Annotated in this window: 46 protein-coding genes (2 of these 46 only partly in view); 34 read left to right on the top strand and 12 right to left on the bottom strand. The window is 60.4% G+C overall.

The genetic code is table 11. The features are described from left to right. The 11 genes in view from ACZ5WW_RS12350 to ACZ5WW_RS12300 are tightly spaced (at most 54 nt apart) and all read left to right on the top strand, a layout consistent with a single transcriptional unit that may run on beyond the window. On the top strand, nucleotides 1–815 hold the 3' portion of the coding sequence (locus tag ACZ5WW_RS12350; RefSeq protein WP_377167969.1) for a bile acid:sodium symporter family protein. Its footprint begins 118 nt before the window's first position; 815 of the gene's 933 nt are visible here — the last part of the coding sequence; its start codon lies beyond the left edge, outside the window; the stop codon is at nucleotides 813–815. 8 nt (nucleotides 816–823) lie between these two features. After that, on the top strand, nucleotides 824–1,690 hold the full coding sequence (locus tag ACZ5WW_RS12345) for a hypothetical protein (protein WP_377167967.1): 867 nt from the start codon (nucleotides 824–826) through the stop codon (nucleotides 1,688–1,690). After that, nucleotides 1,687–2,757 (top strand): phosphotransferase family protein, encoded by a 1,071-nt coding sequence (locus ACZ5WW_RS12340; protein WP_377167965.1) that lies wholly within the window; start codon nucleotides 1,687–1,689, stop codon nucleotides 2,755–2,757. Before ACZ5WW_RS12345 ends, ACZ5WW_RS12340 begins: the two co-directional genes overlap by 4 nt. Further along, entirely contained in the window at nucleotides 2,754–3,467 is a 714-nt protein-coding gene (locus ACZ5WW_RS12335; protein WP_377167963.1) for an HpcH/HpaI aldolase family protein, read from the top strand. The genes ACZ5WW_RS12340 and ACZ5WW_RS12335 overlap by 4 nt, the downstream gene beginning before the upstream one ends. Nucleotides 3,468–3,521: 54 nt before the next feature. Continuing rightward, nucleotides 3,522–3,926 (top strand): YlbF family regulator, encoded by a 405-nt coding sequence (locus ACZ5WW_RS12330; protein WP_377167961.1) that lies wholly within the window; start codon nucleotides 3,522–3,524, stop codon nucleotides 3,924–3,926. 9 nt (nucleotides 3,927–3,935) lie between these two features. Further along, the gene (locus ACZ5WW_RS12325) at nucleotides 3,936–4,856 is read left to right on the top strand and encodes a DUF4886 domain-containing protein (protein ID WP_377167959.1); all 921 of its coding nucleotides are present in this window, start codon (nucleotides 3,936–3,938) and stop codon (nucleotides 4,854–4,856) included. A gap of 40 nt (nucleotides 4,857–4,896) precedes the next feature. Next, nucleotides 4,897–6,942 carry an FAD-dependent oxidoreductase gene (locus ACZ5WW_RS12320; protein ID WP_377167957.1) on the top strand — a complete coding sequence of 682 codons (2,046 nt, stop codon included), beginning with the start codon at nucleotides 4,897–4,899 and terminating at the stop codon, nucleotides 6,940–6,942. A 10-nt stretch (nucleotides 6,943–6,952) separates the two neighbouring features. Beyond that, complete coding sequence (locus tag ACZ5WW_RS12315) at nucleotides 6,953–8,551, top strand: FAD-dependent oxidoreductase (RefSeq protein WP_377167955.1); 1,599 nt, start codon at nucleotides 6,953–6,955, stop codon at nucleotides 8,549–8,551. 45 nt (nucleotides 8,552–8,596) lie between these two features. After that, nucleotides 8,597–9,865 carry a polysaccharide pyruvyl transferase family protein gene (locus tag ACZ5WW_RS12310; protein WP_377167953.1) on the top strand — a complete coding sequence of 423 codons (1,269 nt, stop codon included), beginning with the start codon at nucleotides 8,597–8,599 and terminating at the stop codon, nucleotides 9,863–9,865. A 45-nt stretch (nucleotides 9,866–9,910) separates the two neighbouring features. Further along, nucleotides 9,911–10,789 (top strand): metallophosphoesterase, encoded by an 879-nt coding sequence (locus tag ACZ5WW_RS12305; RefSeq protein ID WP_377167951.1) that lies wholly within the window; start codon nucleotides 9,911–9,913, stop codon nucleotides 10,787–10,789. Further along, entirely contained in the window at nucleotides 10,786–12,216 is a 1,431-nt protein-coding gene (locus ACZ5WW_RS12300; RefSeq protein WP_377167949.1) for a 3-keto-disaccharide hydrolase, read from the top strand. The genes ACZ5WW_RS12305 and ACZ5WW_RS12300 overlap by 4 nt, the downstream gene beginning before the upstream one ends. Before the next feature lie 11 nt (nucleotides 12,217–12,227). On the opposite strand, the gene ACZ5WW_RS12295 is transcribed toward ACZ5WW_RS12300, so the two are convergent. The 3 genes from ACZ5WW_RS12295 to ACZ5WW_RS12285 form a co-directional block, all read right to left on the bottom strand. After that, complete coding sequence (locus ACZ5WW_RS12295; RefSeq protein WP_377167947.1) at nucleotides 12,228–12,632, bottom strand: DUF1398 domain-containing protein; 405 nt, start codon at nucleotides 12,630–12,632, stop codon at nucleotides 12,228–12,230. Between the two features lie 94 nt (nucleotides 12,633–12,726). Beyond that, nucleotides 12,727–13,569 carry an RNA polymerase sigma factor gene (locus ACZ5WW_RS12290; RefSeq protein WP_377167945.1) on the bottom strand — a complete coding sequence of 281 codons (843 nt, stop codon included), beginning with the start codon at nucleotides 13,567–13,569 and terminating at the stop codon, nucleotides 12,727–12,729. A 42-nt stretch (nucleotides 13,570–13,611) separates the two neighbouring features. After that, nucleotides 13,612–13,980, bottom strand: a complete 369-nt coding sequence (locus tag ACZ5WW_RS12285) for a winged helix-turn-helix transcriptional regulator (RefSeq protein WP_377167943.1) — start codon at nucleotides 13,978–13,980, stop codon at nucleotides 13,612–13,614. An 80-nt stretch (nucleotides 13,981–14,060) separates the two neighbouring features. On the opposite strand from ACZ5WW_RS12285, the gene ACZ5WW_RS12280 reads away from it, so the two are divergent. The 8 genes from ACZ5WW_RS12280 (at nucleotide 14,061) to ACZ5WW_RS12245 (ending at nucleotide 24,550) form a co-directional block, all read left to right on the top strand. Beyond that, nucleotides 14,061–14,645 carry a DinB family protein gene (locus tag ACZ5WW_RS12280; protein ID WP_377167941.1) on the top strand — a complete coding sequence of 195 codons (585 nt, stop codon included), beginning with the start codon at nucleotides 14,061–14,063 and terminating at the stop codon, nucleotides 14,643–14,645. Next, nucleotides 14,642–15,973, top strand: a complete 1,332-nt coding sequence (locus ACZ5WW_RS12275) for an MATE family efflux transporter (RefSeq protein WP_377167939.1) — start codon at nucleotides 14,642–14,644, stop codon at nucleotides 15,971–15,973. The genes ACZ5WW_RS12280 and ACZ5WW_RS12275 overlap by 4 nt, the downstream gene beginning before the upstream one ends. 66 nt (nucleotides 15,974–16,039) lie before the next feature. Next, nucleotides 16,040–16,477: a DUF5069 domain-containing protein gene (locus tag ACZ5WW_RS12270; RefSeq protein WP_377167937.1), complete on the top strand. Its 438-nt coding sequence runs from the start codon at nucleotides 16,040–16,042 to the stop codon at nucleotides 16,475–16,477. Then, nucleotides 16,478–17,884 (top strand): MATE family efflux transporter, encoded by a 1,407-nt coding sequence (locus tag ACZ5WW_RS12265; RefSeq protein WP_464694248.1) that lies wholly within the window; start codon nucleotides 16,478–16,480, stop codon nucleotides 17,882–17,884. Between the two features lie 23 nt (nucleotides 17,885–17,907). Continuing rightward, complete coding sequence (locus ACZ5WW_RS12260) at nucleotides 17,908–20,025, top strand: hypothetical protein (RefSeq protein ID WP_377167934.1); 2,118 nt, start codon at nucleotides 17,908–17,910, stop codon at nucleotides 20,023–20,025. 104 nt (nucleotides 20,026–20,129) lie between these two features. Then, a complete protein-coding gene (locus ACZ5WW_RS12255) occupies nucleotides 20,130–21,734 on the top strand; it encodes a fucose isomerase (RefSeq protein WP_377167932.1) in 1,605 nt (534 codons plus the stop codon). Between the two features lie 19 nt (nucleotides 21,735–21,753). Continuing rightward, nucleotides 21,754–23,742 carry an FG-GAP repeat domain-containing protein gene (locus ACZ5WW_RS12250; protein WP_377167930.1) on the top strand — a complete coding sequence of 663 codons (1,989 nt, stop codon included), beginning with the start codon at nucleotides 21,754–21,756 and terminating at the stop codon, nucleotides 23,740–23,742. 49 nt (nucleotides 23,743–23,791) lie between these two features. Beyond that, nucleotides 23,792–24,550: a sulfite exporter TauE/SafE family protein gene (locus ACZ5WW_RS12245; RefSeq protein ID WP_377167928.1), complete on the top strand. Its 759-nt coding sequence runs from the start codon at nucleotides 23,792–23,794 to the stop codon at nucleotides 24,548–24,550. An 8-nt stretch (nucleotides 24,551–24,558) separates the two neighbouring features. Here ACZ5WW_RS12245 and ACZ5WW_RS12240 read toward each other — a convergent pair whose 3' ends face one another. Then, nucleotides 24,559–25,923, bottom strand: a complete 1,365-nt coding sequence (locus tag ACZ5WW_RS12240) for a Gfo/Idh/MocA family protein (protein WP_377167926.1) — start codon at nucleotides 25,921–25,923, stop codon at nucleotides 24,559–24,561. 195 nt (nucleotides 25,924–26,118) lie between these two features. Here ACZ5WW_RS12240 and ACZ5WW_RS12235 point away from each other — a divergent pair, with 195 nt between their 5' ends. Both ACZ5WW_RS12235 and mfd read left to right on the top strand, forming a co-directional pair. Continuing rightward, a complete protein-coding gene (locus ACZ5WW_RS12235; protein WP_377167924.1) occupies nucleotides 26,119–26,841 on the top strand; it encodes a hypothetical protein in 723 nt (240 codons plus the stop codon). A gap of 108 nt (nucleotides 26,842–26,949) precedes the next feature. Further along, on the top strand, nucleotides 26,950–30,153 hold the full coding sequence (gene mfd, locus ACZ5WW_RS12230; RefSeq protein WP_377167922.1) for a transcription-repair coupling factor: 3,204 nt from the start codon (nucleotides 26,950–26,952) through the stop codon (nucleotides 30,151–30,153). Here the strand turns inward: mfd and ACZ5WW_RS12225 are convergent, their stop codons facing one another. The 5 genes from ACZ5WW_RS12225 to ACZ5WW_RS12205 are packed head-to-tail and all read right to left on the bottom strand — an operon-like array spanning nucleotide 30,154 to nucleotide 34,069. Continuing rightward, nucleotides 30,154–30,996, bottom strand: coding sequence for a patatin-like phospholipase family protein (locus tag ACZ5WW_RS12225; protein ID WP_377167920.1), 843 nt, complete (start codon nucleotides 30,994–30,996; stop codon nucleotides 30,154–30,156). It lies immediately after the preceding gene. Then, a complete protein-coding gene (locus tag ACZ5WW_RS12220) occupies nucleotides 30,993–32,003 on the bottom strand; it encodes a lysylphosphatidylglycerol synthase transmembrane domain-containing protein (RefSeq protein ID WP_377167918.1) in 1,011 nt (336 codons plus the stop codon). Before ACZ5WW_RS12220 ends, ACZ5WW_RS12225 begins: the two co-directional genes overlap by 4 nt. Before the next feature lie 23 nt (nucleotides 32,004–32,026). Continuing rightward, the gene (locus ACZ5WW_RS12215) at nucleotides 32,027–32,281 is read right to left on the bottom strand and encodes a phosphopantetheine-binding protein (protein ID WP_377167916.1); all 255 of its coding nucleotides are present in this window, start codon (nucleotides 32,279–32,281) and stop codon (nucleotides 32,027–32,029) included. Nucleotides 32,282–32,316: 35 nt separating this feature from the next. Beyond that, nucleotides 32,317–33,045: a 3-oxoacyl-ACP reductase FabG gene (gene fabG, locus ACZ5WW_RS12210; RefSeq protein WP_377167914.1), complete on the bottom strand. Its 729-nt coding sequence runs from the start codon at nucleotides 33,043–33,045 to the stop codon at nucleotides 32,317–32,319. Nucleotides 33,046–33,082: 37 nt separating this feature from the next. Beyond that, a complete protein-coding gene (locus ACZ5WW_RS12205; RefSeq protein WP_377167912.1) occupies nucleotides 33,083–34,069 on the bottom strand; it encodes a galactose oxidase in 987 nt (328 codons plus the stop codon). Nucleotides 34,070–34,157: 88 nt separating this feature from the next. Here ACZ5WW_RS12205 and ACZ5WW_RS12200 point away from each other — a divergent pair, with 88 nt between their 5' ends. From ACZ5WW_RS12200 to ACZ5WW_RS12190, 3 genes are read left to right on the top strand one after another with little or no spacing between them, the layout of a single operon-like run. Further along, nucleotides 34,158–35,519, top strand: coding sequence for a DUF1501 domain-containing protein (locus tag ACZ5WW_RS12200; protein ID WP_377167910.1), 1,362 nt, complete (start codon nucleotides 34,158–34,160; stop codon nucleotides 35,517–35,519). Nucleotides 35,520–35,568: 49 nt separating this feature from the next. Further along, nucleotides 35,569–35,751, top strand: coding sequence for a hypothetical protein (locus tag ACZ5WW_RS12195; RefSeq protein WP_377167908.1), 183 nt, complete (start codon nucleotides 35,569–35,571; stop codon nucleotides 35,749–35,751). A 45-nt stretch (nucleotides 35,752–35,796) separates the two neighbouring features. Next, complete coding sequence (locus tag ACZ5WW_RS12190) at nucleotides 35,797–37,236, top strand: DUF1501 domain-containing protein (RefSeq protein ID WP_377167906.1); 1,440 nt, start codon at nucleotides 35,797–35,799, stop codon at nucleotides 37,234–37,236. A 12-nt stretch (nucleotides 37,237–37,248) separates the two neighbouring features. Here ACZ5WW_RS12190 and ACZ5WW_RS12185 read toward each other — a convergent pair whose 3' ends face one another. The 3 genes from ACZ5WW_RS12185 to ACZ5WW_RS12175 are packed head-to-tail and all read right to left on the bottom strand — an operon-like array spanning nucleotide 37,249 to nucleotide 40,521. Next, entirely contained in the window at nucleotides 37,249–38,598 is a 1,350-nt protein-coding gene (locus ACZ5WW_RS12185; protein WP_377167904.1) for a hypothetical protein, read from the bottom strand. Between the two features lie 34 nt (nucleotides 38,599–38,632). Further along, nucleotides 38,633–39,520, bottom strand: coding sequence for a ComEC/Rec2 family competence protein (locus ACZ5WW_RS12180; protein WP_377167902.1), 888 nt, complete (start codon nucleotides 39,518–39,520; stop codon nucleotides 38,633–38,635). Continuing rightward, nucleotides 39,517–40,521, bottom strand: coding sequence for a hypothetical protein (locus tag ACZ5WW_RS12175; protein ID WP_377167900.1), 1,005 nt, complete (start codon nucleotides 40,519–40,521; stop codon nucleotides 39,517–39,519). The genes ACZ5WW_RS12180 and ACZ5WW_RS12175 overlap by 4 nt, the downstream gene beginning before the upstream one ends. Before the next feature lie 84 nt (nucleotides 40,522–40,605). On the opposite strand from ACZ5WW_RS12175, the gene ACZ5WW_RS12170 reads away from it, so the two are divergent. The 10 genes from ACZ5WW_RS12170 to ACZ5WW_RS12125 all read left to right on the top strand — a co-directional run. Next, complete coding sequence (locus ACZ5WW_RS12170) at nucleotides 40,606–41,946, top strand: DUF1501 domain-containing protein (protein ID WP_377167898.1); 1,341 nt, start codon at nucleotides 40,606–40,608, stop codon at nucleotides 41,944–41,946. A 128-nt stretch (nucleotides 41,947–42,074) separates the two neighbouring features. After that, nucleotides 42,075–44,273 (top strand): DUF1549 and DUF1553 domain-containing protein, encoded by a 2,199-nt coding sequence (locus ACZ5WW_RS12165; protein ID WP_377167896.1) that lies wholly within the window; start codon nucleotides 42,075–42,077, stop codon nucleotides 44,271–44,273. A gap of 47 nt (nucleotides 44,274–44,320) precedes the next feature. Further along, nucleotides 44,321–46,330, top strand: coding sequence for a hypothetical protein (locus ACZ5WW_RS12160; protein WP_377167894.1), 2,010 nt, complete (start codon nucleotides 44,321–44,323; stop codon nucleotides 46,328–46,330). A 41-nt stretch (nucleotides 46,331–46,371) separates the two neighbouring features. Further along, entirely contained in the window at nucleotides 46,372–48,786 is a 2,415-nt protein-coding gene (locus ACZ5WW_RS12155; RefSeq protein WP_377167892.1) for a WD40 domain-containing protein, read from the top strand. Between the two features lie 147 nt (nucleotides 48,787–48,933). After that, the gene (locus ACZ5WW_RS12150; RefSeq protein WP_377167890.1) at nucleotides 48,934–49,809 is read left to right on the top strand and encodes an SGNH/GDSL hydrolase family protein; all 876 of its coding nucleotides are present in this window, start codon (nucleotides 48,934–48,936) and stop codon (nucleotides 49,807–49,809) included. 2 nt (nucleotides 49,810–49,811) lie between these two features. After that, entirely contained in the window at nucleotides 49,812–50,582 is a 771-nt protein-coding gene (locus tag ACZ5WW_RS12145; RefSeq protein ID WP_377167888.1) for a hypothetical protein, read from the top strand. Nucleotides 50,583–50,589: 7 nt separating this feature from the next. After that, nucleotides 50,590–51,345: a polysaccharide deacetylase family protein gene (locus ACZ5WW_RS12140; RefSeq protein ID WP_377167886.1), complete on the top strand. Its 756-nt coding sequence runs from the start codon at nucleotides 50,590–50,592 to the stop codon at nucleotides 51,343–51,345. A 31-nt stretch (nucleotides 51,346–51,376) separates the two neighbouring features. Next, the gene (locus ACZ5WW_RS12135; RefSeq protein ID WP_377167883.1) at nucleotides 51,377–52,234 is read left to right on the top strand and encodes an alpha/beta hydrolase; all 858 of its coding nucleotides are present in this window, start codon (nucleotides 51,377–51,379) and stop codon (nucleotides 52,232–52,234) included. Between the two features lie 90 nt (nucleotides 52,235–52,324). After that, nucleotides 52,325–56,569 (top strand): PVC-type heme-binding CxxCH protein, encoded by a 4,245-nt coding sequence (locus tag ACZ5WW_RS12130; RefSeq protein WP_377167880.1) that lies wholly within the window; start codon nucleotides 52,325–52,327, stop codon nucleotides 56,567–56,569. A 100-nt stretch (nucleotides 56,570–56,669) separates the two neighbouring features. Further along, nucleotides 56,670–57,671: the 5' portion of a neutral/alkaline non-lysosomal ceramidase N-terminal domain-containing protein gene (locus tag ACZ5WW_RS12125; protein ID WP_377167877.1), read on the top strand. 384 nt of this gene lie beyond the right edge of the window; the window shows 1,002 of its 1,386 coding nt (coding positions 1–1,002); its start codon is at nucleotides 56,670–56,672; the stop codon falls past the right edge of the window.

Here is a 57,671-nt window from a genome sequence, read left to right as displayed (position 1 = left end):
GGTCGCTCGCGGCCTCCATGCTCGGCATGGGGCTGACGCTCAGCGTGGACGATTTCAAGGCCATCGCGCGCATGCCCGGCAGTGTGGCGCTGGGTTTTGTGGCACAGTACACCATCATGCCACTGACCGGGTGGATGGTGGCGAAGGTTTTGAATCTCGATCCCGGGCTCGCCGTGGGCATTATTCTCGTGGCCAGCTGCCCCGGGGGCATGGCGTCCAACATGATCAGCTACCTCGCACGGGCAAATGTGGCGCTGTCGGTGGTTCTCACCCTTGCATCCACGCTGCTGGCCTTCTTTTTTACGCCCATGTGGACCAGCGCACTGGCCGGCAAGTACGTGCCGGTGGATGCCTGGGGGCTGTGCCTTTCGGCCTTGCAGCTCACGGTGGCACCTGTCGTGCTGGGCGTGCTCATTCGCTGGAAGATGCCACGCACTGCAGATCAGATCGGAGCTTGTGGCCCCACCATTGCGGTGCTGGCCTTCACGTTTGTCAGCGGGGGCATCGTGGCCGCCAGTGCAGATGCCATCTCGGCCCATTTTGGCCGGCTGGCGCTGGCAGCGTTTCTTTTGCACATCAGCGGTTTCGTGGTGGGCTACCTCATCCCCAAGGTGCTGCGCTATCCGGAATCCGTGGCCCGCACCGTGAGCATCGAGGTGGGCATGCAAAATGGTGGCATGGCCGCAGCCTTGGCACGTGAGCACTTTCCATTGCTGCCTCTGGCCGCCGCTGCTGCTGTCTTTAGCGGAGTGATGCAAAACATCGTGGGCGGCCTCATGGCCGCATGGTGGAAACGCCGGACTCCGGATGCGTGAACCTTGTCATGAATCGTCGAAACTTTATCCAGGCAACGGTGGCTGGCGTGGTCGGTCAAAGCCATGCCCGGCAGGATGATAATGTGGTGGTCAAAGCCGGTGCTTTTGCTGTCACCATTCCTGCCATATGGCAAAAGAGTGCCATCATCGAAAAAGTGCCCATCAAGCCCTTATATAGTAAAGAAGACTGGAAGGCTTATCAGGCGGACAATCACCGAATTTTGAAGCCCAGCTATGGCTGCCGACCGCAGCACTGGGCGCTACGGTTTCCTGCTGCCGTGCCAAAGGGAATCACTTTCGACCAGGAAAATGCCGGAGAGAATCCAGAGGCTCCGCAAATTCTCATGCACAAGGCGGAAGAGTGGGGCATGGCATTCACGGATGGCACCCACACAAAAGACAAAGCTGGTGAGCTAAGACAGAGATTGCGGCGTGAGATGGATGAAGTTTTGCAGAATGACAATCCTCATGTGTCGCCTGCTTTTATGGATGCCTCGCTGACTTTCATGTGCCTGAAACGCCGGATTGATTTCACTGGCGGTCACGGTGTCCGGCTGGTGGCTCAATGGACGATCGAAGCAGAACTGATGCGGCTGGGTGGACTGCATTATCTGTTTCTCGGCATGTCAGATGACAGCACCTGCCAAATCATTGCCACATTCCCACTGGGCTTGCCGGGACTGCCCACATCTGAAGGGCGGGAGCATCTGGGATGGTCCATGGAAAGGTATGGCGAACTGGAAAAAGGGTTCAATCGATATGAGGCCGATGCCATTGGCTGGCTGGGGAAGCACGAGCAGGAAATCACACCTTCTCTCCGGACGCTGGATGCAATGATGCAGAGCCTTGTGGCCTCAAGCTGGAAACAAGAATGAGCCGCCGAGACATCTATTACTGGAAATGCGACCGGCCTGCTGCGTTTCACGGCACGCAGCTGCGTGGCGGGGTGGATCCCTCCATGGAGCAGCAGCTTCGCGAGGCGCTGCTGCGTCAGCTGAAGGCGAAATCCGTGACTTTGAGCGCGGGTGCAGGGCAGGGGAACCACCTCACCTGGAATGCCGATGTGGACGGGGCCGCGATGTTTGTCCGCGTGGAAAACGGGCCTGAGAAAGACGGGCATCTGGCGGTGGAGTCGGCGGTGCTGGAGCGTGTGCGTGTAGTCGGGGTGCCCACGCCACGCGTGTATGCATGCGATGCCACGCGCAGCCGGGTGCCCTTTGCGTGGCAGGCGCTGGAGCGTATTCCGGCGCCGGATCTGAACCACTGGTTCAAGCTCGGCAGCCTCGATGTTCCGAAGGTGGCTTTTGACATCGGAGCTGCCGCCGCGCGGTGGCAGCAGATCGTGCTTCCTGGATTTGGTGTGCTGGATGAGTCGCTGCAGGGGTATCATGCGACGTATGAGGACTACTTCTACCTGCGGCTGGATCAGCATCTGGCCTTTCTTGTTTCAAGAGGCTTCCTTTCCGAGAAGCAGAGCGATGAAATTCTGGCAGAGATCGAAAGACACCGGGCGCTGCTAGATCTGAAAACCGGCTGCCTGGTGCACAAGGACCTGGCTCTCTGGAACATACTCGGCCAGACGGACCGCATTGCAGCCTTCATTGATTTCGATGACGCCATCAGCGGCGATCCCATGGATGATCTCTCGCTGCTCGCCTGCTTTCACGATCACTCTTTTCTGCGGCGTGCCTTTGAGGGCTATCAGAGCCTGCGTGGACTGCCGGAAAATCACCTGCGGCGCTTCTGGCTGCATCTTCTGCGCAACATGATCGTCAAGGCGGTGATCCGTGTGGGTGCGGGTTATTTTGACCGCGATGACGGTTTCTTTCTGATCTCTGCGGGCACCAACGGAGGAACTCTTCGAGACTTTACCCAAGCGCGCCTGGCGCTTGCTTTGCGGGGCTTGCGCGAGGGCAGTGACATTGACATTCTCCAACTATGAAAACACACATCGGCACTTTTCTTTCCATCGGTTCTCCAGCGGTCACAGAGCTGGCGGCCGAGTGTGGCTTCGACTGGGTTTTGATCGACCTCGAGCACGGCTGTGAATCTGAAGCCGCACTGCCGAATCAACTTCGCGCGCTGCGTGGCAGCAACATGCTTGCGATTGTGCGTGTGAGTGCGCCGCATGCGGACTTGATCAGCCGCGTGCTGGACTGGGGCGCGCATGGCATCATGGTGCCGCATGTGAACACCGTGGAGGAGGCGCGGCATTGCGTGGATGCGGCTTACTACCCGCCACGCGGCCACCGGGGTGTCTCGCGCACCGTGCGCACCTACGGCTATGGCATGCGGCTGCCGGAGGGTGAGATGCCCAAGCCGATCATTCTGGCGCAGATCGAGACGGCATCAGCGGTGGATCAGGCGGGCGAGATCGCTGCGGTGGAAGGGATCGATGCCTTGTTCATCGGGCCTGCAGACCTCTCGTTTGATCTGAAGGCGCAGAAGGCTGCGCGCAGCTACGATGAGTGTGTGGATGTGATCGTCAAAGCCGCCCGGGACCACGGCAAGGGCTGCGGCATTCTGGTGCGCCATGCGGATGACAAGGAGAAGCTCAAGGCGCTGGGGTTCACCTGGATCGCCATGGATTCCGACCTCTCGCTGGTGCGGGAGGGTTTTAAAAAGAATCTGGCTGCGGCCCGGGCATGGTGAAATTGTCCGACTTTTTCCTGTGAATCGGCTTTTCCGGACTAATCTCGCGTCCCCATGAAAGCATCCCCCCAAATCACCTCCAAGATCGTCGAACTGTGCGAAGTCCTCGTGGCAGACAGCGAAGTGCAGAATGCCCGCGAAAAAGCCGAGGCGTTCCTGGCCGATGAAGCCGCCGTGTCTCTCTACCGCGAGATGGCCACGCTCGGTCGTTCCCTGCATCAGAAGCAGCATCATGGAGAAGAGCCCAGCGGGGAGGAAATTTCCCGCTTTACCGATCTGCAGGACCAATGCGATGCAAACACCGCCATCCTGAGCTTTGTGGAAGCCCAGGACGTGCTGCGCAACATTGCCGAAGTGGTGAACGGCTACGTGGGCAAGAGCCTCGAGCGCGGCAAGGTGCCGACCGAGGCCGAAGTGTTTCCCCAAGGCTGCGGCGAAGGCTGCGGCTGCCACCACTAAAACACACTCATGAAAGCGCCGGCCCTGCTTTTCGCACTGCTGCTGATCTGTGCCTCGTCCTTTGCGGGCGAGGCCAAAACGGTAAAGCTACTGACCATTGGCAACAGCTTCTCTGCCAATGCCACCCATTACCTGGGAGACTTGGCGAAAGCAGGCGGGCACAAGCTGGTGCACCAACCGCTGGTCATCGGTGGGGCTTCATTCCAGGTGCATGCCGAGAAGGCGCAGAAGCACGAGGCTGATGCCAAAGACAAAGCCGGACTCTATACCAGCGGTCGTGGCCTGAAGGAGAGCCTGGAGCTGGACCGCTGGGACTACGTGACGATCCAGCAGGCGAGCATCAAGAGCCACGACTTTGCCACCTACCAGCCTCATGCCGGCTGGCTGCGTGATTACGTGGCCAAGCACGCCCCGCAGGCCACACTGCTGGTGCATGAGACGTGGGAATACCGCAAGGATGACCCGCGCTTCACCAAGCCCTCCACCGCTGCCGGAGAGCCCAAGACGCAGGAAGAGATGTACAACGGCCTGCGTGCCGCCTACGACAAGATCGCGGCAGAGTTTCACGCGCGCATCATTCCGACGGGGGACGCCTTTCATCTGGCCGACACCGACAAGACCTGGGCTTATCAAGCCGACACCTCCTTTGATCCCAAGGCCGCCAAGCAGCCCGCGCTGCCTGATCAGACTCATTCGCTGCATGTCGGCTGGCGCTGGGCCAAGCCCAAGAACGGCGGCCCGGTGGCTCTGGGCATGGACGGGCATCATGCCAACATGGCAGGCGAGTATCTGGGCGCGTGCGTTTGGTATGAAGTGCTGTTTGGCGAGAGTGCCGTGGGCAGCAGCTTTATCCCGAAAGGGCTGGATGCCAGCTACGCCCGCTTTCTGCAGGAGACGGCGCATCGAGCCGTGGCTGCCCGCGTGAAATAATCATGTCCAAAATAGCAGCGTGGTGTCCTTGTGGGAAACCATGACTCGCATCCTCGCTTTTTTTCTCGCTCTCAGCCTTGTCGCGCGTAGCGCCACAGACGCCGATGTCATCGTTTATGGCGCCACTCCAGGCGGCTTCTGTGCCGCCATCGCCGCCGCACGGGAGGGCGCCTCCGTGATCCTGTTGGAGCCCACGGACCATGTGGGCGGTGTGAACACAGGCGGGCTGTGTTTCAGCGACTCTAATCAAACGGTGCGCAGCACGGTGCTGGGTCTCTTTGAGGAATGGCATCTGCGGGTGGAGGCGGACTATCAGAAGCGTGGTGTGGCGCTGCCATACAAGGTAAGCGAGAAGGATCACAAGCCATGGACCTACGAACCGCATGTGGCGGCGCAGGTGACGAAGGCCATGCTGGACGAAGCAGGCGTAAAGGTGCTGACAAAGCAGGCGCTCAGAAAGGTGAGCAAGGCAGGAGCACACATCACTAGGATCACGACACGAGACGGTGATTTTACGGCGAAGGTTTTCATCGACACCACCTATGAAGGTGACCTGATGGCCGCGGCTGGAGTGAGCTGGACCATCGGGCGTGAAGGTCGGCAGGAATTTGGCGAAGCGCTGGCTGGAAAGCAGTACCCCAAGGCCAGGCTGGCCATATCAGGAGTGGACGCGGAGGGCAGACCGCTGCCGCTGATCACCACCAAGGATGCCGGTCCAGATGAAGCCGGGGACAAGAATGTGATGGTGTACAGTTTCCGGCTGTGCGTCACAAAAGATCCGGCAAACCGGGTGCCCTTTCCACGGCCTGCCAGCTATGATCCGGCGCGGTTTGAGGTGGTGAGGCGCTACTACGCCCAGGAGAAAAGGCCCCATCTGCTTTGGGATCTGTATCCGCTGCCGGGAAACAAGTTTGATGCGAACAACGGCATCGGGAAGCAGTTTTCCATGGGGCTCGTGGGCGCGTGCAATGGCTGGAGCGAGGCAGATGAGGAAGGGCGCGCCAGGATCTGGGAGGCGCACAAGCAGTACACCTTGGAGCTGTATCACTTCCTCAGCACTGATCCGGCAGTGCCGGAGCCTCTGCGGCAGCAGATGAGCGAGCTGGGCCTGTGCCGTGATGAATTTGCCGAATACGGCCACTGGTCGCCGCAGCTCTACGTGCGCGAAGGGCGGCGCATGGTTGGCGAGTATGTGCTGAGTCAGAAGGACATCATGGACGAGCCGAAGAAGGAGGATCCGATTGTGGTGTCATCCTTCCCCATCGATTCGCACGACTGCCAGCGTGTGGGCACCCGGGACATGGTGGTGGATGAAGGCACCATCATGCCCGTGCGCATGGCAGGCCGCAGGCATGGCTACCCCTACCACGTGCCATACCGGGCCATCACTCCCAAGGCGGCGGAGTGCGACAATCTGCTCGTGCCCGTGGCCCTGTCCTGCACGCATGTGGGCATCTCCTCCATCCGTGTGGAGCCCACATGGATGATCCTCGGACAGAGTGCGGGCATCGCCGCTGCGCTGACTGCGAAGCAGGGGCTCACGGTGCAAAGGCTGCCCTATCCTGCGCTGCGTGAGCGGCTGCTGGCGCAGAAACAGGTGTTGGATCTTCCAGTGCTGCCTGAGGTGAAGCCGGAGCCGCAGGGCGCGATGAGCATTGATCCTAAAACCCTGCCAGGCATCGTGCTTGATGACACGCAGGCCGAACTCCAGGGGCAGTGGAGTCATTCCTCGGGATTCAAACCGCACATCGGCACCGGCTATCTGCATGACGATAAACGCGGCGACGGCCAGTCTCGAGCCGTCTTCCGCTGCAAAGTGCCCATGACGGGAAGCTATGAGCTGCGCATGGCCTATTCACCCCATGAGACACGGGCCACGAAGGTGCCTGTGGTGGTGGAATGTGGTGGGCGTAAGACCGAGCTCACGGTGGACCAGACTCAGCCGCTCGCAGCAGGCGAGGCGTTCCGCAGCATCGGCCACGTGGAACTGGATACTGCGGCTGAAACGGTCATCACCATCCGCAATTCCGGGACCGTTGGATTTGTGATTCTAGATGCGCTTCAGCTCATCGACGCTAACAAATGATCCACCAGCCATGAAGTCACTGTTTCTTACCCTTTTACTCTGTGCCGTCCATGCCGGTGCTGCGGACTCCATCACCTCTGACATCGTCGTTTACAGCGGGGTTCCCTGCGGCATTGCCGCCTCCATCATGGCGGCTCGGGAAGGCGCGAAGGTGGTCCTCATCGAGCCGACGAAACACGTCGGTGGCCTGAGCACCAGTGGCATCAACACCGCCGAGAGCGAGCACATGCTGAAATGGACCATCGGTGGCTTCGCGGATGAATTTTACCGCCGCCTCGGTGCTGTCTACCAGATCGACGGGCCGGAATATTTCTTTGAATCCAGCGTGGCTGAAAAAATCTATCTCGACATGCTGCGTGAAGCGGGCGTGCAAGTGCGCTTTGGCGCTTCGGTGGATGCGGTGGCCAAAGACGGCGCGCGCATCACCTCGATCACGCTCACGGATGGCACCCGACTGACGGCCAAGGTGTTTATTGATGCAGGCTATGAGGGCGACCTCATGGCGAGCGCCGGCGTGAAATATGCCGTGGGGCGGGAGTCCAAGGCGGAGTTTGGAGAAGAGGCTGCGGGCGTACGTTTTGACAAAACGCCGCGTCAGGCCCGGACAGTGGATGAGGCCGGCAGACTGCTGCCCGGCATCAGCGCCTGGGCCAAGGAGTTGCATGAAGGCGACGCTCATCGTGCTCCGATGAACTACAATTTCCGTCTCACCGTGGCGAAGGACCCCAAGCTGCAGGTGCCCATTCCCGCGCCGCGGCATTACGACGCAAAACGTTATGCTCTTCTCGCAGGCTGGTTCCGTGATCAGGCACAGCAAAAAAAGCCGGTGAAGCTCGCGGACATTCTGGACCTCTACAAACGGCGCAATGGCAAATTCGAGCTGAACAACAAGCAGTCCGCCATTTATTCGCTGGGCCATTTCGGCGGCCAGTTTGACTGGCCCGATGCCAGCTACGCACAGCGCGCGCTCATTTATCAGGATCACATGGATTACACCCTTGGTCTGCTGCACTTCCTGGCTGCCGACGAAGCCGTTCCGGGCAACGTGCGGGACGAAATGAAGTCGCTGGGTCTTCACAAGGAGGAATTCGCCGACAACAGCAACCTGCCTTATCAGCTCTACGTGCGTGAAGCACGGCGGATGCGCGGCGAGTATGTCGTGACACAGCAGGATGTACAGGATAACCGTCGCAAGCCGGACAGCATAGGCATGAGCAGCCACTTTATCGACTGCCATCATGTGCAGCGCGTGGCCTTGAATGAAAATGAGTTTGTCAATGAAGGGCGCATCTGGCGCATGGGCCATGCTTACCAGATTCCTTATCGTGCGCTTACGCCCAAGGCTGCCGAGTGCACGAACCTGCTCGTCCCTGGCGCAGCCAGCTACAGCCATGTGGCCTTCTGCACCCTGCGGCTGGAGAGCGTGTGGATGATCACGGGGCACGCGGCAGGCGTCGCCGCCGTGATGGCCCTGAAGGACTATGCCGAGGTTCAGAAAGTGCCGCTGGCCCCTTTGCAGGACAAACTGCGCAGCCAGAAGCAGGTGGTCGATTTCGTTCCCGGCATGCCGGAAATGTGCGAGCACCTCAACGGCCCGCCGGAGTTTTGATCTCTCTCTGGTCTTCAAAGACGAATCCCACCGCTCAATCAACCCATGACCACACGCCGCCATTTCATCTCCTCCATCACCGCTGCGCTTGGCGGTTCTGTTTTCGCTGCCGATGGCAGGCCCAAGACCATTTTGCTGCAGTCAGCCTGGGATACGGTGAACATCGGAGACATCGGCCACACGCCAGGGACGCTGCGTGTCATCGAGGAGCATCTGCCAGAGGTGAAGGTGGTGCTGTGGGCCATGAAGCTGGACGAACGTGTCACCGCCATGCTCAAGAAGCGGTTCCCCAAGGTGGAGATTCTGCAGGGAAGCCTGACGGGGAAAAGTGAAAGAGACGAGGCTCTGCGGCAGGCGATTTCAAACTGCGACCTTTACATCCGCAATTCGGGCATGGGGCAGGATGTCAGCTTCATGCAGTTCTGTCAGAAAGTGGGTAGGCCTTACGGGCTGTTTGGCCAGTCGTATTTCGCCAGCATGGTGGAGGGCAAGGGGGCTGAGGAACGCACCGTCCTGCTGAACAACGCCTCATTTATCTACACCCGGGAAACAAAGACGCTGAGTATCCTGAAAAGCCATGGCATCAAGACGCCCGTGCTCGAGTTCGGTCCGGACGGCTGCTTTGGCATCGACGTGCGCGATGACGAACGCGGCTCGGCGACCATGAAAAAACTCGGGCTGGAGGAGAAGAAGTTCATCACGGTGCAAATCCGCACCAACACACCGAAGTATCCCGGGGTGGACGATCCACGCCCGGAAAAGCTCAATCCGCTGCATCCCACACCACAGCAGATCGCTGATGATGAGCGCAGGGCGGCAAAATATCGGGAACTCGTGACGATGTGGGTCAAGAAGACCGGGCACAAGGTCCTCATCGCCCCGGAGACGATCAAGGAGATGGGCCACAACAAGCGCCTCATCCACGACCTGCTCCCGCCCGAGATCCAGAAGCACGTGGTGAATCTGGAATACTTCTGGAACGCTGACGAGGCCGCCTCCATTTTTGCCCGGGCACACACCATCGTCTGTCATGAGCCGCACTCACCCATCATCGCGCTGGCCAATGGCACTCCGATCATCCACACCTACTCCGAGTTTCATTCCCCCAAATGCTGGATGTTCAAGGACATCGGTTTGGGAGAGTGGCTGCTGGAGATGGACGAGACGCCGGTGGAAAAGATGGCCGAGACACTGTTTGCCATTGATGCCGACTACCCCGCCGCGCAGGCCAAGGTGAAGAAAGCCATGGCGTATGTGCATGAATGCTTTGGCAAATCCATGCAGCATGTGAAGGGCGTTTTGGCCAAAGCTTGATGAATAGAGCGGCAAAAAAGAAAAACGGCTGTCGTTTTACACGCCATGTCTTCGATTTCGCGCCGTGTCTTCATCCAACGCAGCACTCTGTGCCTCGCCGGCTTCGGTGCCGGCAGACTTCTCGCTGCTGCTGCCGAAGCTAGGCCGTTGTTCCGTGCGGGCCTGATGACAGATCTGCATTATGCGGACAAAGAGCCTGCAAAAACCCGATTTTACCGCGAGGCCCTGGCCAAGCTGGATGAAGCGGTGGATTTCATGAATCGCGAAAAGCCTGCGCTGGTGGTGGAGCTGGGCGATTTCATTGATCAGGCGGACTCGGTGGAACGTGAAATCGAGTGGCTGAAAACGATGGAGTTGCATTTCGCGAAGCTGACCATGCCCAGGCATTATGTGCTGGGAAATCACTGCGTCGGCACTTTGACGAAGCAGGAATTTGCCGCCAACACGAAAGCGCCCGGCGGGCATGCGGCTTTTGAAGAAAAGGGCGTGACGTTTCTGATCCTGGATGCCTGCTTTCGTGAAGACGGCGCTCCGTATGAAAGAAAGAACTTTAACTGGCAGGATGCCAATCTGCCCAAGTCGGAGCTTGAGTGGCTGGACAGTGAGCTGAAAAAGGCTGGGGGCCCGGTGGTTGTCTTCGCCCATCAGCGGCTCGACATGGACAAGGCGCATGCCGTGCGCAATGCCGCCGAAGTGCGGGCGCTGCTGGAGAAGTCCGGCAAGGTGCTCGCTGTCTTCCAGGGGCACTCGCACAAGAATGACTACCAGCAGATCGCGGGCATCCACTACACCACACTCGTGGCCATGGTGGAGGGCGGCGGCATGGAAAACAGCGGCTATTCCCTGCTCGATGTCATGGCCGACGGATCGCTGCGTTTGAATGGATATCGCAGGCAGTCAAATCGCACGTTGAACCACGCATGAAGCACCTCTTCTTTTTTCTACTTCTCACCAGCATTGCGTCTGCAGTGGAGCCCGGCTTTGAATCCCTCTTTGACGGGAAGACGCTCGACGGCTGGAAAAATGACGGCAACTGGGCGGTGGAGAACGGCGAGATCGCACGTGTGAAGCGTGGCGGTCCGCTCACCTATGAGAAAGCCAGGGTGCCTGATGATTTTGAGCTGCGCTTTGACTGGAAAGTCTCGAAAGGCTGCAACAGCGGCGTGTATTACCGGCCGGGTCAGTATGAGTACCAGCTGCTGGACAATGCCAACAGCTCCTATGGTGAGAATCCGCGTTCATGCGCGGCGGCGCTCTACTTCTGCATGGCTCCGACCAAGGATGTGGTGAAGCCTTTTGAGCAGTGGAACGAAGCTCGCATCATCTGCAAGCGCAGCGTCATCCAGCACTGGCTGAATGGCGAGAAGGTGGTGGATTTCGACTATGCCGACCCGCGATGGAAAGATGCGGTGAAGCTGGTGAGCTATCGTGGCACCGACCTGACCAAGCGAGGCGGTCATCTCTGGCTGCAGGACCACGGCGCGCCGGTTTGGTTTCGCAACCTGCGCTGGCGTGCCATCCCTGCCGATGAGCCGCTGGTCAGTGAGAATCTGACTCCCATGCCCGTGCCTGAGGCTGCGCTGAAAAAAGAGCAGGCCCGCATTCAGGAACTGCTGAATGCGAAGGCAAAGCAGGCATGGAAGCATGAGGAGCTGAAACGCTTTAAGGCCGATGAGGCGCATCAGGGCGTGGCAGTGGATGAGGCGCACTTTTATGCGATCACGAATTCAGCCATTGGCAAATACCGCAAAGACAACGGCGAGCGTGTCGGCGGCTGGCAGGAGGAGAAAGGCGGGCGCATCAAGCATCTGAACGCAGGCATTGTGCTGGATGGCCGGCTCTACTGCGCACATTCAAACTATCCTGAGTTGCCCATGAAAAGCTCTGTGGAAGTCTGGGATCCCAAGACGATGCAGCATTTGGAGTTGATCGATCTCACGACCGCAGACGGCTCGCTGACCTGGGTGGATCGTCGGGATGGCGTGTGGTATGCCTGCTTTGCGCAATATGCGAAAACCGGTGATCCCGCAAAAACGAAAGTCGTGACTTTTGACGCTCAGTGGAAGAAGCTCGGCGAGCTAAGGTTCCCACGCCCGATGGTGCTGAAGTTTGGCAAGAACAGCAGCTCAGGCGGCAGCTTTGGCCCGCGGGGGTATCTCTTCATCACGGGCCATGACGCTCAGGAGCTCTACGTGCTGGATCTGCCAGCCCAGGGCGATGTACTCGGCTGGCAGACCGCCATCCCGATCAGCGCCCATGGGCAGGCCTTTGCCTGGGATCACAGCCAGGAGGGCATGCTGTATTCGATCGACCGCAAGACTCACGAGGTGATCGTGTCGCAGGTACGGTGACGCTTGCACATTCAGTCCTGCGGCTTGGCCCCGGGAAACCATTCGGTGTGCTGATCTCCCTGCCGACCGTAATAGGTCACACGCCGTCCGCGGAGAAATGCGATGTAGCCCTGCACTCCCGCCTGCATGGCACGAATGCTGAAGTCGCGGTAGTGCTGGTTCTTCTGCTGGCTGTCGAGAATGTTGGCGCGGAGTGCCGGAGCATCAAAATCTTCCGCCACCGCAGGAAGAGCTTCATAAGAAAGAGGCGTGGTGAAGACGCCGCCAGAACCGTCGTGGAAGCTTTTTTGCAGGGCCAGGTAATCGACATGGTAGGATTCGACTCCGGCCTCCACGAGCATGGCAACGATTTGAGGAAAAGAAGTTCCTCCGGCGAGGGTGGCGTTGGCGGCGGCGCTGATGAGAGTGGTGTTCATGAGGGTAGATGTGGTTTTGTGCCGCCCACAAAACATGGGCGTCCTCTTGTCTGACAGCGCTGGCGGCTTGCTGTGACAGTTCCGCCAATTTTTTTCACTCAACGCTAAAACCGGACTGCTGCACAAGGCTTCGCAGTCTGGCGGCAAGATCAGGACCGGTGAGCATGGGCTGCGCGTGGTAGAGCTCGGCATGCTCGCGGTCCATGCCCTCAAGTTCGCTCAGGAGAGCAGCGCTGTGCTGCCGCACTGCATGGATGCGGTCCTTGGTAAACTGGAGGTTGGCCGGGTCCAGCCACCCGGCACGCATGAAGTCGCTGGCTTTGCGCGCACAGCGGCAGGGGTTGGCGCGGTTCACCAGTCCGCACTTGTCGTGCATGAACTGATATAAATCCTGCCGGGCACGTGAGAGAAGCTGGCGGAAATTGGCTGGCGTCACCTCCATGGCTGCCGCCGCAGTCTCGCTGGATTCGCCAAAGACCTCTCCCAGGACGAAGGCCAGCCGCTGTCGGCGCTCCAGGCACATCAGCATGGCGGTGATGCACCCCAGCCTGGCCTCCTCCACCAGCAGATGCGTCTCGACCGGCAAAGCTCTGGGATCCGGCAGTTCTTCATCCTGGACGCCCTCCAGAGAGGCAGCCATGTCGGTGAAAGTCATCGACTTCTCCTCCATCTCCGACTTCCGCACATTGAGCAGGTGATTGACCGCGATGCGATGCAGCCAGGTGCTGAACTTGCTCCGTCCCTCAAAGTTGCCGAGATGGGTCACGGCCTTGATCATAATCTCCTGGGCGGCATCCTCGGCCACGTTGCGACGCCAGACCATGCGCAGGGCAAGATTGAAAACCCACGACTGGTGATTGCGCACCAGGGTGTCCAGCGCGGTCATGTCTCCATTCTGGGCCCGCAAAACCAGCGTCTCATCATTTTCTACCATCATGAAGTATGAGGTGCGAACGCGGCGCTTTTCAAGGCCGCTTCATTACGCCGGCTGCAGCAGGGCCTGCGTTCCCTCTTCCCAGGCGAGCCCCCAGTCTCGCAAAGACTTCAGCACGGGGCGGAGCGCCAGGCCTTTCTCGGTAAGTTCATAGGCCATGCGCTTGCCGCCATCCGAGGCCGGCACCTGGCGGATGATGTCTGCGGTCATCAGTCGCTCCAGCCGCTCGCTGAGGATGTTGGTGGGGATGCCCTCGGGAGAGCTGATGAAATCCTTAAAGCGGTTGCGACCCAGAATGAGATCGCGGATGACGAGCAGCGTCCAGCGGTCGCCCAGCAGGTCCAGTGCGCAGGACACCGGGCAGGGAGAGCGGCGGGAAGAAGGCGGAGCTTTGCTGGGCGGGCCGTTAGGCATGCAGAACGATGCTTTTGAAAACTTGCATTTCAAAAGTAAAATACTTGCGAATTGCAAGTAAAGTGAAATCATGACCGCGCATGACCCCATCTGCACAACCTGAACTGGCCCCGCCCGGCGCGGGGTTGCCTTTGCCCGAACTCTGGATCGCGCGACTGCTGTTTGCCATGAGGCGACTGCGAGGCAGCCGCGAAACCTTCCTAACCAAGTTTGAGCAGGAGCGGGCTGCGATCCGTGCGCTGGTGGCCTCATGTGCAGGGGAAAAGCGTGGCAGGCAGGTCCTCATCAAGCGCCCACGCGGACTGGAGGACAGCAGCCGCAACTGGTCGGTGTGGATGACGCTGGACCATCTGCGCATCACCAACACGGCTCTCATCCGTGTCATCACGGCGCTGACTCAAGGCCAGGTGCCGCATGGCAAGGCCAGCACGGCGGCGGTCAAGCCCTCGACTACAGCGACAGCAGCCGTGGAGGAAGAGTTTGAGCGCTCCTGCGATGGCGTCCTGGCCGTGATCGCTGGAGCATCCGATTTGAAAACGTCCGTGCGTTTTGCACATCCGTGGTTCGGGCCGCTGGATGCTTATGGCTGGGCGGCCATGGCTGGCACTCATATGGGTGTTCATCGGGTGCAGATTCAGAGCATCGTGGCAGAGTTGAACCGATGAAGCAGCCGCCCTCGCTCACCACCGATCCGATTCCACACCTCGTCTGGCGCATCGCGCTGCCCATGAGCGTGGGCATGTTTTTCAACACCATGTTCAACGTGGTGGACACCCTGTGCGCAGGCTGGCTGGGCACGGAGTCACTGGCCGCGCTGTCGCTTTCTTTTCCGCTCTACTTCGTGGTGTTTGCCACCGGCAGCGGCATCAGCCAGGGGACCACGGCGCTGCTGGCAAATGCGCTGGGAGCCGGAGACAAGGCCGAGGCCCGGCGTGTGTTTGCGCAGTCGCTGCTGTTTGCCACGACGGTGGGGCTGCTGCTTTCCTTCATTGGCTGGCTGGTGGCTCCCTCGCTGTTCCGGCAGCTCGGTGCAGAGGGCGCCTACCTGCACACGGTGCTGGCCTACATGAATGTCATCCTCGGCGGCGGGGTGTTCTTTTTGCTGCCGATGATCCTGAACTCCGCTCTGTCCGCACAAGGCACCACGTGGGTGTATCGCAATTTTTTGATCGCGGGCTTTGCGGCCAATGTCGTGCTCAACCCCGTGCTGATGTGGGGATGGGGCGGGCTGCCTGCCATGGGAGTGGCGGGTATCGCACTGGCCACGGTACTGGTGCAGATGGGTGGTGCGGTCTTTCTGTGGTCGCATGCCAGCCGGACGGATTTCGGCCATGGCTTGAAACTGCACGACTTCAGACCAGACGCACACACGCTGCGGCGGATCGCCGGGCAGGCGGTGCCGGCGGCGCTGAACATGCTGACCATCGCGCTGGGGGTGTTTGTCATCACTTGGTTTGTGAAGCACTTTGGCAAGGAGGCGGTGGCTGCGGTGGGCATCGCCACACGCATCGAGCAGATCGTGCTCATGCCGGCCATCGGCCTGAATGCGGCGGTGCTGAGCATCGTGGGCCAGAGCCACGGGGCAGGGCTGCCGCAGCGCGTGCGCGAGGCCTGGGTGACGAATGTCAAAATCGGTGCGGGCCTCATGCTCGTTGGCGGCTTCCTCGTCTGGCTGCTTCGCGGGTACGCCATGCGGCTCTTCACCCAGGATGAAATCGTGATCAGTCACGGGCGCGACTACCTGCTCGCGGCATCACTCACGCTTGCGGCCTATCCCATCCTGTTTGTCACCGTGTTTGCCATGCAGGGCATCAAGCGCCCGTCCTATGGACTGTGGATGGGCCTCTATCGGCAGTTTGCGGCGCCGGTGCTGGTGTTCCACACCCTGGCCTTCGCGCTGGGTTGGGGACTGTGGGGGGTCTGGTGGGGCATCTGCATCGTGAACTGGAGCGGCGCGCTGTTTGCGCTCGCCTGGGGATGGCGAAAATTTTGATGCAATCTGTCACGTGGTCGTGGCATGCCCTGATTGACAAATTCGCGCAACCGGCGACGCATCTGCATGTCCACCAAACCTGATCCCGCCACGCTGCCCTGCAGTCCCCTTGAGGAAACCGCCGGCCTGAAATATTTCCCCCGCATGCTGGGCAAGATCCGTCTGCACGCCGCAGGCAAACTGTGGGAGGACCTGCACGCCAATCTGGGCAAGGGCAGCGACGGTGCCTGCGTTGCGTTTTTGCACGTGGACTATGATGAGATGAAAGCCCGTGTGCTGCAGGGAGGCACTGATCAGGAAATCCTGGAGTGGTGCCAGCTGAAGGGCCGCCCGCTGAACGACACCGACAAGCTCGTCTGGAACTACTACATTCTGAAACTCGGCATCAATGACCACATCACCCCCATCCTTGCAAAAAGAAAGGCTGACGGTGGCCTCGGCGACCGTGACGACATCCAGACCATCACGCATTACATCGATGTGGATGAAGGAAGGCTGCCCTGAATGAGCGGAGAGTCTTCACCGCCAGTGTCATTCTGGAAAAGCGTGCGGCAGTCGCTGCGCGGAGAGGAGCACGATTATACTGCTCTGCCGCTGAACCGTGCCGTCATCCTGCTGGCGGTGCCCATGGTGCTGGAGATGATCATGGAATCGCTCTTCGCCGTGGCGGACGTGTACTGGGTCTCACGGATCGGGAAGGAAGCGGTGGCCGTGGTAGGCCTCACCGAATCGGTGATGACACTCATCTATGCTGTGGCGATTGGCATTTCCATCGCCGCCACCGCCATTGTGTCGCGCCGCATCGGTGAAAAGGAGCCGGAGCTCGCCTCACAGGCGGCAGGGCAGATCGTCCTGCTGGGCGTGCTGTTGGCGGCCGCGCTGGGCATGGCGCTCGGCTTTTTCGCCCCTGACATTCTGCGGCTCATGGGGGCGGAGGAGGACATTGTGGCACTCGGTTCAGGCTTTGCCCGCATGATGCTGGGCGGCAATGCCACCGTGTTTTTGATCTTCCTCATCAATGCCATCTTTCGTGGTGCGGGAGATGCCGTCATCGCCATGCGCACGCTGTGGCTGGCGAATGCGCTGAACATCGTCCTGGGCCCGTGCTTCATCTTTGGCTGGGGGCCTTTCCCTGAGATGGGCGTCACAGGCGCTGCAGTCGCGACCAATATTGGCCGCGGCATCGGTGTGCTCTATCAGCTCTGGCATCTGGCGGGGCATCACAGCCGCGTGAAAGTGCGCTGGGCGCATTTCAAGCCGGAGCGGGAGGTGATCAGCACCGTGCTGCGCAAGTCTGGCAGCGGCATCGTGCAGCTTCTCATCAGCACCACGAGCTGGCTGGGGCTCTTTAAAATTCTCGCGCTCTTTGGCAGCGCCGCCCTGGCGGGTTACACGATCGCCATCCGCATTGTGATCTTTGCCCTCATGCCGGCCTGGGGTCTCGCAAACGCTGGCTCCACGCTGGTGGGTCAGAATCTCGGCGCTGGCAAGACGGAGCGTGCGGAGGCGGCGGTCTGGATCGCCGTGAAGTTCGATGCCATCGTCCTCAGTGTGATCGGTCTGGGTTTCGTCTTGTGTGCCAATCCGCTGATCCGGCTGTTCACCGTGGATCCAGAAGTGATGGCGTATGGCACCCAGGCTTTGTGGATCGTGAGCCTTGCCTTCCCGCTCTACGCGTGCGGCATGTGCTTTGAGGCTGCGTTCAATGGCTCCGGCGACACCTGGACACCCGCTCGGCTGAATTTTCTGTGCCTGTGGCTCGGGCAGATTCCGATCGCCTGGGGCTTGGCAAAGTCCTTCGGCTTCGGGCCTGTGGGGGCTTTCATCGCCGTGCCGGTGGCTTATTCGCTTCTGGCTCTCAGCAGCTGGGCCCTCTTCAAACGCGGAAAGTGGAAGACTCAGAAGGTCTGACCATCACCCGCATATCTGGTTTTATGAAATCACTTCTTCTCAGTCTGTTTTCTCTGATCTCTGCGGCGGCCGCTGCTGCCGAATTGCAAACCACCGGAGCCGGTATTGAAATCTCAGCGGGCAGTCTCGGCAGTTTTGTGCTGACGTATCCGGAGTTCGATCCCGGCAGCAAGCAGATCGAAGTCAAAGCCGCAGGTGCGAGCGCGACGGTGCGCTATGACAGCGGTGCGGAGTGCGCCGTGAAGATCGATCAAGATGAAATCGCCCTCGTTTTCAAAGGGGTGCCTTCAGGCGTGAAGTCATGGAAGATGTCCGTGCTCATCGACATTGGCTTTGCCAAGGGTGGCACCTGGAAGATCGCTGACAAGGAAGGCGCGTTTCCAGCGGAGAAGTCCACGCCGCCGCAATTCGCCAGCCTGAACGCCACCAGTTTCCTGCTGAAAAACGCCCAGGGCCAGAGCCTCAGTTTCACCACGCCGGACTTCGCTTTTCAGCAGCTCACCGACAACCGCGAGTGGAACTGGGCCGTCTACAACTGGTTCTTCATGGTGCCTTTTAACGCGGACAATCCATCAGCCAAAATCCGCGTCACCTCGGATCTCGCCTCAGTGACCAAGCTGATCGACTCGTTCGGCCAGAGCATCAAAGACACGTTTCCCAACAAGCTTAAAAGCTTGGATGACCTCAAGGCCGACGTAGCTGCTGACAAGGCTTACTATGACAGCATCGAAACACCCAGGCTGGATCGCTTCGGCGGCTTGCCAGACAGCGGCAACACGCTGGGCCTGAAGAAGACCGGCTTCTTCCATGTGGAGCAGAAGCAGGGAAAATCCTGGCTCGTGGATCCGGATGGCAATGTCTTCTTCCACCTCGGCATCTGCGGCTTTGCGCCCAGCGATGACTACACCTATGTCAAAGGACGTGAGGGCATCTATGAGTGGCTGCCGAAGGCGGAGGGTGAATATGCCAGTGCCTTCCGTGCCGGGGATGGAGATGCTCATTTCTCCTTCTACCTCGCCAACATCATCCGCAAATTTGGCGCTCCCTACGATTATGAAACGCACGCAACGCGCATGATTGAGCGCGTGCGCAAATGGGGCTTCAACTCCATCGGAGCCTTTAGCCCCACGCCGGACAAAGCGCATGTGAAGGCTGATTTTCCGTATGTGACCAGCCTGCCGATCAACGCCTGGGAAGGCGTGCCCCGCATCCCCGGTGCGCATGAAGTGTGGGACCCGTATGATGCGGCTACCACGCAGAAGATCAGCGAAAACCTCGCTCGCGAACTCCCCGCACGTGCCAGCGATCAGCTGCTCATCGGCTACTTCATCGTGAATGAGCCACGTTACGATGAGCTGCCGCGCGTGATCCCCTCACTGACTGGCGGCCAGGCCTGCAAGCTGCGCCTCGTGGAGGCCCTGAAGAGCAAATATCAAACTATCGAAGCCTTCAACACCGCGTGGCAGGCCAAGGCGGCCACGTTTGATGAACTGGCGGGTATCGGGCTCGCGGTAACCACTGACGCCGCCAAGGCGGATGTGAAAGCCTTTGTCGGCGAGTTCATGGAAACGTACTTCGCACAGATCGAAAAGCTCTTCCGCCAGCATGATGCAAACCACATGCTGATCGGCAGTCGCCTGCAGCCTGTGACGATCGACGACGAGCAGCTCTGCCGCATCATGGGCAGGCACCTCGATGTGGTGTCCTACAACTACTACACCTTCGGTGTGGACACCGCCGCGCTGAAACGCTTTCACGAATGGACCGGCAACAAGCCGATGATGCTCAGTGAATTTTTCTGGGCTTCACCGAAGGACAGCGGACTTATTGGAGGGCGCGAGGTCAGCAGCCAGCGGGAGCGCGGACTGGCGTATCGAAACTACGTCGAGCAGAGCGCCGCGCTGGGATTCGTCATCGGCATCGAGTGGTTCACGCTCATCGATCAGGCCACGACGGGCCGCTGGTTCAGCAAATACAATGGCGAGAGCTACAACACCGGCCTCGTCAGCGTGGCGGACCGCCCATGGAAGGACATGCTGACGGAGATGATGAAGACGAACCACACGATCTACGATCTCCTGCTCGGGAAACGCCCGCCCTATGCCTGGGATGATCCGCGGTTTCACGTGCAGGAAAAGTAAAGGCCTCAGGTCAAGGATGGTCATCCAGGTGCCAAGGATGCGCATCCCACGCGGGTTGTCAGTTGAGCTGGTGCTCGGCCAGTCTGTTGGATAGGATTTATTTTATGCCTGCCCAACCCAAAATCGTCCAGCTCGTGGCCAGCGGTGATCTGCGCCTTTCTGCCAATCAAACCTGCTGGCCCGCTCAGGCCGCCATGGAAAAAGCCCTGGCGGCTGCTCTGAAAGCCGAGGGCTGGAAGATCAAGCGTGCGCATGCGGTGGATCCCGTGAAAAAGCACGGGTTCATCGATTCGCAGCGCATGGGCATCGAGGTGTTTCGCGGCATCGACCCCGACGCCCCCCTGATCGTGGCGGAGGCCGTGTGGCAGTACTCGCATCATGTGCTGGCCGGGCTGACCACGCATCGAGGCCCCATTTTAACCGTGGCCAACTGGAGCGGCCAGTGGCCCGGTTTGGTGGGCATGCTGAACTTGAACGGCTCCCTGACCAAGGCAGGCGTGAAATACTCCACACTGTGGAGCGAGGACTTCAGCGACGAGTTTTTCAAAACCAAGCTGAAGCAGTGGCTCAAGACGGGTCGCATCACTCACGACCTCAGCCACGCCCGCAAATGGGAGAAGGTAAAAGTCCCCTCCAAGGCGGCTTCACTGGGCAAAAAACTGGCCGGCATGCTCCGCGCAGAGAAGGCCATCATGGGCATCTTTGACGAGGGCTGCATGGGCATGTTCAACGCCATCATCCCCGACCACGCGCTGCACGCCTGCGGTGTGTTCAAGGAGCGGCTGAGCCAGTCGGCTCTCTATCATGAGACTCTTCAGGTGAGCGATGCCGATGCCCAGGCCATTTACACGTGGCTGGAGAAGAAAGGCATGACTCTCCACCTGGGCAAAGATCATGCTACGCAGCTCACACGCGAGCAGGTGCGCCTGCAGTGTAAGATGTACGCCGCAGCCCTGCGCATCGCGGATGATTTTGGCTGCGACTCCGTCGGCATCCAGTATCAGCAGGGTCTGAAGGACCTGCTGCCAGCGAGCGATCTCGTCGAAGGCATGCTCAACAACGCGGACCGCCCGCCGGTCAAATCCCGCGATGGCAGGCGCACCCTCTGGGCCGGGCAGCCGCTGCTGCATTTCAATGAGGTGGATGAATGCGCCGGCCTGGACGGCATGCTGACCCAGCGTGTGCACCGTGCGCTTCAGCAGCCGGTGGAAAACACCCTCCACGATGTGCGCTGGGGCGAGACCTTTGGCGGCGACTACGTCTGGGTTTTCCTCATCAGCGGCGCGGCTCCTCCCGCGCATTTTGTGGGAGGGTGGAAAGGCGCCGAGGGCTTCCGCCAGCCCGCCATGTATTTTCCCAATGGCGGCTCCACCCTGCGAGGCAACTCAAAGCCGGGCGAGATCATCTGGTCGCGCATCTATGTGCAGAATGAGTCGCTGCACATGGACATCGGCCGTGGGTGTGTGGTCTCTCTCCCGCCTGAGGAAACCGAGCGCCGCTGGCAGCTCACCACCCCCCAGTGGCCCATCATGAGCGCGGTGACCTATGGCGTGAGCCGCGACCAGTTCATGGCCAAGCACCAGGCCAATCACGTACAGGTGGCCTATGCCCATGACGCCAAAGCCGCCAACGAGTGCCTCTTTGCCAAGGCCGCCATGGCCCGCGCCCTTGGAATCCAGGTGAATGTGTGCGGCACCTTGTCACGTTGATCTCTTTCCTTTTCCTCACATGAAGTTTCTCCAACCCCTCCTGCTGGCCTGTCTTTGCGGCCAGGCTCTGGCCGCCGACGGCCTCTCCGCGCTCAAATACAACAACCCCGGCCTCGTCGTTGATCTCGGTGTCGGCCTCTGGGCCTGGCCTCTGCCCATGGACTTTGATGGCGATGGCGACCTCGACCTCGTGGTGAACTGCCCGGACAAGCCCTACAACGGCACCTATTTCTTCGAGAACGCCAGCGGCGACACCGCGAAAAACAAGATGCCGGTTTTCAAGCCCGCCAAACGCATCAGCATCGGAAAGCAGAATGTTCAGGTCAGCTATGTGGATGGCAGGCCCGTCGTCCTGTCTCCTGGACGTGAATATCCCGACTTTTTGAAAAGCGGTCTCGCGCAGGAGAAGAAGCTGCCGGTGGATGCCAAGGTGCATCCCAACAAGGTGCGCGCCGACATGTGGCGCATGGTTGACTATGACGGCGACGGCAATCAGGACCTCATCGTCGGCGTGGGCGACTGGACCGAGTACGGCTGGGACAACGCCTACAATGAAAACGGCCGATGGATGAACGGCCCCCTGCGCGGCTATGTGTATGTTCTCCGTAACACCGGCACCAAGGACAAGCCTGCCTACGACAAGCCCAAGAAACTCATGGCTACCGATCGCCCAGTGGAAACCTTCGGCTGGCCTTCGCCCAACATGGCCGATTTTGATGGCGATGGCGATCTCGACCTGCTCTGCGGCGAGTTCCTCGATGGCTTCACCTATTTCCAAAACACCGGCACCCGCACGCAGCCTAAGTATGCGCTGGGCGCTCGCCTGAAGGCAGACACCGGCCGCTACCTCACCATGGATCTGGAAATGATCACGCCCACCGCCATCGACTGGGACAAGGACGGCGATCTCGATCTCATCTGCGGCGACGAAGACGGCCGAGTGGCCTTCATCGAAAACACCGGCAAATTTGAAAACAAGGCGCCTGTGTACGCCGAGCCTCGCTACTTCCAGCAGGAGGCCGATCAGGTGAAATTTGGCGCGCTGGCCACACCCGTGGGTTTTGACTGGGACGGCGATGGCGACATGGACATCATCTGCGGCAACACCGCCGGCTACGTCGGCTTCATTGAGAATCTCAGCGGCAAAGGTGTAGAGCAGCCCAAGTGGGCGGCTCCGGTGCGCCTCGAAGCCGAGGGCAAGGTCATTCGCCCGATGGCTGGCCCAAATGGCTCCATCCAGGGCCCTTGCGAGGCCAAATGGGGCTACACCACGCAGACCGTGGCCGACTGGGATGCCGATGGCCTGCCTGACCTCATGCTGAACTCCATTCTCGGCAAAGTCGTGTGGTATAAAAACATCGGCACACGCTCAAAGCCAAAGCTGGCCGCCGCACAGCCCGTCGAGGTGGAGTGGGACGGCCCGCAGCCCACACTCGCCTATGGCTGGCTCCGCCCCGAAGGCAAGGCCCTGCTCACTCAGTGGCGCACCACACCTGTGGTCGTGGACTGGAACAAAGATGGCCTGACCGATCTAGTCATGCTCGATCAGGAAGGCTTTCTCGCTTTCTTTGAGAGGGCAAAGAAGAAGGGCAAACTCATCCTCAAGCACCCACAGCGTGTGCTTTGCGCCGCGCAGGATGCCCAGGCCCCTGGTCAGGCCGACTTGAAAGTCAAGACCCCCGTCGCCATGAAGCCCGGCGAGCCCCTGCGGCTCAATGCCGGCCTCGCGGGCAAAAGCGGACGCCGCAAGATCTGCATCATGGACTGGGACCAGGACGGAAAGCTCGACATCCTCCTCAACTCCGCCAACGCCAACTTCATCCGCCAGACCTCCAGCAGCGATGGCAAATGGTTCTTTGCCGACATGGGCCTGCTTATTGACGCCAACATCGAAGGCCACGACGTGAGCCCTACCACCGTCGATTTCAACGCCGACGGCCTGCCAGACTTCGTCGGCGGCGCTGAGGACGGGCACCTCTATTACCTGAAGAATCCGAAGACAAAATAAGGAGTCATTTTCTTCATGCGCAGCGCCCTGCGCTGAGTAGTGACGGGAAATGACCTTTCTCGAATTCCTCGCCTTGAGCGCCGCCGGCGGCACCGCCGGGGCGATCAATGCGATCGCGGGAGGTGGCACGCTGCTGACGTTTCCTGTGCTGCTCATGTGCGGCACGCCGCCCGTGCTGGCCAATGCCACAAGCACCGTGGGGCTCGTGATTGGCACGGCGGGCAGCATCGTGGGCTTTCGCGGTCATTTGAAGGCCATCCGCACGCGGCTGCTGCAGTTCATCCCGATCTGTCTTGTCGGCGCAGCGGTCGGGAGCTTGCTTCTCACACGCACGAGCGACGACCAGTTTTCAAAGCTCATTCCTTTTCTAGTGCTCTTTGCCACGGTGCTGTTCTTTCTGCAGGGCTTTCTTCGCAGGGGGAGGCCCCACTCAGAAGCGAAATCCAGCGCGCTTTGGTTCTCCATCGCCTTGCAGCTTCCGGTGGCTATTTACGGCGCGTTCTTTGGCGCGGGCATCGGCATCCTCATGCTGGCCTCGTTTGGCTTTATGGGCATGTCCAACATCCACGAAATGAACACGCTTAAAAACGTGCTCGGCTCGCTGATCAATGTCATTGCAGCCTTGTGGTTCATCGCCGTCGGCATGGTGAACTGGCCGCAGGCCCTGGCTCTGACGGCAGGTGCGCTGGTCGGCTACTACCTGGGCGCGCATTTCTCCCAGCGCATCCCGCCGCAGCGTGTGAGAAAACTCATCACCCTTATCGGTCTGGTCATTTCGGCGCTCATGTTTTGGAGGCAGTTCGGCTGATCCAGCCGTCACACCAGTTGCCACGGCCCACGCATGGGGCGCGTGAGCATGGCGGAGGCTTCGGCATCTTCAAGGATCTGCTCCTTCGCCGGATCCCAGCGCAGCCGGTTGCGGTTCAGCCTCAGCGCGATGTTGGCGAGATGCGCGATGGTGATGCTGCGGTGCGCGTACTCAATCGGTGCCGCGGTCATGGCACCATCCTGAATGCCATCGATGAAGTTGCGGAAGTGGTCCTTGCTCTCGTAAAGGCGCACATCGTTTTCGGCCAGCGGTGTTCGCAGGGAGTCGGGCTTGATCTCCAGCTTTCCACGCATGCTGAGGATGCTGCCGTTTTCGCCTTCATACATGATCCCTGAGCCAAAGTCCTGCTTGTCCGCCACGCGCACCGTGGTGCCGTCCTCGTAGCGGTAGGCAAAGGAGAAGTTCGGCGCTGTGCTATAGAGACTTCCCGGTGCTGGCCACGTGGCTTTCAGGTCGAAAAACTCCACAGGCCCGCTTTCATCCTTCCCCAGGGCCCACTGCACGATGTCGAAATGATGCGCGCCAAAGTCGGTGATGTTGCCGCCGGAGTAGTCGAAAAACCAGCGCCAGTTGGAGTGCAGCCGCGCCGGGCAGAAGGGCGCATCAGGAGCGGGGCCGAGCCACATGTCATAGTTTAGTCCCTCCGGCACGGGCGTGGGCGCTGTTTGTGAGGCGCAGCCGTTGTTGTCACGGTTGTCGCTCGCCAGTCCTACGCGGATTTGTTTCAGCTTGCCGATTCTGCCGCTGCGCACGTACTCGCAGGCCATGCGAAAATGAATGTCGCTGCGCTGCTGGCTGCCGGTCTGCCACACGATCTTGCTCTGGCGCACCACATCGCTCATGAAGCGGCCCTGCGCCACCGTGAGGCTCAGCGGCTTTTCACAGTAGATGTGCTTTCCCGCCCGTGCCGCCGCCACGGCTATGAGCGCATGCCAGTGGTCCGGCGTGGCGATCTGCACCGCATCCACATCCTTGCGCGCCAGCACTTCGCGGAAATCCTCGTGCGCGGCGCAGCCCTGGGTGCCGTAGCTCTTGTCCACCAGTCTTCGCGCAGGCTCGCGGCCCAGCGTCCCCGCCTTTTTGATGATGCCCTTGTTGTAGCGGTCAGACTCTTTTTCCACATCACACACCGCCATGACCTGGACACGCTCGTCCTGCAGGAAATTCTTAACCACATCCGTTCCTCGACCGCCACACCCTATCAGCGCCAGCGTGGTGCGATTTGAAGGTGCGACCGCGCCATTTTTTCCCAGTGCAGAGCCAGGGATGAAGGTTGGAAAGCCGACAACGCTGCCGAGGGCGGAGCAATGTCTCAGGAACTGGCGGCGTGAGGGAGCGGCAGGGGCTGTCATGGCGCTATTTCAAACGCGGAATTCAAGGGGGTCCTTCAAGTAAGTGTAAACGGCTAAAATATTCAGTGTTAAATGTTTAAAGTGAAGATGATGAAGTTTATTGATTAGGTTTTATCACTTAAGTAATTAAATAAGGATTGTAATTGGTTGGATAAAAATACTATGATGCTGCCGTTGATTGCAAAGTTCACTGCTATGAAGACCTACCTTTTTGCCAGCCTTAGCCTTCTTCTTGCCTCCACACTGTCGCTTTCTGCCCGGGAGTTTACCGATCTGCAAGGCCGCAAGCTTGATGCGGAGATCATCTCAGCCGCAGGTGGGCAGGTCACGCTCAAGCGCGCTGATGGTCGTGTCTTCGCGGTCGCGGTCACCATGTTCACCACGGATGACCAGAAATTCATCACAGAGTGGGCGGACAATAACACGAAGTATAATTTCGAAGTCACCTACACCAAAAAGAAGCTCAATGAAACGCGCACCAAGCGGGGGCCTGTGACTTACGAGGACGAGACATGGATCTACAAGATCAACATCCGCAACCGTCAGCCCACAAGCGTGGGCGACCTGCGTGTGGACTACTGGTGCTTCCGCCGTGAAGATGGCGGCAAAGGCAAAGGGTCAGCGCGCATTGAAACTTCAGGCAGCAGCAAAATCGCAAGCCTGGCAGGAGCTGGGACGGCAACAGTGGACACCTCGGAAATCGTGCTGCACAAACAGGAGCTGGCGGGAGGCTACTATTTCATCAATGGGGACGATGCGATCCAGTCTGATGGCATGGGCGGCTTCGCCCTGCGCATCTTTGACCGCAAAGGCCGGGAGGTTTACAAGTGGGCGACCAAGGAGGACCTCTTAGTGGCGGCCGTGGGCACGCCGCAGGCGAGAGGTTCCAATGCCGAATCCAGATCGGGTTCAAAATAGTTTGCTGGCGTCCGCGATTTGGAGCGCTACGTAACTCCTCGGCTGCGCCGGCACTGAGCCGCCAGCTTTGCTTTGGATTCTGACAGACGCGCCCTCAAACCTCGCGGCTTGAAAAAGACCGCGAACCGCCAACCACCACCCCCATCCGGGCGTGCGAGGGGGGACGCCCTCGGTCTGGTGGATCTGACGCTCAAGACTGCTGAGTTTAAGCGAAAGCTCACCCAGCCGGAGATCATGCTCGATCACGTCACGCCCCAGGCCTTTGGCTTCGCGGCGGCACTTCTGGTGCGGCATGCGGAAAAAAGCCGTCCGGGATGCCGCGTGTGGATTCTCTGCCCGGATGTGAAAACACAGGACCACGTCCACGCAGAGCTCGGCGTGTGGCAGTGTCCGTCTCTGTATCTTCCTCGCCTCGGGCAGGTGGTGAATGATGCCCTGGTGGACCCGGAGCTGCTGGCCGAGCGTGCCGGCGCTCTGGGGCGCATGACGGAGAGCGATGCGCCCGTGATGGTCCTGTGTGCCGACAGTCTGGACGAGCCCGCACCTGCGGCGGCGGAGATCTCCGACCAGCGCCGCATGCTCAAGGTGGGCGGCACGCTGGATGTGGAGGCGCTGCTGAAGGACCTCGCTGAGGCGGGCTATGAACGAGTGCCCGTCGTCACTGAGCGCGGCCAGTTCGCCCGCCGCGGTGGCATCGTGGACTTTTTTTCCTGGCAGGCGGAGGAGCCGCTGCGCCTCGAGTTTTTCGACGACGAAATCGAGTCCATCCGCGCCTTTGACCTGCACAACCAGTCCTCGGTCAAGCGCCTGGAAAGCGTGGGCGTCATCCTGCAGATGAGCGAAAATGCCGAGGAGGCTTCGCGGGTGCGTGAGCACCTGCGCAAGGACGACTTCATCATCGCCATCGACGGCGAGGCTCCTGCTCAGGCATGCATTCTCAGCGGTGCTGCTCCTGTGGAAGGGCTGGAGGACTTTTCTGCGGCCATTCATGAGAACCCTCTCGGCGTTTTTGATGCATCCGACTTCGTCCTGCATGAGGCGCGCCGGGAGCATTTCGCCCGACAAATACGCGAATGGCATGAGGACGGCTGGCGTTCCGTCATCTTCTTCCACAATGAGGCCGAGCGTGAGCGCTTTGCCGAGCTGCAGAGCGGCCTGCCCTCCTCGCTCGAAACCAAGCTCGGGCTGCTGTATCGCGGCTTCACCGTCCCGGCGGCAAAGCTGGCCGTGCTCACCGGTGCGGAAATCTTCGGCCGTCATCAGCACATCCGGCGCGTGCGCGGCTCCAAGCTGGATGAGGCCGAAGTGCTGCGCAAAGCACGCGATGTCATGCGCGACCTGCGCGAAGGCGACATCGTGGTGCATGCCGAGCATGGCGTGGCCCGCTTTGGCGGCATCGAGGTGCGCGACTCCGGCAAACGCGAGGAGGTGCTCGTTCTGCACTATGCCGAGGGGGCCAAGCTCTTCGTGCCAGTGGCTCACACACATCTCGTCACCCGTTACGTGGGCGTGGGCGGCAAGGCCCCGGCCCTCAGCAAGCTCAGCGAGGCGCGCTGGCAGAAGACGCGCAAGAGCGCGGAAAAAAGCGTGGAGGACTTCGCTGTGCGCATGCTCAGCGTGGCGGCGGAGCGTCAGACGCTGAAGGCGTTTTCACACCCGCCAGACACAAAATGGCAGTTGGAGTTTGAGGAGTCTTTTCTCTACCGCGAAACTCCCGACCAGCTCCGCAGCGTGGAGGAGATCAAGCGGGACATGGAATCCGCCAAGCCCATGGACCGCCTGCTGTGCGCAGACGTGGGCTTTGGCAAGACCGAGGTGGCCATCCGCGCTGCGTTCAAGGCGGTGATGGGCGGCCGGCAGGTGGCCGTCCTTGTGCCCACCACCGTGCTGGCCCGCCAGCATTGGGAAAACATCCGCGAGCGCATGAGCGGCTTCCCGGTCACGGTGGAAATGCTCTGCCGCCTCACTCCAACCGGCAAGGAGCGCGAAATTTTAAAGGGCATCTCGGACGGCACGGTGGACATCGTCGTGGGCACGCACCGTGTCATCTCCAAGGACGTGAAGTTCAAAAACCTCGGCCTGGCCGTGGTGGATGAGGAGCAGCGCTTCGGCGTGAAGCACAAGGAGAAGTTCAAGGACCTCTTCCGCCTCGTGGACGTGCTCACTCTCAGCGCCACGCCCATCCCTCGTACTCTCTACCTCGCGCTCATGGGCATGCGTGACATGAGCACCATCGAGACCCCGCCGCCCAACAAGCAGGCGGTGCAGACCATGATCTGCCCCTACGACGAGCGTACCATCAAGCAGGCTGTGGACGCCGAGATCGAGCGCGGCGGTCAGGTCTTCTTCCTGCACAATCGCGTGATGACCATCGAAAAAGTCGCACAGCGCATCCGCGACCTCTGCCCCAAGGCCCGCGTCATCATCGGCCACGGCCAGATGGACAGCGAGCTGCTGGAGGACGTCATGCACACCTTTGTAGATGGCGGTGCTGACGTGCTCGTCTGCACCACCATCATCGAAAGCGGCGTCGATATTCCGAATGCCAACACCATCATCATCGACCGCGCAGACCGCTTCGGCCTGGCGGACCTTTATCAGCTTCGCGGGCGTGTGGGGCGTGGCGGTGTGCAGGCCCATGCCTACCTGCTGCTGCCGCAGGATGCCGTGACCGCTGGCGATGCACGCAAGCGAGTGAACGCCATCAAGCAGTACGCCGGCCTCGGCAGCGGTTTCAAAATCGCGCTGAGAGATCTGGAGATTCGCGGCGCGGGCAATCTTCTCGGCACAGAGCAGAGCGGCCACATCGCCGCCGTGGGCTTCGATCTCTACTGCCAGATGCTCAAGCAGAGCGTGGCGCGCATGCAGGGCCGCCGCGTGGCGCGCCCGGTCGAGGTGGGCCTGCGTTCAGACTTCCTCGTCATGAGCGAGGCCCAGATGACCCAGGCGGACAAAACAGCCACTCCCGCCTTCATCCCCGCCAGCTTCATCGAGGATCTCAAGCTGCGCATCACCGCTTACCGCCAGGTGGGCGAGATCATGACACGCAAAGAGCTGGAGGAACTTGAGGAGCAATGGCGCGACCAGTTCGGCGAAAAGCTGCCTCATGCCGTGCAGAACCTCCTCACCTGTGCCGCCATACGCCTGTCAGCAGCCCACGCAGGCATCACCGATGTCGAGATCAAGGACCGCAAGCTCATGCTCACCCGCAATGGCAAGTTCGTCATGATCCAGGGCAAGTTCCCGCGCCTTAGCTCCCGCGAAGGTCACAAGCAGCTTGCCGAGGCCCTGGCCATGCTGCGCACGCTGTGATCACAGGCAGCCTGAAAGCTGCGTGTCAAAAAACTGCCGTGCTGTGTTTTCACCCATGTCATAGCACTCCTTCAGCCTCCCTGGAAAAAAGGGTGACGGGCGTGAGTGGTGCGTGACGATGATGCTCAGCTTTTTGCCGTGAAGCCGCGCGAGTTCGATGCGGTCGTCCAGGATCTGACGGTTCATCGCTGCGTGAGATGAGGCGATGGTGTCCAGCATGCGGTGCAGAGGCAGCCGCGAAGGCTTCTTCTCTGGCTGGGTGATCCGGTGAATCACGATGTGGTCGATGTCGTCATCCTTGAACCACGGATCGATCGGCGATTCGTGTGCCACTCCGCCGTCGGTGCACATGCGCCCTTCGAACTCCATCGGTGAAAACAGCATCGGCACGCATGCGCTGGCGGCCATGGCCGTGGCCAGCGGTCCGCTGCGGGCAAAGACCGTCTCGTGTTTCGACAGATCGCTCAGAGCGATCAGCAGCCGCGGATTCGAAAGGGATTCGATCGCCCGTTTGCCCACGAACGACTCGAAATGAGTGCTGGCGCCTGCGGGATCAAAAAAGCCGGGATAGCGGTGCAGGAAACTGTTCACGAGCTGGTGCCAGAGCCATTTGGTGCGTCTGGCAAAGGACAGATACAGTCGGGGGCTCAGCACCGCTTGGCGGATGGCTTCCTGCTCCAGCCCCGCGGCATACAGGCCAGCGGTGATGGCGCCCGCAGAGGAGCCCGACACCGCGACCGGACGCACCCCGAGCGCATGCAACTGCGCGAGAAAGCCCGCATGGGTGGCATAGCCCATGAAGGATGCGCCCAGCGCTATGGCGATGCGTGGTGATGAACTCATGCTCTGACTACCTCCGGCGGGATGATGACGGAGTGCCTGGCGCGTAGAAACACCACGCCGCCTACGATGCCCCAGAACACGTTGAAAAGCCACCCTGCCAGTGAGGCCGAGATCCCCACGGCCTCGGGCACTCCGGCCAGACCCGCAAGCAGCGCCTCAAAGGTGCGCTCGCGCACGCCGAGACCGGAGACGGACACCGGCAGGGACGCCGCTGCATCCACGATCGGCATGGCTGTCAGCACATCCAGCACGGGCGCCATGCCTCCCACCGCCCTGAGCCCGCAGTAAAAGCTCATGAAAAAAGCCGCGTGCATGCCGGTGGAGACCACTGACGCGGAGAGCGTGCGCTTCCATAGCAGCGCAAAGACATCATGCACCTGCGTCAGACGTGCGATGAGGCCTGCCAGTTTGGGATTGCCCATGGTGCGGGGAAACGTGCGCCTCCCCCATGCCAGCAGGCTTGGCTTGAAGGAAAACCAGCTGATCACCAGCCCCACCAGTGCTCCGCCGACATACATGGCATAGCCTGTGATCAGCATGCGCAGATCATAGCCGATTTCATTCCAGTGCGAGGCCCGCGCCAGCAGGCAGGCGGTGAATAAAAACGCCACAGATAGAAGCCCCGTCAGGTGGTCCAGCACGAGTGACACGCTCACCGGCATCGTCTGTCCGGGCAGGCGGCGGGAAAGCGACATGATCTTGTACGTGTCGCCACCCACGACCCCCACGGAGCTGATGTTGAAAAACGCGCTGACCATTTCCGTCGATAACACCACATGAAATGGCAGATCGGGCACCTGGCCGCGCAGGATGATGTGCCAGCGGATCGCGGTCAGAAACAGCGAGAGAAACGCAAACGTGATCCCCGCCAGTGTCCAGGGCCAGTTGGTCAGCAGGGCGCGCAGGCGCGGCACTATGTCGGCTACGAGGTCATGCTCCCGGAACAGCAGCGCCAGCAGCACGCCGCTGATCAGCAGACGCAGGGAGATGGAGACGAAGCGTTTCAAAACGCGGGACTAGGGCAGGGAACTCACGCTGCCGCCTTTTGGTCCACGGCTTCGGCGATCGTGTTTACACTTTGAAGGATGCGCTTCGCCTGGTCTTGGTCGGCCATTTTGAACCCAAAATGCTTTTCAATCATCACCACCAGTTGCAGCGCGTCCACAGAGTCAAGGCCGATGCCTGCAGGGCCAAACAAAGGGGTGTCATCGCCGATTTCATCTGCAGTCATGTCGAGCATGAGTTCGCTGATCATAAGTTCTTTGAGGCGCTGGCGGGTCGGCATGCAGGGGATACGTTTCGTAGGGTGTAGAGGGGAGGCTAAAGGAGCCCCCCGTCAATTTTGAGGGTCGAACCAGTGATATAGCTCGCATCCGGGCTCGCAAGGAAGAAAACCGCCGCCGCCACCTCCTCTGGCCTGGCAAATCTTCTCATCGGGAGTTGCATTTTGAGCGCCTTGAGGTGTTCGGATGTCCAGTCCGCTGGCAGTCCGCCTTCGATATAACCGGGGCAGACGGCATTGACCGTGATCCCCATCCGGGCAGACTCCTTGGACAGGCTCTGCGTCAGCCCTATCACTCCAGCCTTGGCGGCGGCATAGTTGGTTTGCCCTGCCGGCGAAGAAATGGCGCTCAGCGAGGCGATGTTCACGATCCGCCCCTGCCTCCCCCGCATCATCCCTGGCAAAACGGCCTGGCACCCGTGGAAGACGGCGTTCAGATTGGCGTCCAAGACACGCGACCACTGCTCCTGCGCCATGTTGGCCAGCAGCGCGTCTTCGTGAAATCCCGCGTTGTTGACCAGGACGCTCACTGGTGCTGCCTGGCTTTCGATTTCGCTCAGAGCGGCTTTCCAGGCATCTGGAGAGGTGATTTCAAGCGTGATCAAGTCCGCCCGGCCCGGAAATCGGGTCGCAAGCTCCTGCGCCCGCTCCCGTCTCTCACGCACCCCCAAAAACACACGGCAGTTTTCCTCTTTCGTGAGGAAAAATTCCGCGATGGCAAGACCCAGCGCTCCGTTGGCGCCTGTGATTAAAATGCTGCGACTCATCCGCGAAGCATTGGAGTTCGCAGCTGGCACTTGCAAGTCACTTCATCTTCCCTCTCCACACCTGGGGAGATCTCACTCCGGGTCGCGCCTCCCCGCCGGGGATCACGATTTGCCCCTGCCACCTCACGGCATTCGTCGTCACGAGCGAAAAAGGCACTTCGCCCGCCTGGCTCCATGCCTGCGTCTTTGCATCAAAAACCAGAATCGACCTCGGGAAGCCGGGATGCTTTTCCTTGGGCTCAAAGTTCACGTTGGCCCCGTCATCTCCGCCCAGGATGTACATCTTGCCATCAATCACGGGGGGAGGATTCGGAGCCGCAACGGCCACGCGGGGCATGTCCGGCAGTTTTTGCCAGCCCGTGGCCGGTGCGTAGGCCCACGCATCATTCAGCCATTCGCGCTCAGCTTTGCCATCCTTTCCCGCATGCAAGGCCGCACCGCCAAACACGTGTACCACGCCATTCACAGCAGCCATGCAGGCCAGCATGCGCGGTTTGCCGGGGCAGGGGGGCAGTTCCTGCCACGCTGCGCCGGGTTGCTTGAGATCGAGCGACCAAAACGTGCTCAGCGCCGTGGTGGCCGCCGGTGTTTCGATCCCTCCAGAGATGTAAATGACCCCATCGGATTCGCATCCGCACATGAAGGCACAGGGCTTTGGCAGTGGCGGCAGCTGGGCGTCTTTTTGCACCCAGAACACCTCACGGAAGTGTTCTGTGGCATTGCCCCCGCCCAGGATGATCCAGCCGTCGGGAGTCGTGATGCTCACCCCGTAGCCATTGGGCTTGGGCAGTTTTCCCGCCACCCGCCAGGCTCCATCCGGCTTCTCCAGCGCGAAGAGTGTGTCATACCATAGCTTCGTCCCGCCCTCCCATGGCATTTTGTCGATGAAATGCGTCCCTCCCGCGACCATGAGCGTGCCCTCGACCACTCCTGCAAACGAACCGGCAAAGCCCCGCGCATCGGGCAATGCTGGTAGCGATGACCATTGAAAATCAGCGGCGTAGGTGGTGAAAATCAGGGACATGTGGCAGAGTATCACTCGAAGCATGACCGGCACTTAACGCAGGTTTGATGATAGTTCCGGCACATTGAGTGCTTATTTTGGCATTCCCATGCTCACTATTTCTGGCAAATCCCACGGCAAGTTCTGCGACGGCGTCTCGCGTCGTGACTTCCTTCGCATTGGCGGTCTCGCCATGGGCGGTCTGTCCTTGCCTGAACTGCTCAAAGCCGAGGCCGAGGCTCGCACGGGCCGCAGCTTCAAGTCTGTCATCATGATCTACATGTGCGGAGCCCCGCCGCATCAGGACATGTATGACTTGAAGATGGACGCGCCGCTGGAGATTCGCGGCCCTTACAAACCGATCAAGACCGCCGTCCCCGGCATCCACATCTCCGAGCATGCGCCGCGCCTCGCCAAGATCATGGACAAGCTGGTGCCCATTCGCAGCATGTACGGCTCTCCAAATGGTGCCCATGACAGCTTCATCTGCTACACCGGCAAGCCCCCGCCCCCGAATGGCGGCGGTGCTCCCGTGGGCCGTCTTTCGGATCCCCCCTCTTTGGGGTCTGTTGTTTCCAAGCTCAAAGGCCAGGCAGACCCCGCCATGCCCGCCTTCATCGGTCTCGCTCCCAAGGCCGGACACCCGCCCTATGGCTCGCCCGGGCATCCGGGCTTCTGCGGCAACACGCACGCTGCCTTCCGCCCCAACGGCGCTGGCATGGAAGATCTCCAGCTCAATGGCATCACGCTCGACCGCCTCGAAGATCGCCGCTCCCTGCTCACTGGCTTTGATTCCTTCCGCCGGGAGCTCGACGCCAGCGGCCTCGTCGGCAGCATGGACGCCTTCAATCAGCAGGCCCTGAATGTGCTGACCTCCAGCAAGCTGCTCGCCGCTCTCGATTTGAATCAGGAGAGCGTCAAAACCCGTGAACGCTACGGCAAAGGTGATCCCAAGAACTACGGCGACGGCGCACCCCTCAATCTTGAGCACTTCCTCCTCGCCCGCCGTCTTGTCGAAGCCGGTGCCCGTGTGGTCACTTTGAATTTCGGCCGCTGGGACTTCCACGACAACAACTACCCGCAGCTCCTGCGCCATCTGCCGCTCTTTGACCAGGGCATGAGCGCCCTCGTTGAAGATCTCCATCAGCGCGGCCTCGACAAGGACGTGGCCGTCGTCGCCTGGGGCGAGTTTGGTCGCACGCCGATGGTGAACAAGGACGGGGGCCGTGACCACTGGCCTCGTGTCGGCGGCGCCCTGCTCGCCGGTGGCGGTTTCCGCACTGGCCAGGTCATCGGTGCCACGGACCGCCTTGGCGGCGAACCCACCGAACGTCCCGTGCATTTCGGCGAAGTCTTTGCCTCGCTCTACCAGCACATGGGCATCGACACCGTGAAGACCACGCTCAACGATTTGACTGGTCGCCCGCAGTATCTCGTCGACGGCTGGCAGCCCATGCCCGAGCTGGTTTGAAGCAGAAGGCGCCTTGCCCATGCCTCCAGGGTGGCATATGGTGGGCCATATGTATCCGGTCAAAACGACTGTTCCAGAAGGGCTGATCCTCAAAGACGGAGATGAAGCCGATCTGCGTGTTGTCATTGAGGATGGAGCGATCGTGGTGACCAAAATATTGAGGAAGAAGTCTGCTGCTGACGCCTCCAAACCCGAGCACACAATCAAGCTTGGGGTTTGGAACCGGAAGTAGTCCGTTTGGAAAGTCTTGCCTGCGGTGCGGCGTATTCCCATGCGCATGTCCTTGCCGCATCCAGCACATCCCGTTTCCCGCCGTGAAGTGATCCAGGCCGGGGCTGTAGGGCTTCTGGGCCTCGGAATGAACCACCTCAGCGCCCTTCAGGCGATGACCGCGGCCACGCAGCCGCCACGGGCAAAGTCCGTCATCTACATCTTCCTTTCCGGCGGGCTCGCCCAGCATGAGAGCTTCGACATGAAGCCGGACGCCCCCATGGAGATCCGTGGCGAGTTCAAACCCATCCGCACCCGCACCCCCGGCCTGCACATCTGCGAGCACCTGCCCAATCTCGCGCGCATTTCTGAAAAGTGGTCGCTGGTGCGTTCGCTCACCCATGGCAGCAGTGATCACTCGCTGGGCCATCACATCATGCTCACCGGCCGCAGTGATGCGCCGCTTGGGTTCGATCCATCCAAGCCGAAAAAATCCGATCATCCCAGCATGGCCGCGCTGGCCACTGCGCTGCTGCCCAAGCGCAAAGACAATCTGCCCCCCGCCATCGTGCTGCCAGACAAGCTCGTGCACCGTGAAGGCCGCACGCTCGCAGGACAGTTCGCAGGCACGCTTGGCGCTCAGCATGACCCATGGTTTTTGGAGATGTCGCCCTACCACCCCAAGCACTACGGCGCTTATCCCAAATACCTCTTTCATCACGAGCGTGGTTTGGAAACGGACCCCGCCCTCCGCTTCCAGGCCCCGCATCTCTCGCTGCCGCAAGGACTCACCATGGACCGCGTCATGGACCGCGTCTCACTCCGCAATGCCTTGGAGCAGCAGGCCAATGATCTCACCGCACTGGCCGGCGATGAAGCCTTTGACTCCACCCGTCAGGCGGCCATCGGCCTGCTGAGCAACCGCAAGGTGCATGACGCCTTCAGCCTGGAAAAAGTCGACCCCAAGATGCTCGACCGCTACGGCCGTCACAGCTTTGGCTGGTCCCTGCTCATGGCCCGCAGGCTCGTCCAGAGCGGCGTGCGCATGGTGCAGGTGAATCTCGGCAACAACGAGACCTGGGACACGCACCAGGCCGCGTGGGGAAACCTCAAAAACTACCTCCTCCCGCCGATGGACCAGGCCGTGAGTGCTCTGCTCGAAGACCTCGACGCCAGCGGTCAGCTCGATGAGACCCTCATCGTCATGGGCGGCGAGTTTGGCCGCACCCCCAAAATCAAGAGCATCTCCGCCACCGCTCTGCCGGGCCGCGATCATTGGGGCCATGCGCAGAGCATCCTTCTCGCCGGTGGTGGCATCAAAGGAGGGCGCGTCATTGGTGAAACCGACAAGCACGGTGGCTACCCCGTCAGCGATGCCCAGACCCCCGAAAATCTCGCCGCTACGATCTACGAAGCCCTCGGCCTCCCCCGCGAAACCATCTGGAAAGACTTCACCGGACGCCCTCACACGCTCTACATGGGGTCGCCCATCGGCGGCCTCGTCTAGCGCCACCGGCTTTTACTCGAAGCCGAGCAGCCCCTTCAAGCCGTCGATCACCTTCTGCTCCTCTTTGCTGATTTTCGAGCCGAGACCAAGGAAGCCGCCGCCTTCCGCCTCGGCGGTTTTGATCGCAATCGCCATCGCGATCTTCCGGTAGATGTCGAAATCTTCGTCTCCGAACTTCGTGGCCGCCAGTTGCACCGCGTCGAGCACCATTTGCGGCGGACGCGAGCCGCGCGCGGTCACGGCGGGCCACAGCTTGTGCATGTTGTCCGGGATCCGTGCCGCAGCTTTGAAGACGAGGCTGGTGAGCACCCCTTCTGACACCACGTTGATAATGCCGGCAAAGGCTTCACACTCCTTGTCGCCGACTTTGCCATCCGCAGCGGCCACCAGCAGGAAACTGGCGACGAGTCCCATGCTCAGCACATCCCAGTCCGCTTCTGCGAGTCCTCCGCTGGCTATCTCCACATCATGGCCCTGCATCAGCGCCATGATGCTGGCCAGCGTGTCGCGGGCCATGGCAGGTGAATCGTGGGTGACCAGCGCGGCGGCCATGTTTTGAAGATGCTGCATGAAAGCCGCCTGCTCAGACGCCTCGAATTTCTGCGTCAGCAAGGCTTGGCCTTGCACGAACAGGGGCTTGGGTGCCTGGGCAAACTGGATCTCCGCAAACACCAGCCAGAAGAGCTGGTCGAAGTAGCGCAGCAGTGCGTGTGCCGCACAGGATTCCTGACCGGGTGTGTAACCTGCCATGAGGCACTGTTTGAGAGCAGCCTTGCGCGCATTCCCGAGTTCTCCTCCGTGGCAGCCGCTCATCGATGCATAGAGACAGCCAAGGACGGATGACAACTGACGAAGTTCGGCCTCGGTGAAGCGCTGCAGCGCGGGATCGATGCCGGGCCAGTACGTGGTGACCTGGAGTTCGTCCGTGTAGCGCTCGTTGTTTTTGCTGTAGCCCATGAAATGGAACAGGTCGGACAATTGATCAGCCATCGCCACGCGCTCAGGCACTGGATGACCGTTGTCATCGCGCACGGCGGCTGCCGCCACGCGTCCGAGGTGCAGGAGAAACTGCAGCTTGTCTGACGGCGTCAGTTGCTCGGACAGCGCCGCTTGAATTTCTTCGATCAGCGGTGCTGTGTCAGCCAGTCCTGTCAGTTCAGCGTGGAGCCGCTGGAAATGGTTTGCGAGATGCTGGAGCGCGTCAGTATAGAGGCAGATGCGCGCATTGGGCTCACCCGCCGCCTCGACATGCTCGTTGAACCGGGCGGAATCAACCGCAGTGGGACCCGCATTGACGCCGGTGATCGCGAGATGAACAAACAGGGGCGCTTTGGCGAGTGTGTCGAGGTTGGGTGAGCTCATGATCAGACTTGAAGAAAAAAGAGAGATCTTGTTATCACTTCTCAGTCTTCGCTGCCACGTCTTTTCCATCAGAGGTTATCTCGATGTTGCCATGCCACGCAGTCACAAACACCTGCGTGCCCAGCGGCTCGAATTGCTTCGTCAGTTTCTCCCCGGGCGATGGCACCTCGCTTCCGGCGTAAAAATCCAGGCATGAGGCGATGGCATATTTCGGCTTCGTTGCCGCCGCAAACTCGGGATGCGTGTTGAATCCATGATGGGGTGCCGTGACCACCGCCGCTTTCAGTTTCTCCTCCGGTGTCTTTTCCAGCACGTAGCGCTGCCCGGTGCCGTAGGCGTCACCTGGGAAGAATAGAACGTTCTGGCCATGCTGCATGCGCAGGAAGAGCGAGTTCGTGTTCAGCAGGCCGTGTTCCGTGATCTTGGCGGGATCGCTGTCCAAGTTGTGCATGGTTTTCGGCGGCGAGAGCACTTCGACGGTCAGGGCGGAATCAAAGTCGAGCTTGTCCCCCTCGGTGGCGGCGATGTACTTTGCCCCACGCTCCTGCGCATGCTGGCGGAGTCGGCTGTAGGCCAGTGAGAAGCCACGTGCGGAATAACCCGTGTCCACAAAGGTCTTCACCGGCATGTGATCCAGCAGCCACATCGCGCCGCCATAGTGGTCGCCATGCGGATGGCTGATGGCGATGCCGTCAATCTGCGTGATTCCGCGCGCTTTGAGAAACGGCTCAATGGTGTCGCGTCCGGCATCGTAGGTGTCGGATTGCGGGCCGGTGTCGATCATCCATGTTCCGCCGCCCGGGGTTTGCACCACCACGGCCAGCCCGTGCTTCGGCATGTTCAAGTAGGTGATGATGAGCTTGCCATCCGCCGCGTGAAGCGCGGTAGCCAGCAGCAGGCATAAAAGGATGAGGCGGTTCATGGACGTTTGAGCTTGTTCCAGCCCTCGGCTGGCTGTCGAGCCAATTTCCGCCACTCCGGCACCTGTGCGATGGTTTGCTCCATCAAATCGGCGCATTGCTCCGCGATCGTCACCAGCGTCTCCCTCATGCCCGCGCTCTCGGCCATTTCGATCATCGCATCAAACTCCAGCCCGCCGCTCACGCGTTTTGCCTCCTCGCTGTCACGCTGCACCACCCGCAGCACATCCTCAGTGTGGTGCGGTAGCCAGCGGCGGTTTTCAGCGAGCACCGCAGCTAGCAGCGACTGCAGCTCGGGCTTCCAGCCATTATCAAACAACAGGGCGAGCTCGCCTCGTTTCTCGCCAATCCGCATGTAGTGCGGCTGGATCGCCTCCACCGGAGTCGCCGCCATGTCGCGGAAAGTTTTGTTCCAGTCGATGCCTAGCTCGCCGCCAATCGTGTGAAACGTGAACTGATCCTGCACGATGCGGTTTCGCGGCGTGTAAACACCATCCAGCAAATGCATCCGAATGCCCGGCTGCACCGACTTGATCAATGAATCGCCCACGATGTGCACCATCCAGCCTAGCGCATAGGCTAGGCCGCGCTCAGAGTTCATGTCATCGCAGATGGCCCGCGTACAGTAGTCCGCCAGATGGTCCCACGGCACACGCAGATTCACCTCCGGTTTCGCCCAGCCGAAGACGAGATGCGCACGGCCATAAAACAGCTCATGGATTTCCTTCGGCCTGTATTGGCGCCCCTCATGTTCCAGCGTCCACGGCTTAACCGCTCCGCCCGTGATCGGGCTTTTTTCCAGCGGCACCGTGCCAAAGCCCACCTCTCGTCCGGTGTCCACACAGACAGCCTCGGGCATCACCTGGATGTCGCAGCCGAGATACGCACCACATAAAAAGCTCGGCAGATGCCGCTCGATGATCGGCGTGATGGGCAGCCCGCGCCCCTTCGCAGCTTTCGCCGCGAGGATGCCATACATCGTGTGTCCGATCAGTCCGCTCATGTTTAGAACCAAACGCATTCTGAATTGCCGGTCTGGCAAGAGTCCCATCACTCGCCCCGTAGGTTAGTGGCCCTCCACACAGCCATGCTCAATCTCTACTCACATCCCAGCGGCGGCTATTGCGATGGCGTGTCGCGTCGAAACTTCCTCAAGATCGGCGGACTCGCCATGGGCGGACTGTCGTTGAATGACGTGCTGCGTGCCGAGTCCGTGCAGAAGACCGGCAAGTCACACAAGGCGGTGATCATGATCTTCCTGCCCGGCGGACCGTCGCACCAGGACATGTTCGACATGAAGCCGGACGCGCCGAGTGAGATTCGAGGCGAGTTCAAACCCATCTCCACCAACGTCCCAGGCATCCAGATTTGCGAGCATCTCCCGCGTCTCGCGAAGATGATGGACAAGTGCACCATCATCCGATCGCTCGCCGACTGCGACTCGCGCCACGATGCCTTTCAGTGCCTCACTGGCCGCAGCACCAAGCAGCAGCCTCCCGGCGGCTGGCCTTCGCTCGGCTCCATCGTTTCGAGGCTGCAGGGCAGCACCAATCCCGCCATGCCGCCGTTCGTTGGACTTGCCCCCAAGATGGGCCACATGGAATGGGCCCGCACGGGTGAGCCGGGCTATCTCGGCGTTGCGCATGCACCCTTCCAGCCAAATCGCGGCGGCGGCACAGAAGACATGTCACTCCGTGGCATCACGCTGGATCGTCTTCGTGATCGCAAGTCCCTGCTCTCCAGTTTTGACGTTCTTCGCCGTGATCTTGATGCCACCGGCCTCATGGGCGGCGTGGATGTCTTCAATGAGCAGGCGCTCAATGTGCTCACCAGCCCGAAGCTGCTCCACGCCCTCGATTTGAGCCGCGAAGACCCGCGTGTGGTCGAGCGCTATGGCAAAGGCGAAAATCGCAATCGCGACGACGGCGGCCCGCGCTTGCCCGAGCACTTCCTTGCCGCACGCCGTCTCGTCGAAGCCGGCGCGCGCGTCGTCACCCTCGCCTTCAGCCGCTGGGACTACCATTCCAACAACTTCGGCCAGTTGCGCGAAGATTTGCCGCTGCTCGACAGCGGACTTTCCGCCCTCATTGCCGATCTGCACGAGCGCGGCATGGACAAGGATGTCTCCGTCGTCGTCTGGGGAGAGTTTGGCCGCACGCCGCTGATCAACGCCAACGGAGGTCGCGATCACTGGCCGCGCGTCGCATCGGCACTTCTCGCCTGCGGCGGCATGCGCCACGGGCAGGTCATTGGTGCCACTGACAAGCTGGCTGGTGAACCCACCGAGCGCCCCGTCGCCTTCGGCGAAGTCTTCGCCACCCTATACAAGCAGATGGGCATCGACGTCACCAAAGCCACCCTCACCGACCTCACCGGCAGACCGCAGTATCTGGTCGATAGCCATCTGCCGATGGCAGAGCTGGTCTGAAAATGAAGCCGCCGGGCCCATTCCGGCGCCTCATCCGACATTCTGAATTCGGCATTCGTCATCAGCTTGCCCGATACTTTCTTTGTTACGACAAAATCTCCCCTCCTGCTCCGTAGGTTCTTCCCGTCATGACTCTCTCACGCCTCACCTTCATCGCCGCTCTCTCTGCCGCCGCACCCAGTTTCGCGGCCGAAGCTTTGCGTCCGCTGAATTTTGCGAACGACATTGTGCCCATCCTCACCAAAGGCAGCTGCAACTCCGGTGGGTGCCATGGCAAATCGGGCGGGCAGAACGGCTTCAAGCTCTCGCTGCTTGGCTTTGAGCCCCAGGAGGACTATGAGCACATCGTCAAGGAGGCGCGCGGTCGCCGCGTGTTTCCAGCGGCGGCAGAGCAGAGTCTGCTGCTCACCAAAGGCACCGCTCAGCTCCCGCATGGCGGTGGCAAAAAGCTTGATCCAAACTCTGAAGACTACGCCGACCTCGCCCGCTGGATTCGCGAGGGCATGCCCTACGGCAAGGACAGCGACCCCAAAATGGCAAGCATCAGCGTCGAGCCCGCCAAGCTGACCATGCCTCTGAAAGGGGTGCAGCAGCTCAAAGTCACTGCGCACTACACCGACGGCAGCACGCGGGATGTCACCAAACGCGCCCTCTATGAGGCCAACGAAAAGGCGATGGCCGAGACCAGCGAAACCGGCCGCGTGCAGCTCTTTGATCTCCCCGGTGATGTCGCCGTGATGGTCCGCTACCAGGGCAAGGTCTCCACTTTCCGCGCCACCGTGCCGCTCGGCGCTCCGGTGGAAAAGCTGCCGGCCTCTCGCGGCTTTGTAGATGATCTCGTCTTCGCCAAGCTGAAGACCATCGGCATGCCGCCGTCAGACATCGCAGACGACGGCACCTTCATCCGCCGAGTCACGCTCGACATCACCGGCCGTCTGCCCACTGCTGCTGAAATGAAGGACTTCATGGCCTCCAAAGATGCGGCAAAGCGCAGCGCCCTCATTGACCGCCTGCTGGACAGCCCGGAATACGCCGAATACTTCGCCAACAAGTGGAGCGCCCTCCTGCGCAACCAGCGCACGCAGCCCGTCTTCGCACGCGGCAGCTACCTTTTCTGGCAGTGGATTCGCGACAGCATCGCCGATAACAAACCCTACGATAAGTTCGTCCGTGAAGTCGTCGCCGCGGCGGGAGACATCGACCAAAATCCTCCCGTGGCCTGGTATCGTCAGGTCAAGGAGATGAAGCAGCAGATGGAAGACGTGGCGCAGCTCTTCCTCGGCACCCGCATGCAGTGCGCACAGTGCCATCATCATCCCTTCGAGAAGTGGAGTCAGCAGGACTACTACGGCTTCGCCGCCTTCTTCAGCAATGTCAGCCGCAAGCCCTCGATCTTCGTTGGCGAGGAGCTGATCTTCAACAAACGTGGGGTCGCTCAAACCACCAATATCCGCACCAAGGAAGCCGTGACACCCACCAGCCTCGGCGGGCCATCCCTGAAGCTGAAACCCGAGCAGGACCCCCGTCTGGCCCTCGCCGACTGGATGAGCAGCAAGGACAACCCCTTCTTTGCCCACACGCTGGTGAACCGTTACTGGAAGCATTTCTTCAATCGCGGCCTCGTCGAGCCCGAGGATGACATGCGCGAGACCAATCCCCCGGTGAATCCCGAGCTTCTCAGCGCCCTCGCCGCAGATTTCGTGAAAAGCGGTTACGATCTGAAGCAGCTCATTCGCACCATCACCAACTCCACCACCTACCAGCTCAGCGCCGTTCCAAATACCTACAACGCAAAGGACCGCCAGAACTTCAGCCGCTACTATCCGAAGCGTCTCAATGCCGAAGTCCTCTACGATTCCGTCAACACGCTGCTAGATGTACAAACGAATTTCGCCGGTCAGGCCCCCGGCACCCGTGCCGTCGCCCTCCCGGACAACAGCTACAACCAGAGCACCTACTTCCTCAGTGTCTTTGGCCGTCCCGACTCCTCCAGCGCCTGCGAGTGTGAGCGCACCCAGGAGGCCAGCCTCGCGCAGAGCCTCCACCTGCTGAACGCCGCCGAAATTCAGACCCAGCTTTCTCGTGGCAACGGTCGCGCCGACACCCTCACAAAGGACACGCGTCCTGATGATGACAAGATCGCTGACCTTTACCACATCGCCCTCAGCCGCGACCCCAACGCCGCCGAGATCAAATTTGCCCGCACTCATCTCGACAAAAAAACCGCAGGCAAAACCGGCGACGAAGCCTTCAAAGGCAAAAAGGAGGCCTATGAGGACATCCTCTGGGCGCTGCTGAACACGAAAGAGTTCCTCTTCAATCATTAAGTGCTCGTGCCATGCCTTGCCCCAATTTTCAGTTCTCAGTTCTTAGTTTGCAATTTTCAGTTCTGCTGGCCTGCTCTGCTCCAGCGTTCTCCCAGGCCACCTTCCCGTCTCCGACGCTGACGTCGGTTTCTCCTCTCGGGGGAAAACCCGGCGCGACAGTCGAGATCACCCTGCGCGGCACCGACCTCGAAGGCCCGCAGTCGGTCCTGCTCAACGAGCGCGCCATCCCGCTCAAGACCCTCAAGCCAAACGTCTTCAGCATCACACTGCCCCCAGACATCAAGCCTGCCCTCTACGATTGCCGTTTCGTTGGCCGCTACGGTGCCTCCAATCCGCGCGTCTTTGAGGTCGGCACGCTTGATTCCGTTGCCTCCCCCGGCTCAAACACCGGGCCTGACAAAGCGCTCAAAGTCACCCTCAATTCGGTTGTTGAAGGCAGCTTCAAATCCAATTCACCGCACTGGTTCAGCGTGGATCTGAAAAAAGGGCAGCATCTCACCGCCACCTTTGATGGAAGGCGTTTTGACACACGCACCGAACTCATCGGCGCTTTGCTCGCGCCCACCGGCCGTGAATTGGCTCACATGCGTGCCGGAGTTCTTGCCTTCACTGCCGCGGCCGATGCCACCTATCTCCTCCGCTTCAACGAGCTCATGTACCGCACCGGGGATGATTACGGCTACCTCATCACACTTTCATCCGCGGCCCCTCCGGCTCAAAAGACCGTCATGCTTGAGGACGTTCGCCCCATCCAGATCGGCCAGACTGTTCGGGACTACTTCCTGCCCGTAGGTCTGCCACAGGCCTTTGATCTGCCCTTCAAAGCGGGTGAAAAATTCATCATTGAGGTGCACTCCCATCAGCTCGGCCATGCCACCGATCCGCATCTGGTCATTGAAAATCTTGCCAAAGATCCCGCAGGCAAAGAAACGCTCAAACCGCAGGCGGAAATCGCTGATGCACCGGCCATCGTGCCCGCTCCCAGCATCAATCTTCCCAGCCGCGATCCCTCCTATGCCTATGAGGCCAAGGCGGACGGCGCATTCCGAATCACCCTCAGCGACAACTTCGCCACCACCCAGCCCTACGAGCTGCGCATCCTCAAGGAGGCGCCGAAGCTGGAGGCCCTCATCGCTCTCAATCCCATCCTGCCCGGAGCCAAGACCAAGGGCGGTGAAATTGGCAGCGCCAATGTCCAGCGTGGCGGCATCGCAGCTTTGGAAATCATTGCTCCAAACCGCAATGCCCTGAGCGACCCCATTGAGCTCAAGGCCGAAAAGATCCCTGCGGGCGTCACCTGCCTCGGCGGCTTCATCGGCAAAGGCCAGTCGCTGGGCTACATCGCCTTTCAGGCCAGTGCAGATGCCCCTGCCGGCGCAAGCCTCCTCGACGGCATTCCTCACAGCCGCTTCGTGAGCTTTGCCGTGGCTGACGCCGCCCGGGAAAACGTCCTCTACCGCACCGCCGGTGCACCCGCCCTCGGTGTCAGCGTCCTGCCCGCACCGGCATCCGTGCAGACGGAGAAAACGGACATCCTCGAAGTCGCTGCAGACGCCAAACTCGATATCGCCCTCAAAGTCACCCGCCACGCCGACTTCACAGACGCCCTCAAGCTCAAAGCCCTGGGCCTCATCGACATCGCCAAAGCTCCTGAAGCCGACATCCCCGCCAAAGCCGCAGCAGGCAAATTCACGCTCGATGTGAAAGCGCTGAAACTCGCACCTGGTGATTACGGTTTCATCCTTCAAGGCCCGGCAAAGATGAAATTCCGCCGTGGCGTCGAAGAGCTCAACGCTGCCGAGGCAGACGCCAAAAAAGCCGCCGAAGCCCAGGCCGCCGCCAAGAAGCAGCTCGAAACGGCCAATGCCGATGCAACGCCGAAAAAGGCCGACCTCGTCAAAGCCGCCACCGCTGCCCTCAAGACAGCAGATGCCTCCAAAGCCACCGCTGACAAGCTCGTCAAAGACCTCACTGCGAAGTCCGCCCCCAAAGACGCCACCTTCATTGTCTATTCCAATCCCATCCGCATTCGCGTGAAGGAGGTCGCCAAGAAATGAGAATCATCCTCCCACTTGTCATTCTGAATTCGTCTTTTGTCATGGCCGCGGCTCCCGCGCCTATCGACTACGATCAGCAGATTCGTCCGTTCCTGAAGGACAACTGCATCGCCTGCCACAACAAGACCACCACCAAAGGCGGCCTCAACATGGAGACGCCCGAGCTCATGGCCAAGGGCGGCGAGAGCGACAAGGGCATCATCCCCGGCAAGGGCGCCGACAGCATCATCTATCAGGCCGCCGCACACTCTTGGGACTCCGAGATGCCTCCTAAGGGCAACAAGGTCGGTGCTGTGAATCTCACCCCGGAGCAGCTCGCGCTCTTGAAAGTGTGGATCGACCAGGGCGCGAAAGCCTCGCCCAAAAAAGTGCAGGTCATCGCCTGGGAGCCCCTGCCAGCCGGCTTGCAGCCCATCTATGCCATCGCGGTCACACCTCAGGGAGACTTGGCTGCGGCCGCTCGCGCCAACCAGATCAGCATCTACCACCTGCCCACGCAGAGCCTCATCACCAAGCTCACGGATGAAACGCTCCTCAAAACCGGTCTCTACAAGCAGCCCGGCGTCGCCCATCGCGATCTCGTTCAATCGGTCGCCTTCAGCCCCGACGGCACGCGCCTTGCCACCGGCAGCTTTCGCGAGGTGAAGCTGTGGAAGCGCACCACCCCCGCAGCTCCCGCCTACGCTCCCTCCGCCAAATTCACCGCTACTCAGGAGGCGGACAACTCCATCAAGCTCACCGAAACCGCCGGTGGCAAACTCGTCGCCCACATCAAATCCGACCTCGCCACCGAGCAGGCCCTGGCTCAGCGCACGCTCATCGCCGTGCGTGCTGCGCTGGAAGAGACTTATCAGGGTTCGGCCATCCGGACGGCGGAGAAAGCTGTCACCGAACAGACCGATCGCTTGAAGAAAGCGAATGAACTCGCAGAACTCGCCAAAAAAGCGCTCGAAGACAAGAAGAAGGACATCAAGCCCAAGGAGGACGCAAAAATCGCAGCCGACAAAGCCGCCAAGGATATCGCGGACGAAGTGGCCAAAGCCACTGCTGGCAAACCGGATGAGGCTTTGGCCCAAAAGCAGGCGGCTGCAAAAGCCGCTCTTGCCAAAGCCACAGCCGACCTCTCTCAAGCCCAGGCCGCTCTCCAACGCGCCGAAGCAGCCTTGGCAACCGCTTCAGCAGAAATCAAGCTTGCCGCCACCGGCGATGCCAAAAAGGCGGCCGCCTTGACCGAGCTCGTGGAACTCGCGAAGACGGGCCTCGAAGCAAAGCGGAAGACGCTCAAGCCTCTGGAAGATGCCAGGAGCGCTGCAGAGAAGACTGCGAAGGAAATCGCGGATCAAATCGCCAAAGCTCCCCAGGCCAAACCAGACGAAGCCTTGGCCAAAAAGAACACCGATGCTCAGGAAAAGGCCACGAAGGCCGCCGCAGATCTCAAGCTCGCCCAGGAAGCTCTCGCCCGCGCCGAAGCCGCGATCACCGACACCGCGAACGAAATCAAGCTCGTCACCGAAAATGAAAAGAAGGCCCGGCAGGCCGTCATTGACGAAAAGGCTCGCCTGGAAGTCGTGAAAAAAGAGGCGGTGAAAGCGAACGCAGACCGCGACCTCATTGCCAAAACGCTCACCACCAGCCTCAAGAAAGCCAAGGCGCTGCACTTCTCCGCCAATGGCCTCGAACTCATTGCCGAACAGGACAGCGGCCCCCCGCTCGCTTGGAGCACCGTGAATGGCAAACCCATCGCGCCAGGCAGCACCAGTGCTACGTGGACCCTCGAACGCACCTTGGGCACCGGCGATGGCAATTCTCAGATCACCGACCGCGCCAACAGCCTCGCCTTCAGCCCCGACGGCAAAACCCTCGCCATCGGCAGCGGCGAGCCCTCCCGCAGTGGCGACATCACCCTCTGGGACATGGCCACTGGAAATCTGACCGTGAACTACGCTGAGCGTCATCTCGACAGCATCCTCGCGCTTGAGTTCTCGCCCGATGGCAGGCTCCTCGCCTCCGGCGGCGCGGACAAAGCCGTGCGCATCACCGATCTGAGCACAGGCAAAGTCGTGAAGGTCTTCGAAGGTCACACCCACCACGTGCTCGGCCTTTCATGGCGTGCCGATGGCCGCGTGCTGGCCAGCAGCGGTGCCGACAACGTCGTCAAAGTTTGGGACTGGACCACTGGCGACCGCCGCAAGAGCGTTGATGGCTGGGACAAGGAAGTCACCGGCATTCGCTACCTCGGTGCCGCAGATCAGATCGCCACCAGTGCAGGGGACACCAAGCTCCGCCTCATCACCAGTGACGGCGGCGAGGTGAAAAAGCTGGCTGGCAGCACGGGCTTCCTGCAATCACTCGCCACCAGCAAGTTCGGTGATGTCGTTCTCGGCGGTGACCAGGATGGCAACGTCCGTGCCTGGGATGTCGCCACGGCAAAGGAGATCGCAGTCTTCAAGCCCTGATCCGAGATCCAGCACCCTTGGAGCGCGGACTTCAGTCCGCAGCACTCCGCATTCTTTTCTCTCCGAAGCCTGAATGGCCGCGATTGAGAAAGAAAGGATACGGCAGGCACATCGTTTGCCTGCTGTATCATTTCACACTCAATTACCATGCACCGCTTCTCTCTCCGACTCCTTCCAGTGCTCGCCTTCATGGCGGCGCCACACTTTGCCCAAGCCGAAATCGCCGTGAAAAGCGGTGAGAAAATCGCCTTCCTCGGCGATTCCATCACCGCAGGCGGCTGGAGCAATCCCGCCGGCTATGTGCGGCTGGTGATCGCCGGTCTGGAAGCCAATGGCATCAAAGCCGAGGCTGTTCCAGCTGGCATCAGCGGTCATAAGTCCGATCAAATGCTCGCACGTCTCGACAAGGATGTGCTGAGCAAGAAGCCGCAGTGGATGACACTGAGCTGCGGTGTGAATGACGTCTGGCACGGCCCCCGTGGTGTGCCCCTCGATGAGGCGATGGCACAGTCTGGCACTTACGATGACAAGGTCTCCAGCCGCGGCACCTACAAAAAGAACATCACCGCGATCATCGATCAGGCACAGGCCGCAGGCGTGAAGCCCGTCATGCTCACAGCCACCGTGATTCAGGAGAATCTTGACAGCAAGGAGAACGGCCTTCTCGCTCCCTACAACGCCTTCCTCCGTGAGCTCGCCAAGGAAAAGAAGATCCCCCTCGCCGATCTGAACGCCATGTTTCAGGAACGCATCAAGGCTGAAAACAAGCCGGATGTGAAAGTGCTCACCAGCGACGGCGTCCACATGAACTTGGAAGGCAACAAGCTCATGGCCGTCGGTGTGCTGCAGGCTCTGGGCCTCAACGCAGTCGAACTCGACAAAGCCCAAGCCTCCTGGCCGCCCCTCGAAGCCGCAGGCATCATCGCGGCGCAAAAAGCCGCTGAGGCGAAAGCCAAAGCGGCCGCTGAAAAGAAAGCCAAGGAAGCCGCAGACAAGGCCAAAGGCGCGAGCACACCGAAGTAAGCATGAAGGCATTCTTTTTCACCTCCCTGCTGCTGGCTCCGTTCGCGGCCCTTCTATCCGCCGACACCACCACACCGCGCAACGATGCCACCTGGCTGCGCGAAAAAGGCCTGATGATCTTCCACGACGCCTTCGAGCGCGAAGAAGACGGAAATCTCGCCAAGGCCATCGGCAACGGCTGGAACAGCGCCACCGCTGACCGCGTGCCTCAGATCAAAATGGCAGACCTGGATCAGGGCATCTTGAAAATCGCCAGCGCCACCAAGGAGGCAAAGCACGCCGCTCACATCCATCACGAGGCCGGATTTACTGACGGCGGCGCCGTGGTCCGCTTCCGCTTCCCCGGTCTCCATCCCGCCGAATCTCTCCAGCTCGGCTTTGTGGACCGTGAGCTGAAAGGCGTCCACGCCGGTCACCTCTGCTACGGCATCCTCAGCCAGACCAGCATCACTCTCATCGACCACAAGACCGGTGTCATGAATCTGGAGATCCGCCAAAAGCGCGAGGAAGCCCAGGCTCGGAAGGAAAAGCTTCCCGCTGAACTTGAGGCTCTGCTCAAGACCAAACAAGTCGTCGTTCCATGGAAGGCCGACACTGAATGGCACGAGCTCGTTCTCGTCACCGAAGGCGACGAAATGCGCCTTAGCATCGACGGTAAAGTGCTCGCCAGCCACCACTCCGAAGGCTTCGCCCACCCCCTGAAACGCTGGTTCAGCTTTCTCGTGCCTAGCACGGTCTGGATCGACGATGTGAAAATCTGGAAAGTGAAGTGATCCCCCCATGAAGCCCGCTCATCTGGCCATCGCAGCGCTTCTGCTCACGCTCACATTCGCTTGGCGCACCATCGCTGTCGAACCCGCTGCGGAGCGTCTCGTAGTCCTCACATTCGACGACTCCGTCGTCAGCCACGCCACCTTCGTGGCACCGCTGCTTAAAAAGCACGGCTTCGGCGCCACCTTCTTCATCACCGAAGGCTTCGAGTTCCTCGTGGACAAAGAACACTACATGACCTGGGAGCAGATCAAAGCCCTCCACGCAGACGGTTTCGAAATCGGCAATCACACCCGCAAACACGCCGGTGTCGCCAAACAAAAGCCCGAGCAGCTCGCGGCAGACGTGGAGTTTATCGAGCAGCAGTGCGCCACCTACGGCATCCCCAAACCGGTGAGCTTCTGCTACCCCGGCTACCAGACCAGCGATGCGGCGGTGAAGCTGCTGCGCGAGCGCGGCTACCAGTTCGCACGTGCCGGCGGTGCGCGGGCCTTTGATCCCGCCAAAGACGATCCTCTCACCATGCCCCAGGCATTCGATGGCAAGCCCGACAGTACGCTCGAGCAGTTCAAGGCCGCCGTCGCCCAGGCCAAAGACGGCAAGGTCGCCGTCATGACCTTCCACGGCGTCCCTGACATCAAGCACCCTTGGGTAAACACCGACCCCGCCAAATTTGAAGCCTGCATGCAGCATCTCAAGGAGTCCGGCTGCAAGGTCATCGCCATGCGCGATCTGGCCCTAGTTGCTCAGTTGCGCCGCAACTGACGCTTAAGTTCAGCAATCTGTTCACTACATTATGAAACTCATCGTTCTCTCATTCTTGGCATTGGCTGCCACCGCTCTCGCCCAAAACGTAAAATCAAACATCCCCTATGTCGAAAACGGCCACGCACGCCACGTGCTCGACATCTACTCACCGGCCAATGCCAAAAACCTGCCCGTCGTCTTCTGGATCCACGGAGGCGGCTGGACGCAGGGCGACAAAACGGATGTAAAACTCAAGCCCCAGTGGTTCATGGACAAAGGTTTTGTCTTCGTCTCCACCAACTACCGCCTGCTGCCAGAGGTGGACATGGGCACCCTCACCCGTGACGTCGCCAAAGCCTTCGGCTGGATGGAAAAACACATCGCCGAATACGGAGGCGATCCAAAGCGCGTGCTTGTAGGAGGCCACTCCGCCGGTGCCGAGCTCGCAGCTCTCATCTGCACGGACGACCGCTACTTGAAGGCCGAAGGCGCCACCTTCGACTCCCTCATCGGCTGCGTTCCCGTGGATGGAGACACCTATGACGTTCCCGCTATCATCGAGACAGCCGAGACCCGCCTCCGCGTCCACCACCTTCCACCTCGTGTGAACGGCCATCGCGAAAAATTCGGCGGCACTCCCGAGAAGCACATCGACTTCTCCGCCGTCACCCACATCGCCAAAGGCAAGAGCATCCCTCCCTTTCTCATTCTACACGTCTCCGCCCATCCAGACACCAGCGCCCAGGCCGCCCGTTTGGGGAATAGCCTCAAGGAAGCCGGCATCCCCACCACCGTTTTCGGTGCCAAGGATACCAGCCACGTGAAGCTCAACGACGATCTCGGCCTTTCCAGCGATCCCGCCACAAAAGCCCTGGACACCTTTGTGGCTAGCGTGCTGAAAAAGTGACGTCTATGGCCGATTCAGCCAAAATCATGTCTGTATCATGCTAGGGCCGATGGTTGTATAAGCAGGGTCGCCAACCCTGCTCCAACCGCCATGAAACTTCTCTGCGCCATATTGCTGGCCGCACCGCTGCTCTACGCTGAATCGATTTTCGACGGCAAGACACTCGCCCACTGGTCAGGCAAAGCCGAACACTGGCGCGTGGAAGACGGCGCGATAACAGGCGAAATCCTGCCGAATCAGCAGCTCAAAGGCAACGAATGGATCTTCTGGGACGGCGAGGTCCATGACTTCGATCTCACCGTCGAGTTCCGCATCACAGGCGGCCCCAGCGCCAATTCCGGCATCCAGTACCGCTGCCAGCAGAGTGCCGCTGGTCACGCCAGCGGTTATCAGGCCGATCTCGACCAAGGCGCAGTCTGGCTCGGCCGCATCTACGATGAACACGGCCGCGCCCTGCTGGTCGAGCGCGGCTCCCGCGTGTCCATCGCGCCAGATGGTCGCCGCTGGTCAGATGCCTTCGCAGAACCCAAGAGCCTCGCTACCGTCATCAAACCCGGCGACTGGAACAAATACCACATCACCGCCACCGCCTCCCACGTCGAGGTCCGCGTGAATGACGTCCTCATGAGCGTGCTAGACGACCACGAGACCAAAGCCGCCGAATGGAGCGGCAAGATTGCCTTCCAGCTCCACAGCGGCCCCGGCCCGGCCAAAGTGCAGTTCCGCAACATCCAGCTCACCCACCTCGGCAAAACCGCCATGCCGCTCCGAAGTGATGCGGGCGTTCCCTTCGGGGATGCGCAGCCTGCCCGCAATCCTATCACTGCCGACGTCCCCTCCATCCCACCACCTGCCGAGCTCAACCTCGGCTTCGAAACCGGCACCCTCGCAGGCTGGAAGGCCGAAGGAGATGCCTGGGACAAGCAGCCCATCGAAGGCGACACCGTCGCCATCCGCAAACGTGGCAACTCCCAGCACGTCGGCAAATTCTGGCTCGGCGGCTACGAACGTAGCGGCGACAAAGGCACAGGCACTCTCACCTCCACCAGCTTCATCGCCACGCATCCCTGGGCCAGCTTCCTCATCGGTGCCGCCCCGGATGCAAACACCGAGCGCGTCGAGGTCGTCGAAGAAGCCACCGGCAAAATCATCCAGAGCAGCAGCTCCGCCCAGCAGGAAAACATGAAGCGCGTCGCCGTGAATCTGGAACCCGTCGCTGGCAAACGCATCTTCATCCGCATCGTCGACCAGTCCAAATCCGGCTGGGGCCACGTGAACTTCGACGACTTCGTCTTCCACGCTCAAAAGCCAACCTTCGCCGTCGCTTCCTTCAGCATCAGCGCAGACCGCACCAAGCGCGGCGATGAAAGCCCCGTCCTCTGGCACCTCCTCCCCAATCCCGCCAAACCCACCAGCATCAAAAACGATGCCGCACAAAAGATCGTCTCTGGTATGAAATTGCAGGATGGTTTCCAGGTCGAGCTCATCGCTGCCGAGCCCGACGTGCGCCAGCCCATCGCTTTCTGCTTCGATGAACGCGGCCGCATGTGGGTGGCCGAGGCCTTCAGCTATCCCAACCGCCAGCCCGAAGGGCAGGGGAAAGACCGCATCAGCATCTTCGAAGACACAAATGGCGACGGCTCATTCGAAACAAAGAAAATCTTCTGCGAAGGTCTCAACCTCGTTAGCGGCATCGAAGTCGGCTTCGGCGGCGTCTGGGTCGGCGCTGCCCCTTATTTGATTTTCATTCCAGACATCGATCACGACGACCGCGCAGATGCCTTGAATACGTCGCATAAGTCCTATCAGACCTATTCGAAAGTCCCCGGCCTCCACTTCACCGCCTATGCCCTCCTCGACGGCTGGGGCTATCAAGACACCCACGAAACCCTCAACAGCTTCACCTGGGGCCCGGACGGCTGGCTCTACGGCAATCAAGGCGTCTTTACCCAGTCCCACATCGGCAAACCCGGCACCCCCGATGACCAGCGCATCTCCATGAATGCAGGCGTGTGGCGCTACCATCCCGTGCGCCACGTCTTCGAAATCTTCTGCCACGGCGGCAGCAACCAGTGGGGCCTCGATTACAACAGCAACGGCCACTTCTTCATGACACACTGCCGCAGCTTCTGGGGCAAAGGCGGCACCACCCATGCCATCCGCAACGGCCACTTCTGGAATCAGGCCAACAGCAAATACGCCCCCTTCATCTCCGCCACCGCGCCCGACTTCGCGCCCGATCTGCAAAACTTCCTCCCAGCCTCCGCTCGCTACGACAGCGGCGAAGGTGGCGCAGGCAAACCCGGCACCACCGCCGTGTATGGAGGCCACTCCCATGTCGGCACGATGATCTACAACGGCGACAACTGGCCCGCCATCTATCGCGACCACCTCTTCACTCACAATCTCCACGGCCATCAGATCAATCAGCAGCACATGATCCGTACCGGCAGCGGTTATGAAACCTTCCACGCCGGCTACGACCTCCTCTACAGCCCCGCCCCCGACTACATCCCCGTCGATCTCCAGACCGGCCCCGACGGCGCCGTCTATGTCATCGACTGGACCGACACCCAGCACTGCCACAACCCCGAAGACGAAAAATGGGACCGCACCAACGGCCGCATCTACCGCATCTCATGGAAGGAAACCTACAAGCCCGTGAAGGTGGATTTGGAGGGGATGACTGATGTCGAGTTAGCGAAACTTCAGTTAAACTCGAACGACTGGAGTGCACGAATGGCGCGTCGATTGCTTCAAACGCGGGTGATGTTGACAGGGAGAGTCGGCGATGATGTTATGAAATGGCTGCTGACCGTTGATCGGGAAAAGGCTAATCCAAATCATCTATTGCCTCTCCTTTGGACGCTTCATGTGATAAATGCTGCGGACGACGATCTTACTGGGGCGGTAATAGATCCCATCGATATAGTCCGCGCCTGGGCCATCCAACTAGCTACCGAAGAACCCGGCAAGCCCAAGCTCACCTCCGCCACGCTCCTCAAGCTCGCCCAAACCGACCCCTCACCCACCGTCCGCCTCGCCCTCGCCTCCGCACTTCCAAATCTCGACACCAAGACCGTCTGGGACGTCGCCTCCGCCCTCGCCATGCACGCTGAGGACAAAAATGACCGCTTCCTCCCCAAGATGATCTGGTTCGGCCTCGCCCGCGTCATCGCAGAAGACTGGCCCCGCGGCCTCGCACTCGCGGCAAAAACGCCACTCCCATCCCTCGCCGATTCCATCCGGTGGTATGCTGCTACAACTCCGGCAGGCCGCGAAGCCCTCATCCCCACCATCCAAACCGAGCGCGATCTCAAAATCCTCGCCTTCGGCATGAAGGACGAAGCCAAAGCCACGATGCCTCAATCCTGGCCTCAACTGCAGGCCAAGTTTCCCGGCACCACATCAGACCAACTTTCCGCCCTCTTTGGAGACAAAGCCGTCTTCGCCAAAATGCGCAGCATTCTTGCCGATGCCACACAGCCGCTCCCCCAGCGCCGCAGCGCCTTCGATCTCCTCAAACGCGTCAGTGATCCCGAAGCCACGCCCATCTTCGCCAAGCTCCTCGACCACCCCGACTTCACCAGCGCCGTCATCCCCCTCCTCTCACGCTCCAGCGATCCCGCCACAGCCACGGCACTGCTGACTCGCTTCGCCACTCTCAACGACACCGACCGCGCCGCCGCACTCGGCACCCTCACCAGCCGCTCCGAACTAGCCCTGCCGCTGCTCACCGCCGTGAAGGCAGGCACCTTCGACAAAAAAAACCTCAGCTCCCTGCAAATCCGCCAGATGCGCAATCTCAATCATGCCGAGGTCAACACCCTCCTTGACGCCACCTGGGGCAAGGTGAACGACTCCAGCGAAGCCGCCAAAGCCAGCATCGCCAAATTCAAGAAAGCCTACCAATCCGCGCCGCTGTGGGCCTTCAACGCCAAGTCAGGCGAGGAAACCTTCAAGCAGGTCTGCGCCGTCTGCCACGCCATGGGCGGCGTCGGCGGCAAGCTCGGCCCCGATCTCGCCGGCTCCTGGCGCAACGGCCTTGACTACTTCCTCGAAAACATCGTCGATCCCAACGCTGTCGTGGGCGACAACTTCCAGCTCCATGTCCTTACCAAGAAGGACGGCAGCGTCATCTCCGGCGTCATCGAGCAGGAAACCGACACCGCCATCACTGCCCGCACCGTCACCGAGTCCGTCATCATCTCCAAGGCCGATCTCAAAGACCGCCAGAAGATGCCCGTCTCCCTCATGCCCCCCGCCCTCCTCGAATCCATGCCCGAGCGCAAGGCCCTTGAGCTGCTCAAATATCTGCTGAGCAAGCGGGAGTAATTGTTCAGTCAAGGCTCCCCGGCTTCATCAAAAGCGAATCCCCGGCCTTCCAAACATCGGATTGGCATATCCGCACTGCTCGGTGCGTATGTCTCCGATCATGAATCCTGTTCTCCCGATCCTGGCCTTCGCGTTTGCATCCTTTCTCCAGACCTCGGCACAGACACCGGAATGGAAAGCGGCAGCCGCCAGCACGGTGATCACACCGACAGAGCCCATGTATCTCGCCGGCTTCGCAAACCGCGAGGTGCCAGCCGAAGGCACAGCGATGGAACTCAACGCAAAGGCGCTCGCGCTCCAGGACGCGCAGGGGCAGCGCTTCGTCATGGTCACCCTCGATCTCGTCGAGGTGACAGCTCAGCTCCGCGACGCTGTGGCTGAGGCCGTAAAGACCAGGTTCAGTCTGCCGGAGAAGGCGCTTCTGTTGAACTGCTCACACACTCATTGCGGCCCGGAGCTGCGCTACACAGAGCTGGAATTCATGAATTTCTCCGACCCTCTCCGCAAGGAGCGCTGCCTGCGCTACAACGCATGGCTGAGGGACAGGATCATCGCCATCATCGGCGAGTCATTGCAGCAGCTGGAGCCGGCGACGGTCAGTTATGGCCACGCGCGTTGTGGTTTTGCGATGAACCGCAGGCTCAAAAACGACAAGCCTTCGGGCGATCCCTACCTGAACAGCCCGAACCCCGGGGGCGTGGTGGATCATGATGTGCCCGTGCTCACGGTTCAAACGGCCGCTGGCAAACTGAGCGCCATCGTCTTTGGCTACGCCTGCCACAACACATCCATGAGCATCAGGCAATGGCACGGTGATTATGCAGGTCATGCGCAGCAGTTGATCGAAGAGGCGCACCCAGGCACCATCGCATTGTTCATGATGGGCTGCGGTGGCGATCAAAACGCCTATCCACGTTTCAGTCCCATCTTCAGCCTCCGCCACGGCCAGAGCCTCGCCACCGCGGTGGAGGCAGCGCTGGACGCAAAACCGAAGCCGATCCGCGGCCCGCTGCGAATTGACTGGCAGACCACGCGACTCGACTACCAGTCCATTCCTACGGCAGATCAGATCGAAAAAAGGCTGAGCACGGGCGAGGGCTAT

The sequence above is a fragment of the Prosthecobacter fluviatilis genome, assembly GCF_055388355.1.
This window is presented reverse-complemented; position numbering and strand designations above follow the sequence as displayed.

Bases quoted from the DNA above. Each gene is read 5' to 3' on its own strand.
- ACZ5WW_RS12270 (WP_377167937.1), top strand. From the start codon at position 16,040: ATGTCCACCAAACCTGATCCCGCCACGCTGCCCTGCAGTCCCCTTGAG.
- ACZ5WW_RS12280 (WP_377167941.1), top strand. From the start codon at position 14,061: ATGACCCCATCTGCACAACCTGAACTGGCCCCGCCCGGCGCGGGGTTG.
- ACZ5WW_RS12195 (WP_377167908.1), top strand. From the start codon at position 35,569: ATGTATCCGGTCAAAACGACTGTTCCAGAAGGGCTGATCCTCAAAGAC.
- ACZ5WW_RS12170 (WP_377167898.1), top strand. From the start codon at position 40,606: ATGCTCAATCTCTACTCACATCCCAGCGGCGGCTATTGCGATGGCGTG.
- ACZ5WW_RS12240 (WP_377167926.1), bottom strand. From the start codon at position 25,923: ATGACAGCCCCTGCCGCTCCCTCACGCCGCCAGTTCCTGAGACATTGC.
- ACZ5WW_RS12150 (WP_377167890.1), top strand. From the start codon at position 48,934: ATGCACCGCTTCTCTCTCCGACTCCTTCCAGTGCTCGCCTTCATGGCG.
- ACZ5WW_RS12275 (WP_377167939.1), top strand. From the start codon at position 14,642: ATGAAGCAGCCGCCCTCGCTCACCACCGATCCGATTCCACACCTCGTC.
- ACZ5WW_RS12140 (WP_377167886.1), top strand. From the start codon at position 50,590: ATGAAGCCCGCTCATCTGGCCATCGCAGCGCTTCTGCTCACGCTCACA.
- ACZ5WW_RS12225 (WP_377167920.1), bottom strand. From the start codon at position 30,996: ATGAGTTCATCACCACGCATCGCCATAGCGCTGGGCGCATCCTTCATG.
- ACZ5WW_RS12200 (WP_377167910.1), top strand. From the start codon at position 34,158: ATGCTCACTATTTCTGGCAAATCCCACGGCAAGTTCTGCGACGGCGTC.
- fabG (WP_377167914.1), bottom strand. From the start codon at position 33,045: ATGAGTCGCAGCATTTTAATCACAGGCGCCAACGGAGCGCTGGGTCTT.
- ACZ5WW_RS12145 (WP_377167888.1), top strand. From the start codon at position 49,812: ATGAAGGCATTCTTTTTCACCTCCCTGCTGCTGGCTCCGTTCGCGGCC.
- ACZ5WW_RS12190 (WP_377167906.1), top strand. From the start codon at position 35,797: ATGTCCTTGCCGCATCCAGCACATCCCGTTTCCCGCCGTGAAGTGATC.
- ACZ5WW_RS12315 (WP_377167955.1), top strand. From the start codon at position 6,953: ATGAAGTCACTGTTTCTTACCCTTTTACTCTGTGCCGTCCATGCCGGT.
- ACZ5WW_RS12340 (WP_377167965.1), top strand. From the start codon at position 1,687: ATGAGCCGCCGAGACATCTATTACTGGAAATGCGACCGGCCTGCTGCG.
- ACZ5WW_RS12175 (WP_377167900.1), bottom strand. From the start codon at position 40,521: ATGAGCGGACTGATCGGACACACGATGTATGGCATCCTCGCGGCGAAA.
- ACZ5WW_RS12310 (WP_377167953.1), top strand. From the start codon at position 8,597: ATGACCACACGCCGCCATTTCATCTCCTCCATCACCGCTGCGCTTGGC.
- ACZ5WW_RS12285 (WP_377167943.1), bottom strand. From the start codon at position 13,980: ATGCCTAACGGCCCGCCCAGCAAAGCTCCGCCTTCTTCCCGCCGCTCT.
- ACZ5WW_RS12255 (WP_377167932.1), top strand. From the start codon at position 20,130: ATGCCTGCCCAACCCAAAATCGTCCAGCTCGTGGCCAGCGGTGATCTG.
- ACZ5WW_RS12320 (WP_377167957.1), top strand. From the start codon at position 4,897: ATGACTCGCATCCTCGCTTTTTTTCTCGCTCTCAGCCTTGTCGCGCGT.
- ACZ5WW_RS12130 (WP_377167880.1), top strand. From the start codon at position 52,325: ATGAAACTTCTCTGCGCCATATTGCTGGCCGCACCGCTGCTCTACGCT.
- ACZ5WW_RS12135 (WP_377167883.1), top strand. From the start codon at position 51,377: ATGAAACTCATCGTTCTCTCATTCTTGGCATTGGCTGCCACCGCTCTC.
- ACZ5WW_RS12215 (WP_377167916.1), bottom strand. From the start codon at position 32,281: ATGCCGACCCGCCAGCGCCTCAAAGAACTTATGATCAGCGAACTCATG.
- ACZ5WW_RS12245 (WP_377167928.1), top strand. From the start codon at position 23,792: ATGACCTTTCTCGAATTCCTCGCCTTGAGCGCCGCCGGCGGCACCGCC.
- ACZ5WW_RS12345 (WP_377167967.1), top strand. From the start codon at position 824: ATGAATCGTCGAAACTTTATCCAGGCAACGGTGGCTGGCGTGGTCGGT.
- ACZ5WW_RS12305 (WP_377167951.1), top strand. From the start codon at position 9,911: ATGTCTTCGATTTCGCGCCGTGTCTTCATCCAACGCAGCACTCTGTGC.
- ACZ5WW_RS12235 (WP_377167924.1), top strand. From the start codon at position 26,119: ATGAAGACCTACCTTTTTGCCAGCCTTAGCCTTCTTCTTGCCTCCACA.
- ACZ5WW_RS12265 (WP_464694248.1), top strand. From the start codon at position 16,478: ATGAGCGGAGAGTCTTCACCGCCAGTGTCATTCTGGAAAAGCGTGCGG.
- ACZ5WW_RS12155 (WP_377167892.1), top strand. From the start codon at position 46,372: ATGGCCGCGGCTCCCGCGCCTATCGACTACGATCAGCAGATTCGTCCG.
- ACZ5WW_RS12295 (WP_377167947.1), bottom strand. From the start codon at position 12,632: ATGAACACCACTCTCATCAGCGCCGCCGCCAACGCCACCCTCGCCGGA.
- ACZ5WW_RS12250 (WP_377167930.1), top strand. From the start codon at position 21,754: ATGAAGTTTCTCCAACCCCTCCTGCTGGCCTGTCTTTGCGGCCAGGCT.
- ACZ5WW_RS12185 (WP_377167904.1), bottom strand. From the start codon at position 38,598: ATGAGCTCACCCAACCTCGACACACTCGCCAAAGCGCCCCTGTTTGTT.
- ACZ5WW_RS12300 (WP_377167949.1), top strand. From the start codon at position 10,786: ATGAAGCACCTCTTCTTTTTTCTACTTCTCACCAGCATTGCGTCTGCA.
- ACZ5WW_RS12335 (WP_377167963.1), top strand. From the start codon at position 2,754: ATGAAAACACACATCGGCACTTTTCTTTCCATCGGTTCTCCAGCGGTC.
- ACZ5WW_RS12260 (WP_377167934.1), top strand. From the start codon at position 17,908: ATGAAATCACTTCTTCTCAGTCTGTTTTCTCTGATCTCTGCGGCGGCC.
- ACZ5WW_RS12180 (WP_377167902.1), bottom strand. From the start codon at position 39,520: ATGAACCGCCTCATCCTTTTATGCCTGCTGCTGGCTACCGCGCTTCAC.
- ACZ5WW_RS12330 (WP_377167961.1), top strand. From the start codon at position 3,522: ATGAAAGCATCCCCCCAAATCACCTCCAAGATCGTCGAACTGTGCGAA.
- ACZ5WW_RS12165 (WP_377167896.1), top strand. From the start codon at position 42,075: ATGACTCTCTCACGCCTCACCTTCATCGCCGCTCTCTCTGCCGCCGCA.
- ACZ5WW_RS12205 (WP_377167912.1), bottom strand. From the start codon at position 34,069: ATGTCCCTGATTTTCACCACCTACGCCGCTGATTTTCAATGGTCATCG.
- ACZ5WW_RS12325 (WP_377167959.1), top strand. From the start codon at position 3,936: ATGAAAGCGCCGGCCCTGCTTTTCGCACTGCTGCTGATCTGTGCCTCG.
- ACZ5WW_RS12290 (WP_377167945.1), bottom strand. From the start codon at position 13,569: ATGATGGTAGAAAATGATGAGACGCTGGTTTTGCGGGCCCAGAATGGA.